The organism is Winogradskyella schleiferi (assembly GCF_013394655.1).
In the GTDB taxonomy this organism is placed as follows: Bacteria; Bacteroidota; Bacteroidia; order Flavobacteriales; family Flavobacteriaceae; genus Winogradskyella; species Winogradskyella schleiferi.
In genome coordinates this window covers 1,557,132-1,614,802 of sequence record NZ_CP053351.1, presented here as the reverse complement: position 1 = coordinate 1,614,802, position 57,671 = coordinate 1,557,132, and the positions used below count along the sequence as shown (strand labels likewise).

Below are 57,671 nucleotides of genomic sequence, written 5' to 3'. Positions count from 1 at the left end.
TTTGTATTGTATTTACCTGATAACGAAATTCACGAACTGGGTTTAATGTTCATAAACCATCAGCTCGTAAATAAAGGTTACCATTCCATTTTTTTGGGTCAAAGTGTTCCAATTAAGAGTTTGGTTGAACTCCAAAATTACTATGATGAAATTATTTACATCTCTTATTTTACAGTAAAACCTGAAAAAGAAAATGTTTTAGACTATCTTGATGAATTCAATGATATAGTGATGAAAAAACCAAACACAAAATTTTGGATTCTTGGACAAATACTTAACGCTGTAGATATCGAACAATTACCTCAAAACATGAAAACCTTTAATTCCATTCAAAACCTGATGGAAGAACTTTAAGACCAATGCATAAAACAATTTCCATAATAGGTTCAGGCTTCTCAGCATTATCGGCTTCATGCTATCTAGCGCAAGCGGGTTACGAGGTTCTATTTTCGAAAAAAATGCCACTGTAGGCGGAAGAGCCAGACAACTTATCAAAGATGGCTTCACTTTTGATATGGGACCAAGTTGGTATTGGATGCCAGATATTTTTGAAAAATTCTTCAATGATTTTGGGAAAAGCACAAGTGACTATTATCAGCTTGATAAATTAAGTCCAGCTTATAAGATTTTTTTTTCAGACGATGTTATAACTATTGGCGATCACATGGATAAAATATGTGAAGAGTTTGAGCGTATAGAATCAGGAAGTTCCAAACCACTACGTAAATTTATAGCCAAAGCACAAGATCATTATGATATCGCTATAAACAAAGTGGTTTTAAAACCTGGTCTTTCGCCTTTTGAATTAGTGACAATGGAAACCATCACCAGATTAGATCGTTTTTATAAAACTATAAGTTCTGACGTTCGTAAAAATTTCAAAAACCCAAAGCTTGTTTCAACCTTAGAATTTCCAGTACTTTTTTTAGGCGCCAAGCCAAATGAAACGCCATCGTTTTACAGTTTTATGAATTTTGCAGACTTTGGTTTAGGAACTTGGCATCCTAAAGGCGGTATGTACGAGATTGTTAAGGCCATGAAAAATTTGGCTGAAAGCTTAGGCGTTTCAATCTATACCAATAGCAATGTTGAAAAAATAAATGTAGAAAACCAAACCGCTAAAAGCATTATAGTGAATGGTAAAATTATCCATTCTGATATAATCATAAGCGGAGCAGATTATCATCATTCCGAAACACTTTTGGATAAGGATTACCGACAGTACAGTGAAAAATTTTGGGAAAGCCGGACTTTCGCTCCTTCTTCCCTACTCTTTTATGTTGGTTTTGATCAGAAATTAAAAAATGTTGAACACCACAACTTATTTTTTGATACGAATTTTGAAGCGCATGCCGAAGACATATATGATCATCCAAAATGGCCTGAAAATCCACTTTTTTATGTTAACTTTCCTTCGGTAACAGATCAAAGTATGGCTCCTGAAGGTTGTGAGACTGCTTTTTTTCTTATTCCAATCGCACCAGGATTAGACGACACACTTGAATTACGTCAGCAATATTTCGATATTATTATAAATAGATTCGAGAAGAGAACCGAACAAAAGGTCCGTGAACATATCCTTTTTAAAGAATCCTACTGTGTTAAGGATTTTGTTGAAGATTACAATTCCTACAAAGGAAATGCATACGGCATGGCAAATACATTAATGCAAACCGCCTTTTTAAGACCCAAGTTAAAAAGCAAAAAAGTGAATCAACTTTATTTCACTGGGCAGTTAACTGTTCCTGGACCTGGAGTTCCGCCAGCCTTAATCTCAGGAAAACTAGTTGCTGAACTGGTTCAAAAAAATTAAAATTAATGGCTAAGAAATTATAAATATGAAATCAATTTTCGACAACGTATCCCGAGAATGTAGTAAGGCAGTTACCAACGCTTACAGTACCTCATTCTCTCTAGCTACCAAAATGCTATCCGACAGCATTAGACAAGATATTTACAATATTTATGGTTTTGTAAGATTTGCCGATGAAATCGTGGATACATTCCATGATTATGATAAAAAAAAGCTTTTCAATAATTTTGAAAATGACCTTGAAGCTGCATTAGAAGATAAGATAAGTTTAAATCCTATTTTAAATGCTTTTCAAGACACCTACCACAATTATGGGATCGATAAGCATTTAGTAGATTCATTTATGAACAGTATGCGTTTGGATCTTCACAAAACAGATTATCTGACTGAACAAGAATATAAAGCCTATATTTATGGCTCTGCGGACGTTGTTGGACTTATGTGCCTCAAGGTTTTTGTAAAAGGCGATAATGAGAAATATGAAGATTTAAAAGATTCTGCGATGAGTTTGGGGTCCGCTTTTCAGAAAGTCAATTTCTTGCGCGATTTAAAAGCGGACTTTGAAGACCTTAGTCGAACTTATTTTCCGAATACGGATTTAAATCAATTAGACGAAAAATCGAAAAAAGCCATTATAGACGATATTGAAGCCGATTTCGAAAAAGGATTGCATGGTATCAAACGCTTACCTATTGAAGCTAAATTTGGGGTTTTTATGGCCTATCGCTATTATAGCAAATTATTGGACAAGCTTAAAAGGACACCTGCCTTGCAAATTAAATCGACTAGAATCAGGGTTCCTAATTACAGAAAAATAGAGTTATTAACTCGCAGTTATGTGAAATATCAATTAAATTTACTATAAAAAACAAAGCACTATTATGCAAACCATATTTTGGATATTGATCTTTTTTGGCACCTTCTTTATCATGGAATTTAACGCCTGGTTTACTCATAAATATATTATGCATGGGTTTTTGTGGAGCTTACACAAAGATCATCATCATAAAGACCACGATAGTTGGTTTGAACGTAATGATGCGTTCTTTATTTTTTACGCCGTTGTTAGTATGACCTGTTTCTATCTTTGGGGATACGAAAATATTTGGTACACCTTACCTATCGGTCTCGGTATTTTAGCTTATGGCATGGCTTATTTTGTGGTTCATGATATATTTATACATCAACGCTTCAAATGGCTACGGAATATAGATAACAAATACGCAAGAGGATTGAGACGTGCTCACAAAATTCATCATAAACACTTGGGAAAAGACAAAGGAGAAAACTTTGGGATGCTTATTGTACCTTTTAAATATTTTAAATAGTAAAGGTGCAATACTGTGTATCTGTTTATTCGGAAAGTAAATTATCTAATTGCTGTCTGACTTTCATACTGTTCCAGTCCACAGCACCAGATTCGTCAACCACAATTTTACCTTCTTTATTTATAATAAAAGTTCGGGGAATAGAACTTGTTACTAATTCACTTGGCGTTTTGGATATGGGTTTAAAAACTTCAAAATTAAATCCTCTTTTAGTTTTAAATTTCTCAACGGTTTCAAAACCATCTTTGGTGACAAAAAGAAATACGACTTTATCATTATAGTCGTTGTACAATTCCTGAAGACTGGGCATTTCAGCAATACAAGGAGGACACCATGTTGCCCAAAAATTAATAAACACCACTTTTCCTTTGGAATCTTCAAATTTTAAAATCGTATCATCCCTATCCGATTTTAATTTCCAATCTGCATAACTTACAGATTTTCTATCTTCTAAATCGATTAGTGATGATTGATTCACATAACTCAAGCCTTTATGCAACCCTATTTGAATAGTTCGCCTAGTTTGAGGAAAAAACAAGGCCACTATCATCACAATAATAATGATATTGAATATTATCTTTCTATTCTTGTTCGGTTTGCTCATTGATACAGATATTAAAGAAGCGCAACACCAAAATTAGTATTACGCTTCAAATCTTACAAATATAAACTCCTATTAATTTCTTGTTACCGAACCTGAAATTGTTGCAACTGGTCCCGTTCCCATGGAAATCGCCGTATGTACCATTGCATTTCCAGGTACCTCATGTGCTAATGGTTTTAAAGTAAAGGGCATTGGACTATTATCAGGACTTGGTTCCACTGATATCACAATCGTCGCTCCTCTTAAGTCGGTTGGAAACGTCATTCCTGCCGGCGCATTTTGTAAATAATCTTCTCCAGGATATTCAGGACCATTTCCTGCATCACCTTTAAAAATAGAAGTTGAGGCATTCTCGTCTGCGGATGCTGGATCGATAAATGTTCCTGTACTAATTGGAGTTCCATTCAAAACTGCCCATCCTTCATATTTCCAACCGTCAGTTAAGGTTGGTAAATTTAAACCTGTCATTGGAGTTCCACTAGTATTGTCCAAAAACCAAACACCACTATCTTCGTTGGTATCATCGGCATCTGTAGGTGTTGCCAAAATATAGGTTCCAGATGCAGCGCTAAAGTTGCCAACAATACCGTTTGAATTTACTGTCGCCGAAGTTCCTGAAAAATCACCAGCTAAAATTTTTGTTGCAGCTGGCGCAGGATCAGTATCTACAGCTGGTTCAATAGATAACACAAACGTAGTGGCATCATTTAATTGTGTTGTATTTACTGAAAAAGTTTGTGGAAAATCCACACTACTAAATGTCCCAGTTGATACTGGAGACCCATCTACAATAATCCATCCTTCATAAACAAAATCATTACCCAAAGCCTCTAAACCATCAAGATTAAGGATTAAATTTGAATTTGTAGGACTACTATTGTCATCATCACTACTGCATGAAGTGGCAAAAATTACCAATGCCAAAACTGCTAAAATCATTTTTTTCATCATTGCTTTTAATTTTAAAATTATATTTCAAAATTATAGCTTATCAATTTTAAAAAATGTTAGCTAGCTAACATTAAGCCGATGATTTTAAGATTCTTATCTCTTTTCTGTTAAAATCTAAGTAATTTTCTTCTTTAAGTTCGTTAAGAAGAATATTTATAGTTGGTCTTGAAGTGCCAATCAATGAAGCAATATCTTTTTGAGTAAATGGATGTTTTATAATATGATCTCCAGTTTTATCACAGTCATAACCGTAATCTGTACAAAGTTCATCTAAAAATTCGATGAGGCGTGTTTTGGTATCTTTAAATAATAGCAATTGTAATCTGCGTTCCAACTTTTTAAACTTAAACCCGATAAATTTATAAACTTTGAGACTAAAAGTTTGATTATTACGCATTAAATCGTGCATAGTATCTACACTAATCGGACAAATGGAAGTTGAATTATCTATAGATTGCGCAAACTCATCACGCTTTTCGTCTCCTAAAATAGCTTTTTCGCCAAATAATTCTCCTTTTGATAAAATTGCTTTTACAATTTCATTCCCATCTTCACTGTAATAGCCAATTTTGACTTTTCCTTTTTCTATTAAATAAACTTTATTTGCCGAGTCTGCTTCAAAATATATATAGTCCTTCTTTTTGTAAGCACAGAAAACATGCTCCTTTTTATAAGCCTTAAACTTATGCGGACATAGAACCTTAAAAAGATTCACGTCATCAAAGAACCACAGTGACTGCATTGGGAAGTGTTTTTGTAAATTCTTTAATAGGTCGTAACAAATTTAGAGAACTTACAAAATGAACACAAAAAAAGCCCTTGATTTCTCAAAGGCCTAATTTATATATTAAAAAATGTACTATGCTTTATTTTGCTTCTTAATTAAATTTAATGCAGAACCTTCATTATACCAATCAATTTGTGCTTGGTTATATGTATGGTTTAACGCGATAGTATCTTTGCTACCATCTGCGTGCACTACTTCAACATGTAATGGTTTGTCTGGAGCAAATTCGTTTAAATCCGTAAAGTTGAAAGTATCATCTTCTTGAATCAAATCATAATCTGCTTCATTATCGAAGGTTAAACCTAACATCCCTTGTTTTTTAAGGTTGGTTTCGTGAATACGTGCAAAAGACTTTACAATCACAGCCACAACACCTAAATGTCTTGGTTCCATCGCAGCATGCTCTCTTGACGATCCTTCACCATAATTATGGTCACCAACTACAATAGATGGTATGCCTTCAGCTTTATAAGCTCTCGCTGTATCTGGTACGCCCCCAAACTCACCTGTCAATTGATTTTTAACAAAATTGGTCTTTTTACCAAACGCATTAACAGCACCAATTAAACAGTTATTAGAAATATTATCTAAATGTCCTCTAAAACGTAACCAAGGTCCAGCCATAGAAATATGGTCGGTTGTACATTTTCCATAAGCTTTGATTAACAACTTCGCGCCTTTAATTTCGTTTCCGATAGGTTCAAAAGGGGTTAATAATTGCAAACGTTCTGAATCTGCACTAACCGTAACTTCTAAGCCGCTACCATCAGCAACAGGTGCTAAATAACCATTATCCTTAACCTCAAAACCTTTTGGAGGCAATTCCCATCCTGTTGGTTCCTCGAACATCACTTCTTCTCCATTTTCATTTATCAGCTTATCCGTTAATGGATTAAAATCCAAACGACCAGCAATGGCAATAGCAGCTGTAATCTCTGGTGAGGCAACAAAAGCGTGTGTGTTTGGATTTCCATCTGCACGTTTTGCAAAGTTTCTGTTAAAAGAGTGTACAATACTATTCTTAGGCGCATTTTTAGGATCACTATATCTAGCCCATTGACCTATACAAGGTCCACAAGCGTTTGTGAATATTTTAGCATCCAATTTTTCAAAGATTCCTAAAATACCATCTCTATCTGCTGTAAATCTTACTTGTTCAGAACCAGGATTGATACCCAATTCAGACTTCATCTTTAGACCTTTATCCAAAGCTTGTTGTGCAATCGAAGACGCTCTTGACAAATCTTCATAAGATGAATTGGTACAAGAACCAATTAATCCCCATTCTACTTGAATTGGCCAATCGTTAGACTTAGCTTTCTCTGTCATTGCAGATCCAACTTCCGTTGATAAATCTGGCGTAAAAGGGCCGTTCAATAAAGGTCCTAATTCAGAAAGATTGATTTCAATAACCTGATCAAAATATTGTTCAGGGTTGGCATAAACCTCTTCATCTGCAGTTAAGTATTCTCTTATATTATTAGCTGCTTCCGCAACGTCAGCTCTATCTGTAGCTTTTAAGTAACGCTCCATGGAATCGTCATAACCAAAAGTAGAAGTGGTAGCACCAATTTCGGCACCCATATTACAAATGGTTCCTTTTCCTGTACAAGACATAGATGTCGCTCCAGGACCAAAATATTCTACAATAGCTCCCGTTCCGCCTTTTACGGTCAAAATTTCAGCGACTTTCAAAATCACGTCTTTTGGTGCAGTCCAACCAGATAATGTACCTGTTAATTTCACCCCAATTAATTTCGGGAATTTAAGTTCCCAAGCCATTCCTGCCATAACATCTACGGCATCTGCTCCACCTACTCCAATGGCTACCATTCCTAATCCACCAGCATTAACGGTATGTGAATCCGTACCGATCATCATACCTCCTGGAAACGCATAATTTTCCAAAACCACTTGATGTATAATTCCAGCACCAGGCTTCCAAAACCCGATACCATATTTATTAGACACTGATTCCAAGAAATCAAACACCTCACTACTTGTGCTGTTAGCGTGCTTTAAATCTGTTGCAGCACCATCTTTAGCTTGAATTAAGTGATCACAATGCACCGTTGTTGGAACAGCCACTTTTGGCTTACCAGCTTGCATAAATTGCAACAATGCCATTTGCGCGGTTGCATCTTGACATGCCACACGGTCTGGTGCAAAATCTACATAATCCTTTCCTCTCGTAAAAGCTTTATTAGGTTTTCCGTCCCATAAATGAGCGTATAATATTTTTTCCGAAAGTGTTAATGGTTTACCTACAATTTCTCGAGCAGCATCAACGTGCTCTGTCATGTTAGCGTAAACCTTTTTTATCATATCAATGTCAAAAGCCATATAGAATATTTAAGGTTGATTATTATTTTTAAGCGACACAAATTTACGAATTATAAAGTGTATTTTAAAATATGTAATAAAATTGGATTTTCACTGATTATAAATCATAATTAAATACAAAACAATAGGATTTATTAGATTATTAACAGAAAAACCCAAGGATAAATACTAATTTAACAATTTGTCTTATTTAGAATAAGTATGAATTTACCCAATACGACTATAGTATAGTCTAATAATAGAAACATTATGATTTTAAATTATATCATTTTTTAGGAGGTAAGTAACCTTAAACACTAGATTTTTCCTAAACATTATTCGCACAAAAAAAGCCCTTCATTTCTGAAAGGCTTACTACTTTTGGGTGGAAGACCGGGTTCGAACCGGCGACTTTTGGTACCACAAACCAACGCTCTAACCAGCTGAGCTACAACCACCATTTTAAATTGGATTGCAAAGATATATTAATTCCTATTTTCTACAAACAGTTTTTGATATTATTTCAAGTGAACTAATGAATCTACCGCAATAAAGCGTTCAACTGTATAAACCTCAGCGTCTTTCAGACAAGAAAGCGATAAATTATAAACGATAGTTATCAAAGTCGACCACTAGCAAATGAATCCTAAACCTTATAAAATTCGTCGACTTAGAGTTTACAAGAAGCTCTTTGGATAAAGCTATAAAAAAATTATCTTTACGGGATAACCGTAACACTAATCTTACTATAACCTGATATATTTACGGGATATAAGTAATAAAAGTTACTATATAACCAGTTGTAAAACATTTATCACGAACCATTTAAAATGAATCGAAACAATAGATTTAAGAATTTATTTCCAAATATCCTTTTGGGAATAGCTCTTATTGGATTTGTAATTTTATGGTTATCAATAGGTGGAAGAAATTCATACCAAGCAAAGTCAAGAGATATTTACAGTTTATATACTTTAGCAATTGGAATTGGATTAATAATGCCTTACTTGATTTATTTATTTGGATTTAAATCAAAACCTATGAATAAACTCAAGCGCAATAAAAAAGATTCAAATAAAACTGGAATTTATAATACCAGAATCCTTCAAAGCAAAAGGAGAAAAAAAAGATTTGAAATATTTGTCTTGAATGAATCAAATGACAATTTAATTGTAAATCGGAATTCTGAACTAGAAAATAAACAATGGCACATTTTTCAAATGAAACCAAATGAATCTATTTTCTTTAGTAACGGAATCATTTTTGACATTGATGACAACAATAATTTAGAAATAGAAGATTTTAGGAATCAAATCATCGGATTGGGAGAAGACTATTTTAAAAAATATGAAGTGCCTGATTATGTTGATTGGGCATTTATAATAGCTGAACCGAATAAAGGAGATACAGCTGAATAAAAAAACGTTTTACAACAACGTGTATAATTAATTGCTTTGGCAAGTGCTTATTTGGAAAATTCCTTCGGAATTTTCTCGCGTTCGTTTTTGTTTACTAAATTAGTTGCTGAAACACGCAACTAACCATACACAAACACGTTAGCCCACATTTGAGAAACAATGAAGAAAGTAATAGCATTTGCAGACGAATTTGGAAATAATTCTTTTGATTTTGAAAATCAAGGAAGTCATTTCATCATTGCAAGTGTTATAATGAATCAAGACGAATTGAATGAAATACAAATTCAACTTGAGGAAATTAGAAAACGATTCTTTCAAACAGGAGAAATAAAATCCAGCAAAGTAAAGCATAATCATAATCGCAGAATTCTCATTTTAAGAGAACTTAAAAAAGTTAATTTTTCTGTTTATGCTGTGGTAATAGATAAACGAAAACTATATGGAGAAGGATTTAAATACAAACAGTCTTTTTACAAATATTTAAACGGAATTCTTTACAAAGAACTTTATCGAACTTTTCCACAATTGGAATTGAAAGTTGATGAACACGGTGGAAATGATTTTATGCGTAGTTTCAAAAAATACGTTGAGAAAAATCATATCAGAAATTTATTTGCAGGTTCTGATTTCCATATTCAAAAAAGCCATAATGATTTAGGAGTTCAATTAGCTGATATGATGGCTGGAACTTTAGGCTACATATTTGACGAACTCAAAAAATCTGATAAATCATCCGAGTTTGCCGAATTAATTAATGACAAACTAATTAGCTTAAATCAATTTCCGAAAGAATATAAATCCGAGGAATTTAGTGAAAAGGAAACGTTTAGTGAATACGATGATACAATCGCAACACTTGGATTGAATAGAGCATTTGACTTTATTGATAAAACAACTGGCAATACACCTGACAATCGTGATAGAATAAACTTTCTTAAACTTTTATTATTATATCATCAATCTAATCATCCTCGTAAATTCACTACGTCTGCCGAATTTGTTCGCCATTTAAGTGTAAATAGACATAAACCATTGAGTAAAGAACAATTTAGTTCAAAGATTATTGGTCATTTAAGAGATAAAGGAATTTTGATTGCAAGTAGTAGAGATGGTTATAAAATTCCAACTTCTGCAAGTGATATGAAGAAATATATCAATCACGGAAAGAGTATTGTATTACCAGTTTTGCGTAGAATTGAGGAATGTAGAAACGCAATTTTACTTGCGACTACAAACGAATACGATATTTTGGACGACCCAGAATATCAGAAATTAAAAGAATTGATAGAAAAAAACGTGGGCTAACATCCGAATAAAACAAATAGAATTTAATACTTCGAAACTGTTAAATTGATGACTAACAAGCTAAACGACAAACCCTCTTAAACTGTCACTAAATTCCAATCCCACTCATTTCAAATCAAATAAGCTATCCACAGCAGGATAACGTTCAACGGTATAGCCCTCAGCATGTTCTACGCCAATTAAACGTCCTAAATTCCGAGCCCTATAGTCTACACTATCCGTAAAATTCTTACTGGAAATAGGCGTTTCAGGCTCTTTACTATCCGGATCAAAAAATTGGGTTTTATAAGCCAGTACAGATGCTACTTTTTTATCCATAAAACCAGAGACATCCACCACCACATCTGGTGCAATATCTTTCCATTGTATATAATGGTAAATCGCTTTTGGTCGCCAAGGCTCTTGTGGTTGATTTTCGTCCTTATAAATGGTTTCAATTTTTTTTAAACCACTTAAGAAACACGCATCACTAACCAACTGACTTCCTCTAGAATGATCAATATGCCTATCATCAATGGCATTACAAATAATGATTTCTGGTTGGTAATAGCGAATCATTTTAATCACTTCCAGTTGATGCGCTTTATCATTTTGAAAGAAGCCATCCGCAAACCGCATATTGATTCGAGAATGAATGCCTAGAATTTTAGCCGCATTGAAAGCCTCCTCGTCTCTTGTTTCAGCGGTGCCTCTTGTTCCTAATTCGCCTCGAGTTAAATCGACAATTCCTACTTTCTTGCCTTTAGACACTTCTTTTGCCAAAGTTGCGCCACAGCTTAATTCTACATCATCCGGATGTGACCCAAATGCTACAATATCTAATTTCATTTGTATATTTTTATTATTACATGATAAAATATATTTTACTCTCATTTTTCGTCCCGTTAGGGACTTTATATGGGTAAAAACTTGTATCGCACTTCCTAAAGTGTGCCTTTAGGTACACCATATGCAATACCTAAAGGCATTATTGCTAAAAAACCCTGGTTTTTTACCCATATTTTGTCCATAAATGGACAATCAACAATTCTAAAAAAAAGTTAAAAACCTCACTTTAAAGTTAAATTGGGATAAGAATCTTTTATCCTGTTATTATTGTTTTAAAAGGTACAGTGACATTTGTAACCCCTTTTTTGCTTCAAATACCATATTATGATTACAGTTTTATCGGTTTTAAACGCCACTCGAATGCCAAAAATATTAAAAAGAAGATAGATAATCGCCTTAATTTTAATTCGCAATCGGTTTCGTTTACAGATTTCAGGATTTTGTAAGCTTAAAACTACTACAAATTGAAAAATTCTCAATTCAACCAAAGTATGACTTTCGTCATAAATATTGCTTCCAATTGACTATATCTTTACACTATAATTTAAACACTAACACACTATGGGCTTAATGATAGCCATTCTTATTATTACCATCTCCTTATTCATTTGGGGAAAATTCACACCAGATATTATTGCACTTATTTCTATGTTGAGTCTTTTTATCTTCGGGATATTGACCTTAACCGAGACGTTAAGTGGATTTAGCAACCCAACAGTAATTATGATTGCCGCTCTATTCATAATAGGAGAAGGCTTATCACAAACAGGTTGGACGGCATTGGCAGGTGAAAAATTCATAAAAATGGCTGGTAAAAGTAAAGTGAAGCTTTTATTAATTACCACACTAGGTTCTGGTTTACTTTCTGGAGTCGTTAGTAATACAGGAACAGTCGCCACTTTGATGCCTGTAACCATCGCATCTGCTTGGAGCATTGGCACCTTGCCTTCAAAATTATTAATGCCTGTGGCTTTTGGTTCTAATACTGGTGGATTATTAACCTTAACAGGAACACCACCAAATATCATTGTCAATAATACCATGTTAGAAAGTGGGTTAGAAGGTTTTTCATTCTTTGAATTTGGACTGATTGGCTTACCGCTTTTGATATTGGCACTACTCTATTTTAGATTTATAGGTTACCGATTATTACCAAGTAACAAAACCAATAATAAACCTGTTAATATTAGTACCACGCTTCACCAATGGATTGAAGCTTATAAAGTAGATAACGAATATTACAGGCTAAGAGTACGTTCTGTCTCTCCATTTTTAAATACTAAAATAGGCGATTGGAATTTTGAAAGTGAACATGGTATTACCATACTTCGTATAAAACGAAGACATCCCAATCGTTTAAAAGGTAAAGATCCGTTTATTGAATTACCAACCAACGATACCGAATTTTTATATCATGATATCATTACGGTTAAAGGTACTACTGAAGCCATTAACGCTTTGATGATAAAATTTAGACTAGGGCTTTTACCGCTAGATCCTATTGCAAATGAATTGAGGGATAATCTTATCAATCAAGAAGTTGGTATGACGGAAGTTTTGGTAACGCCACAATCTGCTTGGGTAGGTAGAAAAATTAAATCTAGTCATTTCTTGGATCGCTACAATGTTCAATTAATGGCAGCTTCTCGTAATTCTAAACCTTTAGAGGGACCTGAAATTACGGTTAAAGCAGGTGATTCTTTTTTAATTCGAGGCGCATGGAGTGCTATTGACGAATTAAAAGCGCATTACGAACATTTAGTGATTTGTGGTAGTCCTGAAGGTATGGCAAAAACAGTGACCGATCTAACTTACAAATCTTATATCGCTTTATTCTCATTAGTATTGATGATTGTCTTATTGGTATTCAAGGTTGTTCCTGGAGCCATCGCAGCATTAATTGCAGCAGGTATCATTTTAATAACAGGATGCGTGCCAATGACGAAAGCTTATAAAGGTATAAGCTGGATAAGCGTAGTAATGATTGCCGCAATGATACCAATGGGAGTAGCCCTTCAAAAAACAGGAACAGCAGAGTTGATTGCCAATGGTCTCGTGGATACATTAGGAAGTTTACATCCTATAGTACTTCTTGGAGGTGTATTTCTACTTACTACAACATTTAGTCAAGTGATTAATAATTCTGCAACCGCAGTATTAATGGCACCTATCGTAATTATTGCCGCCAATGCTTTGAATATTTCAGCTGCACCGTTTATGATTGTAGTTGCTATTAGTGCCTCAACCGCATTCTTAACACCTGTTGGTACAACTACCAATGCAATGGTAATGACAGCTGGTGGTTATAAATTTATGGATTACCTGAAAGTGGGCGCACCATTGCTCCTGCTCTTTTTAATAACAACATTATTATTAGTGCCATTGATATGGCCATTTTAAATCGAAAGTCGAATTAAAAATTTTTAAATCATGGAAACTTTATTAAACAATTTAATTATGAAAACTAGAGACCTTACAAAGTACGGACTGAAAGACACTAAAGCACATTGGAACCTTTCTCCTGAAAAGTTGCAAGCTATTACTGTTGAAAAAGGAATGGGAAAAGAAACTGCTAACGGAACCTTAGCTATTAATACTGGTAAATTTACCGGACGTTCTCCTCAAGATCGTTTTATCGTAAAAGATGATTACACTGCGGATAAAGTGTGGTGGGGAAAAACCAACAAAGGTATTTCTCCTGAGAATTTTGACAAATTAGAATCTGAAATTGTAAACTACCTAAGCGGAAAAGAAATCTATGTTAGAGATGCTTACGTATGTGCAGACCCAGAATATAAAACCAATGTAAGAACCGTAACGCAATATCCTTGGTCTAACATGTTTACTTATAACATGTTCTTAAGATTAGAGGATTCTGAACTAGAGAATTTTGAAGAAGAGTGGTTGGTACTTTGCGCACCAGGTTATGAAGCTCCAGACCCAAAAGCTGTAGGTTTACGTCAAGGGAATTTTTCAATTCTTAATTTTACTAAGAAAATCGCCTTAGTAGGTGGATCTGCTTATACAGGTGAAATTAAAAAAGGGATATTTTCTTCTTTAAACTTTATACTTCCTGTTGAAAAAAATGTATTACCGATGCACTGTTCTGCCAATGTTGGTGAAGATGGAGATACTGCAATTTTCTTCGGATTATCTGGAACAGGTAAAACTACATTATCTGCAGATCCTAGTAGAAAATTAATAGGTGATGACGAACATGGATGGACCGCAGAAGACAGAATATTTAATTTTGAAGGCGGATGCTACGCTAAAGTAATTGATTTAACAGAAGAAAAAGAACCAGACATTTTTAGAGCTATTAAGCCAGGAGCTATTCTTGAGAATGTGGTATTTAAAGATAATGGCGAGGTAGATTATATGGACAGTAGCATTACGCAAAACACTCGTGTAAGTTACCCAATTTACCATATTGACAATATTCAACAACCGTCCTTTGCAGATAACCCTAAGAATATTTTCTTCTTAACCTGTGATGCTTTTGGCGTTTTGCCTCCAGTATCTAAGTTAACGCCAGGTCAAGCTGCCTACCACTTTATTTCTGGTTATACAGCCAAAGTCGCTGGTACGGAAGCAGGTATTACTGAGCCTGTGCCATCATTCTCTGCATGTTTCGGTGAGCCATTTATGCCATTGCATCCTACAAAATATGCTGAAATGTTAAGCAAAAAAATGCAGGAAGCAGGTGTTAATGTTTGGTTACTAAACACTGGCTGGAGTGGTGGACCTTACGGTGTTGGATCTCGCATAAAATTAAAATATACAAGAGCTATGATTACTGCTATTCTTAATGGTGATTTAGACAAAGTTGATTATGAACAACACCCAATATTCGGACTATTTATGCCAAAATATATTCCTAATGTTCCGACAGAAATATTAGACCCAATGAATACTTGGCTACAAAAAGGTGGCTATATAAGCAAGGCTATTCAATTAGCTCATTCATTCCATTTGAATTTTGAAAAATTTGCGAGTGAAGCTTCAGAGCAAATCATTGAAGGTGGTCCATTAATTGATGAGCATCATCACTTAAACGATCATGTTTAGTAATTCCATGACTGAAAAGAGCCCAGAAATGGGCTCTTTTTTTATTATAGCTTTAATTATGAAAAGTTCCCTATTCCTACTATTTTTTGTCTTCATAATTCAAAATCAAATAAGTGCTCAAAATACCGGAGAAAATAAATTCGGTTCTTGGTATGAAATTACGTCCTCTAACAGAATTAGTGCAAAACTCAGTTTAAGCGGTTCTTTTACCAATTGGGATTATGAATTACCTGTTAATAACGAACATTTACTTTTAGGTATTGTTGGTCTAAACTATCATTTTAATAAAAAAGTAGCTGTTGGTATAGGCTATGCATTCGGTGATATTGATTCTACTTTTGAAATAAATGACATACCACACACCATAGAAAATAGAATAATTGAACAACTAGCCATAAGCCACAAATTAAATACTATTGGTTTTTCGCACCGCTTTAGATTAGAGCAACGTTTTTTAGAATATCCATCAGATAATTTACTCAAACACAGAATACGCTATAGATTCAAGGTGAAAATCCCTTTAAGTAATACATTGTTTATTTCCACCTATGATGAAATTCATTTTCACTTAAACGAATTCGAATTTCAGCAAAACCGAGCGTATTTAGGCCTTGGGTTCAATCTTAACGAGAACATTAATTTTGATTTAGGCTATGCCAGACACTCTTTTAAGACCAAGAGCTTTAACCGATTATCTCTTCAATTAAATTTAAAATACGATTTTAGCAAAAAAAAAGATAAAGTTAATTAACATTTTCTATGGCCTGATTGATATCGCGTTTTAAATCTTTGATTTCTTCAATGCCAACCGAAAAACGAATCAATTGATTGCTAATCCCTACTTTATCACGTTCTTCTTGAGTTAATAATGAATGAGATGTTAAATGAGGTGAAAGCATCGTACTCTCTATTCCGGCCAAACTCATGGAAGATTTAATTAATTTCAATTGCTTTTGAAATTGTTGTGAATCAATATCGTCATTTAATTCAAAAGATAGCATAGCTCCATAACCGCTCATCTGGGATTTTGCTAATTTATGTTCAGGATGCGATTTTAGACCTGGATAATATACTTTGGAAACCTTAGGATGTTTTTCTAGCCATTTTGCTAATTTCATGGCATTCTTGGTTTGTGCCTTCACACGAAGTCCTAACGTTTTCATACTACGTTCAAGCATCCAAACGGTCATGTCGCTTAAGCTTCCACCTAGATTTTTCCCAACGTTCCAAATATTCTGAATGTGCGCTTCGGAACTCGCCACAGCACCAGCACAAATATCACTATGACCACCAAAATATTTTGTGGCGGAATGCATGACCATATCAATGCCTAAATCAATCGGTAATTGATTTACTGGCGATGCAAAAGTATTATCCATAGACGTTAAGATGCCTTTAGCTTTACCTAATTTAGCAATTGCCTTTATATCTGTAATGGTTAATAATGGATTCGAAGGGGTTTCAATATGAATTAATTTGGTGTTGGTTTGAATGGCAGTTTCAAAATCTTCAACTTTATAACCATTGGTAAAAGTATATTCTATGCCATACTTTGGAAATTCCTCTTTAATGAAATTAACCGTTCCACCATACAAGGTATTCTGAACCACCAAATGATCGCCTTGTTTTAAAAAAGCCAAAAACATCGTACTGATTGCTGCCATACCTGAACCAAAAATCATGGCTGCTTCTGTATGCTCCAAAGCCGCAATTTTCTTGGATAAATACTCTTGATTTGGTGTATTGAAATATCTAGGATAACGTTTTACATCTACATCTAAAAACTCATAAGACGAACTTAAATACATGGGCGAGACAGCACCTTTAAATTGTTCATCTTTTATTTCACCGACGTGCGTACATATCGTATTAAGTCCTAATTTATCTTTTGACATGGTCATAGTTTTGAAATGTTTGTAAACGAATGAGGTAAAGGAAATAATTATTAAACTGATCTTGACTAAAATTTAAAAGTCAACATGAGTTCGCTATTTCTTATAATACACCTTATATTTTCTATAAGATAAAAACCCTAGTATAGCCACAACACCTAAGGTAATAGCAATAAACTGAAAACTCAATATTTGATCGCCACTGGCGTAAGCGTGTAATCCTGATAAATAGAAATTGACTCCAAAATAAGTCATTAAAATACTCGCAAAGGCTAAAATTGACATTAAACTATAGAACCAGCGACTGCGTAATCCAGGTACCAATCGCATATGAATAACAAAAGCGTAGATCATAATACTTATTAGAGCCCAAGTTTCTTTTGGGTCCCAACCCCAATAACGTCCCCAACTTTCGTTTGCCCACATACCACCAAGGAAGTTACCTATAGTTAACATTACCAGACCAACTGTTAGTGCCATTTCGTTAATTATGGTTAGTTCTTTTATGTTAATTAGCATGCGTTCTTTGTTCTCTTTAGTTGTGAAGATCATAAGTAATAATGCGACGACGCCTAAAATCATTCCTATAGCAAAAGGGCCATAACTCGCCACAATTACCGAAACATGAATCATTAACCAATACCCTTGAAGAACCGGTTGAAGATTCGCTATTGCAGGATCCATCCAATTCCAGTGGGCTACCATTAGAATCATAGCGCATACAAATGCAGATGCCGCGACGGTAAGATTACTTTTTCTACCCAACAACAGTCCAAATAACATTACGGACCAGGCTACATAAATCATGGATTCGTAAGCATCACTCCATGGTGCATGACCAGATAAGTACCATCTCCAAATTAAACCAGCAACATGCAGTACAAACAACAGCACAATAACACCTATAAAAATGTTTATAGCAACCTTGAGACCTTTGCTTTTATATTTAAATATTTGAACAATAATTAAAATGAATAAAACCGTAGCCGCATACATGTACCAGCTATACAATCGCTTGAAAATGTCATAATCATTGTAAAGAATTTCAGATTTTATCTTTTCGTCCGATAGCATCACTTCACTACCTAATTTCTGCTGTGTTTTCTTAATGCCTGCCAATAAATTTTCGGCTTTAGAATAATCGCCTGTTTGCTTGGCATTATTTAAGGTGACCAAATACGCACTAAATCCATTATTTATAAAATTGGCGTAGAGTGAATCTTTTATTTTATCCCTATATCCTTGTTCCCGAAACTCCAAAGCCGAAATCCATTTATTGTTTTCATCGCCTGGTATTGGAAATATCTTATTGGAACGTCCTTCTATAGCATTATACAACAAATTAACTCTGGAATCTGCTTCCTTTACCTCCTTTTGAAAACCGTTAGGCACTTGCGCTTTGTAAGCTTCCTCTAAATAAGGCGCTAGTTTGTAGCGTCCATCAGGTGTGAAGTAATCTACTAATTTCGAATATTTTTGGTCATAATCGATTCCGATAATGGTTCTAATGGAATCCGCCTTTCTGGGTTTTAAATAGATGATTGGCACATTGTACCAAAGCATCGGACTTTCTTGTATAGACAGAAATACTTGATCGGCATTAAAATCTTCATAAGTATCTTTTTTGCTCAACTTACGAAGCATCTCAGATGAAAATGTATGCATCGGCATCATACGGCCACCATAATCCTGAACTACCATTTCCGAGAATTTCGCCGCATGTTCCTTTGGTGTAATATGAACGCTTAGAATAGAATCAATTTGTTCTTTACCTGTCTTTTTTGAATGATCGTGACCATCATCTTCTGTGTGTACTTGTGCAAAGCCAGAAAAACTGATGAGAAGCAAAATCATGGTCATCATTTGCGCTTTCTTTTCTTTCAATTTATTTAATCTACTTCGTATATCATCAAAACGTGTGTTTTTGGCAAAAAGAATGGCCATCAGGCCAAAATACAACAGCATATAGCCAGCATAGGTGATGTAAGTTCCCCAAAGGTCATGATTTACAGAGAGTACTGTTCCTTTTTCATCAGGATCGAAACTCGCTTGGAAAAAGCGATACCCTTTATGATCCAAAACATGGTTCATATAAATATGATAATCAAAATCGCCTTCTTCCTTATCCAAAACTGTCACTTTACTTTCGTAAGATGAATAGGCATTTTCTGTGCCTGGATATTTTTCAGCAATGAAATCGTTCAATTTAATTTGAAAAGGCAGCTCTAAAATTTTAGGACCATATTTCAATGCCATTTCCAACCCACCTATTTCAAATTCCTCATATCGACTATTAATGCCTGGACCACCTAAAACACCTATTTCCTTTGTCTCTCCATTCGCTGATACTTCTAAAATAAGTCCATCTTCATCGCCTTTTAACAACTGAGATTTTTTTACAATTCCAAAATCCCCTTTTATTATTGGCTTAGGTAATACAAATTGCATATTACCAATAATATAACGTGACCTAAGAATCAAAGGTTGTAAACTATCTTTAACCAATTTTCCTGTAGTACCTGTTGCCATGGTCATATATTCACCTTCGTAAGGCGAATTGATAAAAAGCCCATCGTCAGTTTCGGAAATATTAATGGCACCTTCTTGAAACTTATTTAACGAAACCAGAACATTATGTAGGTTGGCTACTTTTCCTTCTTCCAAAAAATGATTATGTGGTGCACCTTGACCAGCTTCAACAATCTTTAAATAGCGTTTACCATCTTCACTCGGAATAATATCTTTTTCAGCACCTTTAATCAATTCCTTAAGCTTAACAGTAACTTCCGTTTTACCATAATCAAAGGTTTTATCGAATTCATTATCCAATCTTGGGGAAAAATCAACTTCTTCTTCAATCCTACGCTGCTGTAATTGACCGTTTATTTCAAAATCGCCAACTATGCGTCCGCTTATATAGGCTTTTCTAGAGAAAAACTCACTTTCAGTCTCCCCTTCCCTAATCGGCATCATGCCTTCATAACCAACATAGCGTGTTATAAATGCTCCTAAAAGAATAAAAATGAAAGATAAATGTAGAATTAGCGTCGCCCACTTTTCCTTTTTATGCAATCGATACCTAAAAATATTACCTACAAAATTGATAACAAAAAATACCATTATGGTCTCAAACCACCAGGCATTATAAATCAAAGTTCTGGTGTATGGCGTTGGAGACGTCTCCATGTTTCGATCTAAAATTGTACCAACTGCCATGGCAACGGCAAAGGCAATAAATAAAAATGCAGTAAGTCTTGTAGAGAATAGGAAATTAGCGATTTTCTTTTGCATAGCTATAGGCTTTTTTAAGCTCGCGCAAAGATATGGTTTTTAAACGATTTAGAGGTAGGATTCAACGTTTCAAAAGGTGTTAAAATTCTATTAATTCAGCCTACTAATTCCCTGAATTTGACTTCAACATTTTATTTTGCTCTTGCATCAGTTCTTTCAAATCTGCCAATAGTTGAATATCCTTTGGTGTTACTACCGTTTTGTCTTTTGTATCTTGAGCTCGCGTTCGAAGTCGGTTCATGAATTTCACAATAATAAAAACGGTAAAACCTATGATTAAGAAATCTAATAATACCTCAGATAATTTCCCGTAAGCTATAGCAACTTCTTCTGTAATTATGGTTCCTGAACCATCTGCCACAGCATCTCTTAAAATCCATTTCTTTTCATCAAAATTAACGCCATCGGTCAATAAGGATAATGGTGGCAGCAGCACTTGTTTTGCCAGCACATCTATCACCTTATTAAATGCTGCACCAATAATAATACCGACAGCCATATCCATCATATTACCTTTAACCGCAAACTCTTTAAATTCCTTAAGCAAACCCATCTTTATGACTATTTAAGATTAAGGCGCAAATTTAAGAAGAAGCTTGTTAAAGATTATGCTTTTCTTGCGGCAAAAATATTCATATACATAAATGTGCCCATTTTTCGTGCTCTGCGTTTGGCGTTTTCGGCATAATCACCTTCAAATAATTCGTCTATGGTCTGAAACCATAAATTGAGCCATAAGCCAAAATGTAATTCAGTAATGCTATGGTTAAAAGCTTTATCAACTTTGATATGCGCTTCTAATGGATTGCCGAAAAATTTTGTTTTTAAAAACAAACTGGACTCCCAAAACGTCGTTAGATGCTGAAGATGCGTATCCCAATCTCTTATGGTTTCGTTAAAAAACGGCCCTAATTTTTCGTCTTTTCTTACTTTTTCGTAGAATTTGGAAACCAACAGGAATATATCTTCTCTGGTTTTAATGTCTTTTTTGTTCATCATTACAAAGTTATCTTATTAATCCAATTCGTGTGATTCTAAAATAAGAAATCTTAGTATTTTTACAGCATGATATCAGTTATAATTCTTGGTGCTGGTAATGTTGCCACACATCTTTATAAAGCATTTTCAAAGTCTGACACCGTTTTGGTTAAACAATGGTATAACCGAACGCGTGCTTCCATTTCTTCCTATGCCAATGCAGTTGCCGTTACAGATAAATTGAACGAATTAAAGGAAGCCGACATTTATATTTTGGCAGTTAGTGACGATAGTATTTCACAATTATCGTCCGATTTACCGTTTTCAAATCGCCTAATCGTTCATACTTCTGGAAGTGTTGCCATGCACGATTTGGACAAAAAAAACAAAATTGGTGTTTTTTATCCTTTACAGACGTTTTCCAAAGCTGCAGACATCGATTTTACAGAAGTCCCAATTTGTGTTGAAGTCTATGAAAAAGAAAACCTTCAAATTTTGAAAGATTTGGCAAAAGCTGTGGATTGCAAACCGCATAAAATTACCACCGAACAACGGCAAACGCTTCATTTAGCGGCTGTTTTCGTCAATAATTTCACGAATCAACTCTATAGAATCGGACATGAAATTTGCGAAACCAAAAACATAGAGTTTGAAATCTTACATCCTTTAATCGAAGAAACAGCTAAGAAAATTCAGAACATGTCGCCATATATGGCTCAAACAGGTCCTGCAAAACGCAACGACAAAAAAACCATAAAACGGCAGTTGAAACTGATTGAAAAGGACGAACATGAAACCATTTACAAATTGCTGACCTCTTCTATTAAAAAGACGCATAATGTTTCAAACTTTCGACCAAGAAAAGGAAAAACCAAACCAATTAAATAACAAAACAACCAATGAACGACGACAAAAGTTACAAAGAATACTTAGCAGACATTACTACCTTTATTTTTGATGTTGATGGCGTACTTACCGACGGTACAATTTCCGTAACCACGGACGGCGAAATGTTAAGAACCATGAATATCAAAGATGGATTCGCACTAAAAACTGCTATTGATGCTGGATTTAATCTTTGTATAATTTCTGGTGGTTCTAACGAAGGTGTCCGAAAACGTTTGGCTGGATTGGGTATTAAGGATATTTTTTTAGGTGCACATAATAAAATTGAACAGCTTAACAGTTACTTAAACCAACACAATATTTCAAAATCCCAAGTGTTGTATATGGGAGACGATATTCCAGATTTTCCTGTGATGAAATTGGTCGGTTTACCTTGTTGCCCTCAAGATGCTGTTCCAGAAATTAAAGCGATTTCAAAATATGTATCGCATAAAAATGGTGGAAAAGGTGCGGTAAGGGATGTCATTGAACAAGTGTTGAAAGTACAAGGGAAATGGAATGGTAATTATGGTGCTAAGTATGACTGATACTGAGTTTTCAGTCACAGCCTACCCGTACCAAAAAGACACGTTCGGGCGGGTCTCAGTCTCAGTCTCAGTCTCAGTCTCAGTTTACAGTTAATATCAAATGGGTAAAGAAGAATACAAAATAAGATGTAAGGTATTTAGAGATAATGCCAGAATCTTATTTGATTTCTTAATTAAAGACTATGGCTATTATCTAAAACATGAAAGCAATAAATCAAATTCAGGTTCAATAATTTCAGAGACACTTTTATATACGAATGAAAAACGTAAAAGAATAATAAAAATTTCAAATAGTTTTCATCCTAATGACAATGGATTCGAATTGATAATTGTTGACACAAGCAAAAAGACAAAACATATTTTAAAGAAAAAATTAGTTTTTAATGTTCCTAAGAATATGCAAGTTTCAGAACAACATCATTTGAACCAAATCTCAACAGATTTTAGAAAAAACCATTCGAAAATTATTTCAGGCAAGAAGTTTTATGATGATGCTTTTGAATATACTACGGTCAAGCAAAATAAACATCGCATTTCTACTTTAAAAACAATTTTACTATGGCTTTTAATGGTAATAATCATAATTTTAATGGAAAGATATTTTCAATAATACAATAAACATGTCCAACAGAAGAAGACATAGCACAGGATTTGGCTATATTGGTTTTGGTAATAGTCAGGCGACATTTAACCAAAGAGCCGCAAAGCCGTTTTCTAAATACAAGGAAAAATTAGATCTTGAAGCACATTTGCATTACAAAATGCATTTTTTGCATAAAGACTTAACCAATGAAGAAAAACAGAAGATTAAAGACAAAATAAGACGGCAAGAACGGAAACTTTTAAAACAAGCGGCAATTGTAAGTGCCATTGTTTTTATTATCATTGCAGCTTTTGCTTTTTACCTCATTAATCAAATATTATCTCACTAATCCCTCAAATGATTCACTTTCTTAATTTAATCCGCTGGAAAAATTTACTCATGATTGCTCTGACGCAGTACTTAATTAAGTATGCACTCTTATTACCTTTTCGAGAAAGTCATGGAGTTTTAACAACATTAAGCGATTTCAACTTTTTCCTGTTGGTTTTTGCCACACTTTGCATAGCCGCTGGAGGTTATATCATTAATGATATTCACGATATTGAAACCGATAAAATCAACAAACCGAACCAACTAATCATTAATAAGCACATTACAGAAAAAACGGCGACAACAGTATTCATGGTATTGAATATAATTGGCGTCGGTATCGGTTTTTATTTAGCTAATGGAATTGGAAAATCTGGTTTTTTCGCCATTTTTTTTATTGCATCGGCCCTGCTCTATATCTATTCGACCTCACTAAAACAAATTGCCGTTGTTGGCAATGTTGCAGTTTCAATTGTCGTGGCGTTAAGTATTTTGCTGGTTGGTATTTTCGAATTGGTTCCGGCTATGAACACCAATAATAATGTGGTTCAAACGACGTTTATCAATATCATTAAAGACTATGCCATTTTTGCTTTTATGATAAATCTGGTAAGGGAAATGGCTAAGGATATTGAAGATATTGATGGCGACCATAACGCCGGAATTCAAACCTTACCTGTACTATTAGGCAGAGCACGTGCTAATAAAATTGTATTTATAATTTCGTTGGTTCCTATCGTTGCCATAACCCATTATGTCATTACTTATTTATTCAAACAACAATTAGTCGTTGCTTACTTTTTAATTTTAGTCATCGCACCATTAATTTATGTAAGTATAAAACTGTTTAATGCCGAAACTAAAGCACAATACAAACATATTAGTCTGGTTTTAAAAGTGGTGATGCTTACAGGCATGTTATCTTTAGTGTTGTATAATTTTATCTTGAAATAAAGAAAAGACAAAAAAACCCTGCCTGTAAGCGAGGTAGAGCACATAGCCTCAATTCTAACTAACTGATAAACATTATCCATTTTAGAAATACACGTTTCAATCTACACACAGATTTGTGAAAATTTGTGTCAAATAACTCAGATTACAACATAATTTTAAATAAAAATGCTAAAAGAAAAACTAAAATATTTCAACCTAATCCTGGCCTCAGCTTCGCCACGTCGGCATAAATTTTTAAAAGATATGCATCTCGATTTTGAGATTCAACTAAAACCTGTTGAAGAAATTTATCCCGAACATCTAAAACGTGAAGAAATAACCGATTTTTTAGCACAGCTAAAGGCTGAACCTTTTGCCAAATCTTTAAAACAGAAAGACATCCTAATTACAAGCGACACCATTGTTTGGTTAGACGATAAAGCCATTGGAAAACCAAAAGACGAAGATGATGCTTTCCAAATGATAAAATCGTTAAGCAATAAAACTCACGAAGTGGTCACCTCAATTTGCTTCACATTAAAATCTGAACAACGCATCGTTAATACCATCACAAAAGTGACCTTTAAAACATTGACCGATGACGAAATCTCTTACTACGTTAATCATTTTAAACCTTTGGATAAAGCTGGTGCTTATGGCATTCAAGAATGGATTGGTGCCATTGGGATTACAAGTGTTGAAGGGGCTTACAATAACGTCGTTGGCTTACCTACCCATTTACTTTATGAAACGTTAAATGCCATTGCAGACGGCATATAGAGCATTATCTTTATTATAATGTGTCATACCATTTTTTATACTTTACTGTATGTCTCACTGAGCGCAGTCGAAGTGTCTCTTTAAATTCTTAAATATTCAAATTATGATAAAACTATTAAACATAGAAACCACACTAATTTTTAGTATATCAGTACTTGTAACATTGTTGTCGTGCAAAGAAAATAATACTTCAACTTCAGAAATTACATCAAATTCAGAACCAGAAACCGAAACATCAGCACCAGAAACCAAATTATCATCAGAATTTAAAGACTTTTGGTACAATGGCGAAGCAGAAATCACGTCCTACAAGTTAGAACAAGCGCGTTATGGCGAAATGAGGGAAGGCACAGCCGTTTTAGTCTTTGTATCCGAAGATTTTCTGCCAGAGGAACAAGTGAAGGCTGACAACTACAGCGAAAATAATATTCCTGTATTAAAACTTAATGCCACCAAAAATTTCAATACTGGTATTTACCCTTATTCGATTATGCAAAGCACCTTTTATCCTGTGGCAAACAATCAACATGCTTTAAAGATTTCGGCCTCTGTACAAGAATGGTGTGGCCAAGTTTATACACAACTCAATAATAGAACTGATTTTGAAGTAATGTCGCATTCCTACTTTCAAGGCGAAGCTGATGAAACATTTCAAATCGAAAAAACCTGGACAGAAAACGAACTTTGGCTAAAACTAAGAATCGACCCAAAAAGTCTTCCAACAGGAAAAATTAATATAATTCCGTCTATTGAATACACCAGATTAAAACACGAGAACATAAAAGCTTATGAAGCTACGGCTAGTCTTAAAAATAGTATTTACACTTTGACTTACAATGATCTAAACAGAACATTACGTATTAATTTTAACCCTAATTTTCCTTATGACATTCTAAGTTGGGAGGAAACTTTTTTAAGTGGTTATGGCGATGCTGCTTCAGTTTTAACCACTAAAGCCACGAAATTAAAAACCATAAAATCAGATTATTGGACCAAAAACAAAAATTCGGATTTAAGTCTCAGGGAAACTTTAAAATTGAAATAATAAATTACAGGAATCTGGACTATATTTGCTAGAACCAAAAACATCAGAATGCCAAACTATTTTCAAACATACCAATCCGAAATTATATACTCTTTAATACTGCTTATAATTTTATTTATAATCCGAAAAATAATAGTTATAACCGTAAAAAAAATAGGCCACAAAAGTGGCACAACAGAAGCCAGAGCGGCACTTATAGGACGTTATGTGACCGTTGCTTTAGTGCTTATAGCCATTTTAATAGAGTCCTTTATTTTGGGTGCAGAACCGCAACAAATTTCTTTGGTTTTTTCTTCGGTTTTTGCTGTAATAGGGATTGGATTATTTGCTATTTGGTCCATCCTCAGCAATATTACTTCTGGAGTGATTATGTTTTTTTCCTTTCCCTATAAAGTTGGCGATAAAATTAAAATCCATGACAAGGACGCACCAATTGAAGCCATTATAGAAGATATTAGGGCTTTTCAACTTATTTTGAGGGAAGATAATGGCAATATTACCACCTATCCCAACAATCTTATTCTTCAAAAAGCTGTAACTTTAATGCAAAAGGATGCATTGGACGATACTAGTATTTTATAACATATGAGGAAAAGAACCGCAAAAAAACGGACCCAAAATCATAAAAAACATACAGGAAAAGCGCCTGGAACACTAGTTTATACGGGAACCAAAACCGATAAACCATTTCAAATAGAATCCTTCGATTACAACAAGGAAAGCATAAGCGAAAGTGTTCTGACCTCTATAGAAGATGCTGTTTCTTTTAAGGATACGGATTCCGTAACCTGGATTAATATCGATGGTTTAAGCTCAATAAAGGAGATCGAACAAATAGGAACGCAATACGATTTGCACCCTCTTGTGCTTGAAGATATCGTCAACACCACGCAACGTCCCAAAATTGATGAATACGATGATTACCTCTTCGTAGTGCTAAAAATGCTGTATTACGATAAAGACGAAAATATCGTGATTGAGCAAGTGAGCTTTGTTTTAGGAAAAAATTACGTGCTATCGTTTCAAGAATCTGAAGGCGATGTGTTTGACAATGTTCGAGAACGAATTCGAATAGGAAATGGTCGTATTAGAGGTTTAAAATCTGATTATTTATTATATGCGTTGATTGATGCCGTCGTGGATAATTACTTTAGTATTATTGAAACCTTAGGGAATAAAATTGAAGATTTAGAAACGGATTTATTTGCCGGCAATGCCAAGGAAGATATTAATATTGAAGTGCAACAATTAAAGCGTGAAATCCTAAAAGTACGACGTGCAATTTTCCCGCTGCGTGAAATTATAAACCGCATTGAAAAAGGCGAACACCCTTTAATTTACAAACGCACAATTACCTATTTCAGAGATGTTTATGACCATTTAATTCAAGTATCGGAAAACATCGATATTTACCGTGAAATGATTTGGAGTTTAATGGATATGTACATGACCACCATAAGCAATAAAATGAATGAAGTCATGAAGGTATTGACCATAATGTCAACTATTTTTATTCCACTAACCTTTCTCGCTGGTATCTACGGAATGAATTTTGAATACATTCCAGAGCTGCGATACCGCTATGGTTATTTTGTACTGCTTGGTGTGATGTTTTTAATGTTTTTGGGCTTGCTGTATTATTTTAAGCGTAAGAAGTGGTTGTAGGATATTAAGACCCATCTGATATTAATACGTTTTATATATTTAAAACTATTAAAAATAGTAAGACTTATAAAGCTGATATTATTAGCCTTAAAACAGAGCAACCAGAAGTACAGACTTAAGCGAAATAACGTTACTTTTATGGCTTAAGTAACTTTATATAGGTGTTAGCAGCAATATTCGTGAACAACAATCTTAATGAGTAAATACAATACACAGAAAATAGAATATCCTGAATACAAAACTTATTTAAAGAATCTTCAGTTACTATCGTAACTTTGATTTTACAAATTATATAAATCAACAGATTTATAATGAATTCCATGATTTAGCTCTTACTATTCCAGGATTAGGAGCAAAATTAATTCATGAAAAGATAAATGGTTTTGAACTATACAGAGTTAGAATGGAAAGTACCATTTCAGAGCTTGAAGATAAGGATATTATTCAAACCTTTTCTTTTCCGTCACCAGCAGTTTTAAATTCCAATGGTAGAGCAAATATTAAAAATAAATCAGTTTTTTATTGCACTGACCATCCATATCCTGCTATTAAAGAAGCAAATGGAGGAATTGGTGAAGTTGGATTTTTAGGAATTTGGGAAATTCAAGCGTCACGAGATTTAGTTTATCTGAGTTGCTTACCAGAAGTACTACCAAATATGAATAACTGGCATGAATTTGGAGAATTTCATTATAATTTTTTGATTGAGAAACAATCTGATGAAGACTCAAAAGTCTTACCACATAAAATAGCTTTACGTAAATTGATTACTGATAAGTTTATGCTTGAAAAACCTCAGTATCATATAAGCTCAATGATTGCAAATGAATATTTATATGACAATGATTGCGATTTATTATTGTATCCAAGCGCTCAATCATTTCAGGATTACATTAATTTTGCTTTTCACCCAAATGTAGTTTTGAGCCATCTTAAATGCAAAAAAATTGTAAGGTTCAAGATTAACAAAATCACAAATCAACAAGTCGGATTTAATTTACTCGGAATTGGTGAAATAGAAAATGACAGAATCAAATGGAGGAAAATAACTGACCAAGATGGATTAGATTTAGGTTTCAGAAAAGAATAATAATACAGCTGCTAACAAAGTATTTAATCCATTGCTAGTTCTAGCCTACTTACGAATATTCCTGCGGAATATTCTATTCAGTTTTTATTTACTAAATTAGTTACTTAAACACGCCACTAATCATACACAAAACCGTTGTGGTACATATGAAAAAAACAGCATTTCTAATATTAATGTCAATGTCTTTTAATTCAGTTTCTGGACAAAATTTAAACGGAAAATGGTTACTGAAAGACATTGACCCTGGAAATGGTAAAAAAAAGGTTATCCTGGATTTCAACTGCTCGAGATTGAAAACGATAGTATTCATATTTACACGGACTTTTCGCTTAAAGAAAAAGTATCTACTTTAATAATGAATAATGGCGATTTGTTGAACTTAAAAAAAGAGAAAACTTCGACATACAAAGTCATTAACGATAATAATCTGAAATGGTTTGTAAATGGGAAATCTAATAACAAAGACGCGATTTTTGAGTGTGACTTTTATCGGCTTGAACCAACAATCACGATGCTGAAAAAAGAAGATATTGAAAAAATGACATTCGTGCTGACCGAAAACGGACGTGAAACGAAATTTGAATTTAATAAAGAACTTTGGGACAAAGAAACTCTCGAACGTATGAAACGAAAAGAGGGCAAGAAAAAAATGATTGAGCAAATAGATTCAACTTTATTTATCATATCATATTTTGATGGAAAGAGACATAGTTCAATTCCGATTAAAGAAGTTACGACTAAATTAATAACGATGTATGCTATTCCGACTGGACCAATGGAAATGACAGCATACCGAAAAGAATAAATACGCACCACAACAAAGTACTGTGCTAAAAAACAAGTAAAATCCCATTAAATTATTACTAAAGTACATATATATTCAAAAGCCCAAATTTCCCTAAAAACTTAATATACTTTCATCATTAGAATGTGTCCTAAGACTTCACTCATCTAACAAAGCATTGATAAACTTTTCAAATTCCGTCTTAAACTCCTCATACTTCTCTCCAGTCGCAGGACCATTGAAACCTGTGTGAATCTTCCGTACTTTACCAGTTTTATCAATAAAAATTGAAGTCGGATAAGACAAGACATGATTCAACATCGGCAATTTTTCCTGGGCTTTAGCTTTATCAGATGTTCCATATTGCGCTAAAAGAATAGGATAGCTAATATTTAGTTTTTTTCTTAATCGAGTAATACTTTTGAAGGCTTTGTCTTCAGTTTCCGCATATTCGAAAGCCAAGGCAACGATTTCAAATTCCTTATCTTTATTCGCTTCATAGAATTTGGCATAATATTTACTTTCATCCAAGCAATTTGGACACCAAGTGCCCATAATTTGCACAATAACTACTTTATCATCATAACGCTCATCACTTAGCGAAATTATGTTTCCATCTTCATCTGGAAATGAAAATTCCAAACCATCATAATCGTCCTTTAAAAACGTTAACTCATTGGCACTTGGTAATTCATAAGCTTCATTATGTTTGGCCACAAAAGGTTCTTTCCAATGGTTTCCAGAATAGAATTGGCCGTCCATTGTCGAGTCTGTTACTTTCGCTGTAAACAAAAAAGCATGAGCACCATCAAATGTGGAAAGCTTCATTTGGTTGCCATCCATAATACCTTCAAGAAAACGATAATCACCTGTAGTGGTCCTAAATGTCCCAGTAACGCTATCCCCTTTTTGTTTAAATATCCCTTTGGCTATGTATTCGTCGCCATCAATCCCTTTACTAAACACCGTTTCCCAAATCTCATCAACATTCTGCGTTGCTTTCGATTTAATTTTAAAACGACGGTCATCATTATATTCAGCAGTAAAAGGCACTACTCTACCTAAACTTTCTTTTATATAACTGCCTTCTAGATTATCATTGTCAAATTTTGCAGCAATATAACCTTCAAACACTGGTGTCTTAATGAAAACAGAATCATTTCTGTATTGGATTTCGTCAACTTCAATAACTTCTTCAGCATTATAAATGTATAATTCCTTTGGCGATTTTACCTCAAAAACAAATGGCAATTTTTCATTGTCCTGTACTTGTAAGACTGCTCTATACATTCCCGTTTTTAGTACTTTTTCATTTAAAACTTCGGTTTTGGTTTCACCTTTGCAAGAGCATAATATTAGAGCAACAAGACCTATAATTAAATTTCGCATAATTGGAATAGACTTTTAGTTTTCATCAAAATTCGTTAATTCGAATGATTTTAAGCCATAAAAACCTAAAAACACCCAAATTCATTGTTTTGGTCGCTTAAAGTTCCGAAAATTACAGACTAAAAATCTATTCTAAATTTTATTCCTTCACGTTTCATTACGAATCAACTATTACTATCTTTGCACCTTGATTAAATTGACAAATGAAAATATCATACAACTGGCTAAAACAGTTTATAAAAACCGATTGGGACGCTGAAAAAACTGGCGAATTACTTACTGATCTTGGTTTGGAAATAGAAGGCATTGAGACTTACGAATCTGTAAAAGGCGGATTAAACGGTATTGTTGTTGGCGAAGTTTTAACCTGTGAGCAACACCAAAATGCAGACCGACTTAAAGTAACCACTGTTGATATTGGTGAAGAAGTGCCGTTACAAATTGTTTGTGGTGCACCCAATGTGGCTTCTGGACAAAAAGTACCTGTAGCAACCATTGGAACTACACTTTACACACTAGAAGGTGAAACTTGGACAATTAAAAAAGGTAAAATTCGAGGCGAAGAAAGTCACGGTATGATTTGCGCTGAAGACGAATTAGGTCTTGGCGAATCGCACGATGGTATTATGGTTTTAGATTCTGAAATAAAAGTAGGTACACTTGCAGCCGATCTTTTTAAAGTTGAAACCGATCAAGTTTTTGAAATCGGCTTAACGCCTAACCGAGCAGATGCTATGAGTCATTATGGTGTAGCCCGAGATCTTAAAGCCGGCTTGTTGCAGAAGGAAATTTCTTTGGAGCTTATTACGCCTTCAGTTAGTTCTTACCATGTGGATGCCAGAGCACTTAAAGTTGATGTTGATGTCAAGGATTATGAGAAAGCACCTCGCTATTGTGGTGTTACCATTTCTGGCGTAAAGGTAGAAACATCTCCGGCTTGGTTACAACATCGCCTAAAATCCATTGGCTTATCTCCTATTAACAACCTAGTTGATATCACAAATTACGTACTACATGAGTTAGGACAACCTTTACATGCATTTGATGCAGATAAAATTACAGACCGAAAAATTGTTGTTAAAACCTGCAAAGCTGGTACAAAATTTACAACCTTAGATGGTATTGAACGTGAATTGCATGAAGATGATTTAATGATTTGCGATTCTAAAAAACCAATGTGTATTGCGGGTGTTTTTGGCGGCATTGATTCTGGCGTTACGGAAAACACGACTCGCATTTTCTTGGAAAGTGCCTATTTTAATCCTGTGAGTGTAAGAAAAACTGCAAAACGTCATGGGTTAAATACCGATTCATCTTTTAGATTTGAAAGAGGCATTGACCCTAATCTCACTGAGTATGCTTTAAAGCGCGCTGCGCTATTGATTCTTGACATCGCTGGAGGTGAAATCACAAGTGATATCGTTGATGCTTACCCAAAAAAGATAAAGGACTTTGAAGTTCGGTTAAGTTTCGACAATGCTAAAAAATTAATTGGTGAGGAAATCCCGAAGGAAACTATAAAAAGTATCTTAACGTCTTTAGAAATCAAAGTAAATAATGTTACTGAAGCAGGATTAGGTTTAACTGTACCTGCATACAGAAATGATGTCCAACGTGAAGCAGATATTATTGAAGAAATCTTGAGAGTTTACGGATACAATAATATAGCCACAACGACTAAGTTGAATGCCTCTATTTCCAATTCATCACGATTTGAAGATTATAAGCTTCAGAACATTATCGGAAATCAATTGGTATCTCAAGGGTTCTTTGAAATTATGGCAAATTCCTTAACCACACCTAAATACGTGGAGTTAAGTGAAGACTTAAATGAAGACCATAATGTAAAAATGCTGAATCCGTTGAGCAACGATTTGGAAGTAATGCGCCAATCATTGTTATTCTCAGGATTAGAGGCTGTTGCACATAATATCAATCGAAAACGAGATGATTTAAAATTGTTCGAATTCGGAAAAACGTACCACCAATATTCAGAAGTACGAGAAGAACTTAAGCATTTGTCGCTTTTTGTAACAGGGAATAAATCTGAAGACCGCTGGAATACTGCTTCCAGTCCAAGTGATTTCTTTTATTTGAAAGGTACTGTGGAAGCCGTTTTAGAACGATTAGGCTTAACAAAGTTAAAATCTGCACCCATTAAATCTGACGTGTTTAGCGAAGGGATGAGTCTATCCATAGGAAAGAAAAAAATAGTTGATTTTGGTTTGGTTAAAAAATCAGTATTAAAGCATTTTGGAATTTCCCAAAATGTATTATTTGCTGATTTCAATTGGGACAACGTACTGGACATGGCGAAACATAACAAAATTAAGTTTAGTGCCATTTCTAAATATCCAGAAGTGAGACGCGATTTCGCTTTGCTTTTAGATGACCAAGTTACGTTTGAAGATATCAATACCATAGCCAAACAAACCGAAAAGCAATTGCTGAAAAGCGTCAATCTATTTGATGTTTACGAAGGCAAAAATTTACCTGTTGGCAAAAAGAGTTATGCTGTAAGCTTTATTCTTCAAGATGAACACAAAACCTTAAACGATAAACAGATAGACAAAATAATGTCTAAACTTCAATCTAATTTTGAGACTAAACTTGGAGCTGAATTACGTTAATAAATTCTTTCGAATATAGAAAAAGCCCTGAAGTTAATAATTCAGGGCTTTTTTATTTTTAATATGAGATTAATAATCCAACCTTATATAGGTTCCTTTGTAGCGAAACTAAACTGTATCGTTGTTTTGAATTTCATTTTTATGAATGAAATTAACGCATAAAAGAAAAGTGCAGCTCCAGACATTTCAAGAAACTCCTCAAAACTATACATTAAAGCATATGTCAACGTTTTTTCGTTATACACTTCCGCATGCATTCCCCCAAGCATCTCCATACCGACAGCACCTGCAACAAAAATCACACCTGCCAAAATAAAAAGCTTTAATATCTTTCTTGGCAAGCTCATCATAAATTTAAAATAGGCTACACCTAGAATAACGACAATCGCCATATACGGGATAAACCATGCAAAATAGAGTAAGCCAGAGGTGTTAAAAAGAGCTTCCATCGGAGCTCTAAGTTGTTCATGAATTTGAATCATTTCATCTAAAGAAATAAATACAAATATTAAGGATAAGCCTATCCAATGCCAAAACCGTCCGCCAATAGCTCTATTACCATAAGCAATTAATGCCAATAAAATTGCATCGGCAAGTAAAACCAAAGACGAAAAAAAAGTTGGCAAATTGGCTTCTAAATTCACATTGAAAAGTTTAACCAGCAATCTGGTAACCTTGTCCTCCATTCCTGAAGTATTGAAAAGTAAATAAACAGAAAATAAATTCGCTAAAGATAATAGTCCAATGGCAATAAAAAGATTACGAAGAATCTTGGACTTTCGTATTTTAAATTTCATAAAAAGTGGTTTTTTTGTAGTGGCAAATTGAGAGTTTGCCGAAAAAATAATTTGATGTTGATTAATAGCTTTAACGCGTGAAGGTAATTTTTTTGACCGTTTGTACTCAATATATTGCTCAAACGACCTATAACTTCGTTTAAATGTTGTAAATACTAATACAAATATATTCTAAAAGACTGAATTATAAATATTTAAAACCCTATTTCTTTAAAATTATTAATTTCAAATATTATACTTTCTTTAGTAAAAATACGCCTGAAAGTTACTATTTTTAACATTCACATAAAAACTTATAAAAATGGCTCATATAACATTAGGAGGAGATCCAATAGAAACTACAGGAAGTTTACCATCTGCTGGGAACAAAGCTCCAGATTTTAAACTCACAGCAACCGACTTATCAAGTAAATCAATATCAGATTACGAAGGAAATCGATTGATTCTAAATATCTTTCCGAGTATAGATACTGGTACTTGTGCAACATCGGTAAGGACTTTTAACGAAAAGGCAACACAATTAGATAATACTAAAGTACTGTGTATCTCAAAAGACCTACCTTTTGCATTAAATCGTTTTTGTGGTGCAGAAGGATTGGACAATGTAGAAAGCCTTTCAGATTTTAAAACGGGTAACTTCGGAAAAGATTACGGTTTAACTTTTAAAACTGGTCCTTTGGAAACCTTATTATCGCGTTGCATTGTCGTCATTGATAAAGATGGCACAATTCTACACACTGAACAAGTTCAAGAAATAAAGGATGAACCGAATTACAAGGCAGCTTTAGATGCATTGAAATGATATTTATTGAATCACAAAGCATCCTTAGAGGTTTTGAAATAGCTTTTTAATTAATTATAAATAGTTATTGATGCTTTGAAATAATATTCGAAAAGAACTAAACCAGATTCTGAACAAATTTCAGAATACATGCAAAAAAAAGATTCCTTCCTCATTAACAGACTCAAAAGCGTAGGCTTTGCTTATAAGGGCATGCTTCTACTCATTAAAACAGAAGCCAGTATACAAGTACAATTGTTTATAGCGATTGCAGTTACAATTGCTGGCTTTTATTTTGAAATTTCAACCAACGAATGGCTTGTACAACTTACAATGATAGGTTTGGTAATGAGCTTAGAAGCTATGAATACGGCTGTCGAACATATAGCCAATTTTATTCATCCTGAGTACCATATAAAAATAGGACTCATAAAGGATGTTGCTGCTGGTGCTGTTTTTATTGCTTCAGTGATTGCTGTAATTGTTGCTGGTATTATTTATATCCCGAAATTTAGTTAGTTTTCTTTAGAACTTTTAACCAACATTTTCAAATGGATTTAATCTTCGTTTCTATACCAAAACCACTAGGATAAACGTTACTAATTTGTATTTTTGTTCAATTCTAATTTTACAATCCTTTTCAAGACATAATATGAAGCAACTTATCGTGCTATCTATGCTTTCATTATTAAGTTTTGGTTGTGAAAAGCAAGTAAAATCAGTCAATCACGTTCTTAAAATCAATGGTCGTTTAGGTCAAATGAAGATTAAAAATGCTGAAGATTATAATAAGGCTAAAACTTTTGTTTTGGGTAAGTTTAGTTATAAAGACGATACTAGATTTACGAAAGTAAAATCAGTTCATTCGTCAAAAACCTTGTATTTGGACAATGAAGTTTATAACGCTTTTACAACGATGTTAGAAGCTGCAAATAAAGCGGATGTTTCGCTTAAAATAGTTTCAGGAACTCGAAATTTTGATGAACAAAAAGCTATTTGGGAACGTAAATGGAATGCGTATAGCAACTTAGAACCCATTGCACGCTCGAAAAAGATTTTGGAATTTAGTTCTATGCCTTCCACATCGAGACATCATTGGGGAACAGATATGGATTTAAATAGTTTAAACAATTCGTATTTTAGCAGCGGAAAAGGACAGCAAGAATATCAATGGCTAACAAATAATGCTAATAAATTCGGTTTTTATCAAGCTTATACGACCAAAGAAGATGGTAGAAAAGGCTATGATTTAGAAAAATGGCATTGGTCGTATTTACCATTAGCAAGTCAATATTTAAAGTTTTATAATTATAATATTAGTTATACTGATATTAATGGCTTTACGGGCGATACGCTAGTGATACCTAACAAAATGATAACCCATTATGTTAATGGTTTATCTAAAAAAGTGATAGATTACAAATAAAAGAGATTCCCACTTTCCTGTCTGCCGACAGGCAGGCGTGGATTGGTTACCGAATTAAATTCGGCATAATATGGCAAAAAAAGCAACAAAAAACCAGCCTGCCGGCAAGGCAGGAAAAACCAAAACTAAGGCGAAGCCAAAAGCTAAAACGACATTAAAAAAGCCTTCGTTTAAACTTTCTAGCCAACAAAAACTCATTTTTGGAAGTTTCCTTATTATGGTTGGCGTATTACTTTTTATCTCTTTCCTGTCTTTTGTTTTTACAGGCAAGGAAGATCAAAGTGTGCTCAATAATTTCCCGGAACGTTCCGATGAATATAAAAACTGGGCAAGTCAACTTGGTGCTTGGGTAAGTGAATTCTTTATCATCAAAGGCTTTGGTTTACCGTCATTTATATTTGCAGGTTTATTATTTCTCTCTGGTGTTTATGTCACTTTAAATTTAAATAAAGTAAAGCTAAGAAAACATTGGATTTGGGGAACACTTATTGTCATCTGGTTATCCATTCTTTTTGGATTTTTCACGCATAAATACGATTTACTTGGCGGCACTATTGGTTTTGAGATGAATCAGTTCTTTCAAGATTATGTAGGCAAAGCCGGCACTATCCTACTATTGATTTTTGGACTGATTGCTTATTTGGCTATTCGATTCAAGGTTACAGGAGCTACGTTTGTCAATAGTTTTAAACGCGCAAAAAAATCTATAAAAGAAGATTTACAATCCGAAAACACTTCGACCGAGCCAACAGCGATTTTAGACAACAGTCTAACAGAAGAGGCAGAAGCTATTAAATCTGCCTTTGAGATGCCTTTGGGAGAGACCGAACCAACCATTAGCAATCATTCTAAACCAAATTCAAAAACAGAAGTTAAGGCTGAAAAGCTAAAAATGGAAGTTACAGAAAAACCTGAGGAAGAAACGGTTGACGAACCAGAATTAACTATGGAGGTTGAAACAGTTGAGGAAGAGAAATCTGAATCCGATAATTTAGCCGATAAATTAGTTGAAGATTTTGGGCAATTTGATCCTACACTCGAACTAGGTAAATATCAATTCCCGACCTTAGATTTATTAAAAAAATATGATAATGAAGGAATTTCCATTGACCAAGAAGAGCTTGAAGAAAATAAAAACCGAATCGTTGAAACCTTAAGTAATTATAAAATTGGTATTACCAGCATTAAAGCCACAATTGGACCAACGGTTACCTTATATGAGATTGTGCCGGATGCTGGAATCCGAATTTCAAAAATCAAGAATTTAGAAGATGATATTGCTTTATCCTTAGCCGCATTAGGAATTAGAATCATTGCGCCTATTCCAGGAAAAGGAACAATTGGTATTGAGGTGCCCAATAAAAATTCGACTATTGTCTCTATGCGTTCCGTTATTGCCTCGCAAAAATTTCAAAAATCGGACATGCAATTACCAATTGCTTTTGGTAAGACTATAAGCAACGAAACCTTTGTGGTCGATTTGGCCAAAATGCCGCATATGCTTATGGCAGGTGCCACAGGTCAAGGTAAATCTGTAGGTTTGAACGCTGTATTGACATCCTTGTTATATAAAAAGCATCCTGCTGAAGTAAAATTTGTATTGGTCGATCCTAAAAAAGTAGAACTTACGCTTTTCAATAAAATAGAACGACATTATTTAGCAAAACTGCCTGATAGTGAAGATGCGATTATAACGGATAACACTAAGGTTATCAACACGCTGAACTCACTTTGTATTGAAATGGATAACCGTTACGAAATGCTTAAAAATGCATTTTGTAGAAATATTGCAGAATACAACGCTAAATTTAAAGCCAGAAAGCTCAATCCAAATGATGGTCACGCCTTTTTACCTTACATAGTTTTGGTGGTTGATGAGTTTGCCGATTTAATTATGACGGCTGGAAAAGAAGTTGAAACTCCAATTGCAAGATTAGCCCAATTAGCACGAGCCATAGGAATTCATTTAATTATTGCGACGCAACGCCCTTCTGTAAACGTCATCACAGGTATTATCAAAGCCAATTTCCCTGCTCGGATCGCATTTAGGGTAACAAGCAAAATAGATTCACGTACCATTTTAGATGGCGGCGGAGCGGATCAATTAATTGGACGTGGTGACATGTTATACACTCAAGGTAACGAACTTATAAGAATACAATGTGCCTTTGTGGACACTCCTGAAGTTGAAAGAATAACTGAATTTATTGGTTCACAAAAAGCATATCCAGATGCACATTTATTGCCAGAATATGTTGGCGAAGAAGGTGGCACAAATCTTGATGTAGACATATCCGACAGAGATAAACTCTTTAGGGATGCTGCAGAACTTATTGTTACTGCACAACAAGGCTCGGCATCTTTATTACAACGAAAACTAAAATTAGGTTACAACAGAGCTGGTAGAATTATCGATCAATTAGAAGCGGCCGGAATTGTTGGTAATTTTGAAGGCAGTAAGGCACGCCAAGTTTTAGTACCAGATTTAGCGGCTTTAGATCAGTTGCTTGAGAATGAACAGTTGTAAAGTTTAGGCTCTAAATAAGAAGTATATTACATAATTTTTGAAATAAATAAAGAAATGAAAAATTTAATTGTATTAGCATTTATCACACTAGGATTTACCGCGTTTGCGCAAAGCGATGCCAAAGCCGAGAACTTATTAAACGAAGTGAGTTCCAAAATTAAAAGCTATAAAAATATCAGTTTAGACTTTAAATACGAATTAAATAATATAAGCGAAAATATTAGCCAAGAAACACGTGGAGATGTCGTAATTGAAGGTGAGAAATACAAACTCAACATATTGGGAGTTACACGTATTTACGATGGCAAAACGTTGTACACCATTAGTCCAGAAGATGAAGAAGTCACTATTTCTTCAAACAATACAGAAGACGAAAGCACCATCACTCCAAGCGAAATGCTATCATTCTATGAAGATGGTTATACGTTTAAAATGGATATTGTACAAACTGTAAAAGGACGGAAAATTCAATATGTAAAACTACTTCCTATGGATACCAATTCTGAAATAAAACATGTTTTACTCGGAATTGATGCCACCACAAAACACATTTATAACTTAATTGAAGTTGGTAAAAATGGAACGAAAACAACATTAACTGTTAATTCTTTTAAAACCGATGAACCCATCTCAAAAACCTTATTTACATTTGACAAAAGTAAATACAGCGATTATTTTATCAATAAAATAGATTAAGTCTAAAACAAATCTTTGTGAAAATATTAGATAGGTACATACTTATCACATTCTTAAGGACGTTTTTTAGCGTCTTTATTATATTCATGTTCATCTTTATTTTACAAGGGGTTTGGCTGTATATTGCTGAACTTGCTGGTAAAGATTTAGACATAACCGTTACTGCAAAATTTATTCTGTACTACATGCCAAAGTTAATTCCTTTGGTGGTTCCGCTCACGGTTTTATTGTCCTCTATCATGGTGTTCGGAAACTTTGCTGAAAACTACGAGTTTGCAGCTATGAAATCTACAGGAATATCGTTACAACGTGCCATGCGAAGTTTAAGCGTATTTATCGTTGCCTTAGGTATTGCTACATTCTTTTTCGCCAATAATGTGATTCCTTGGGGCGAATATAATTTTTATAATTTAAGACGAAACATTGCCAAAGTCAAACCAGCATTGGCCATTGCAGAAGGTCAATTTAATGAAATCGGTAACATCAATATTAAAGTAGAAGAGAAATCTGGAGATCGTGGTCAATTTCTTAAAGGTGTCGTTATTCATAAAAAAAATGACACGCGTTCAGGAAACTACACCGTAATTGTCGCAGAAGAAGGCGAACTTAAAAGTAGTATTGATTCCAATATTCTTCAACTCGAACTATTAAACGGGAATTACTACGAAGAAATTGTAAACAAAGATAGCAGACAGAATGTAAACAAGCCCCATGTTAAAAGCTATTTTGATAACTACACATTCAATGTAGATTTAGAATTGCTTAATGCTGAAGATCTCGATGAAAAAAATCATAGTGATAGATACAACATGTACAATGTTAAGCAGCTAACTGATGTTATTGATACACTCAAAACCAAGAAATCAGATGATTATCACTCATTATCTAAAACCTTATATAATAGAAGTACATATTCATCATTGAACGCCAATATAGATACCACAAAAATTGACTCTATTTATGGTGGTAAAGACATTCTTGACCATTATAATATTAGTCAAAAAGTCCAGATTATAAATTTGGCCATCAATTCTTCAAATAGCACAAGACAGATATTAGACTCAAATAAAAAATCACTTGAACAGAAAGATATTCGACTAAACAAACATATTATAGTATTCCATGATAAGTTTGTTTTGGCATTGGCTTGTATCATATTATTTTTCGTCGGTGCGCCACTTGGCGCCTTAATCCGCAAAGGTGGACTTGGTTTACCGATGGTTATTGCCATTGTATTGTTCTTAACCTATCATTTCTTTGGCATTTTTGCTAAAAATAGCGCTGAAAAGGGAACTTTTAGTCCTATCATTGGAGCTTGGCTTTCTACGGCTGTGATGTTACCATTAAGTATTTATTTGACTACTCGTGCCACGAATGACAAAGGTGTCTTTCAGTTTGATTTCATTATAGTGCCACTGAAACGTTTATTTAGTTCAAAAAATAAATTTCAACTTTCAGAAAGCGATACCAAGACCTATAATTATTATAAAAGATATTCCATAGAGGAGTTAATTGGAATTATAAAGAATCAAGAAGAATTTGACTTAGATAAAAAACCAAAGGAGATTGCACTACATAATCTGTTGGATCGAAAAATTTCACTTGAAGGTTTAAAGTCTGAAGGTTTAGTAATTCCTGATAAACTTATAAAAGCTAGGGTTTTACTAAGAGATTATAAAGATTACTCGAAAACGAGTTTAGTCAGTTATGTCGTAGGTATTGTTTTAGTAGTATTGCATTTAGTATTTAAAAACAATAAATTACCAGAAATCGCAGAATCCGCTTTGAGTTTGAGCATTATTGCCTTTATCTTTTTTGCTATTTATGTAATAGTCGATGTGTTTAAATATTCAAAATTTTACAAGATTATCGATTTAAAAGGGAAACAAAATAATCCACTTATTTTAATTTTAACGCTTCCACTCTATCCGTTAAAATACATTATATTGAGAAACAAGATTTCCCAAGACTTCTATCTGAGCTGTCTTCAAAATATAAAATAACTGTATCTTTGTTTCCTCTAAACCTGTAATATGATAACCAAAACCGAACATAAAAAAATGAGCCTAAATACAATTGAAGAAGCCATTGAAGATATTAAACAAGGTAAAGTTATCATTGTAGTTGATGATGAAAACCGTGAGAATGAAGGCGATTTTTTAGCTGCTGCTGAAAAAGTTTCACCAGAGATGATCAATTTTATGGCAACTCATGGTCGTGGTTTAATTTGTGCCCCTTTAACCGAGCATCGTTGTGAAGAACTAGACCTTACCATGATGGTTAGAAACAATACCGATCCGATGGAAACGGCCTTTACCATCTCAGTAGATTTAAGAGGTAACGGTGTTAGTACAGGAATTTCTGCAAGTGATCGATCAAAAACTGTAAAGGCTCTTATAAATAATGAAACAAAGGCCTTTGAATTGGCAAGACCAGGACATATCTTTCCTTTGGTTGCCAAAGAAGGAGGCGTTTTAAGACGAACTGGCCACACAGAAGCTGCCATTGATTTTGCACGTTTGGCAGGTTTCGAACCTGCAGGTGTTATTGTTGAGATTATGAACGAAGATGGTACTATGGCTCGCTTACCACAATTGATGAAAGTGGCCAAAAAATTTGATCTTAAAATTGTTTCTATTGAAGATTTGGTGGCCTACCGAATGGAGCACGATTCCTTAATCGATAAAAAAGAAGACTTTAATATCGAGACCCGTTTTGGAAAATTTAGATTAAGAGCATACCAACAAACCACAAACGACCAAATACATATAGCCTTAACAAAAGGTACTTGGAAATCTGACGAGCCTATTTTAACCCGAGTCAATAATACATTGGTCAATAGTGATATTCTTGGTACACTTACCAATAATACGGATCAGAAATTAGATGATATGTTTAATGTAATTAATACTGAAGGTAAAGGCGCTATTATATTCATCAACCAACAACCGGAGTCCATGAATTTATTAACTCGGCTTTCAATTCTCAAAGAAAACCAAGTGGAGGGTCAATTGGTAAAAGCACCTAGTTTAGGTATGGATACCAAAGATTTTGGGATTGGAGCGCAAATATTGCACGATCTAAAAATTAGCAAGCTAAAATTAATTTCTAACAGTCTCCAAACCAAGCGTGTTGGAATGATTGGTTACGGATTGGAGATTGTGGAATATGCTAATTATTAATCAATTATTACTTTTTTAATAGTTGTCAGATCCCCTGAATAGATCTTAAGAAGATATATTCCTGGTTTTAAATTTTCAACATTTAATACATTTGTGTTGGTTGTATTCTCGACTACGACCTGACCAATGGAGTTGTATAGCACAACCTTATCAATAGTTTCATCAGATACAACATTTATAAAATCACTAGCTGGATTAGGATGAACATTAAATGAATTAGCAATTTGATCATCTACACTCAATCCCGTATTCTGATAAACCCTAACGTAATCAATTTCCATATTACTCTGCACAAAATTAGGATCTATGGCACCTGATATTCCTCCTAAGGCAATATTTAAAATCAGATACTGGTCTTCATAAAATGGCCAAGTACTACCATCTTTAATCGCTGGATTATAAGTATAAAAACCCACATCGTCAATTAAAAATGTGATTTGATTTGGAGACCAATTCATGGAATAGACGTGATAGTCGTTGGCAACATCATTTAAAACATAAGATTGAACATTAAATGTATTACCATAGCTTGATGGTGTGTGCAAAGCACTACTAACATGGTTCGTAGCACCCAGCCCGTGTTCCATGATATCAATTTCTCCACAAGCTGGCCAACCTGTAGTTCCAAATCCTTGGGTTTGCCAATAAGCACCAGCTTCACTCACATTTTTTCCCAAGGTCCATATTGCAGGCCAAGTACCATCACCTGAAGGTAATTTAGCCCTAACATCTACTCTACCATAAGTAAAAGCATATTTAGAATTCAATCGTGCTGATGTGTATTCTTTTGTCTCTCCTTGATCTGTAAAAATCTCCTTTATTGCTGAGATATTTAAAAATCCATTATCAACAAACGAATTTTCTATACGATCGGTATAATGTTGTTCTTCGCCATTAAACCAACTTCCGCCAGCTGGTATTTGTGTTTGGTGAAACCATTTACTTGAATCCACAGCACCATTTGTATCAAACTCATCTGCCCAGACTAAGTCAGTATATATAACATCTAAGGTATTAGGATCTACCGGTTCAGAACCATCATCGATATCATCTATTAAATATGTTCCAGGTGAAGCTACACCTCCATCTATTAAAATAACGAGTCTAGTATAAGTTCCTGTGGCAAAAACAGTATTAGAAGTTCCAGTAATTGTAGCTGTTGAAAAATCGAAAACTATATCATTTGTCCATCCTGTTCCAGAAGTATTTTGTACCACCTCGACATCAGGATTAGTTCCATTTTCTAGTTTTACATAAATATTATGGGCATTAGGATCAAATTGATAAAAAGATAGGGTTATCTGTTGTTGTTCATCCAAATCTATAGGAACATTTAAATCTATATAAAACCCTTGCCAAGGGTCATTACCATCATTAAAAAATTGTCCAACATCATCATTAGGGTCCTGTGGATTTGTACTGAAAGCAAAACTACTACCAGAAAATGCACTAAAATTATCAGTACCATCCGAAAAATCTATTGGCATTTGTTGCGAAAATGATAAGAGACTAAATGACACCAAAATAGTGACTAACAGGTAATTTAACTTCATAGAATTCTTTTTTTATAAAACTATGAATAAGAACAAGCGGAACCTAATTTTTCGCCTATACAAAACCAATACATCATAAGAAAGTCGCTCCCTACAGCGACTTTCTCTGTCTCTCACATCTATTAGGACTTCTAAAAAATTGAGTTTTCAACTTTTATTAATATCACGGCCCACTTTTTTAGTAAGGTCTTCAACCCATTAAGTACTTGATCTTAAATATTTATTTTTTAAATATTATAATTTGTAAACAGTAAATTGAAAAGTAGTAGGTGTTATACTTCCAGAATTATTGAATATACGGACTTGTAAGTCTCCTCCACTAATAACTATACTTGAAGTTCTGAACGCCGTTGAATAAGGCGTTACTACACATGAGGTATCATAAACATTCAAGGTTTCGCTATTAACACTTACACTAATAACTCCACCAGATAAACTCGCCGTAAAATTGCCAGTACCACTAAGTACGTTTGCGTTAGACTCCACAGTTCCATAAGCAATAGGTACTATATTCGCATTTCCAGTAGCTTCTCTATTTATTTCATTAGTAACATCTAAAGTACCGTTGATACGAATTAAGTCCGTATCAAATTCTCCATAAATAAGTGCATCATCTGAACTCGAATTTTCTATGTATAATCTATTGGAGCCGGTTTCATTATAACCTGCTTGATAGCCAATTGCAATACTATTAGAACCTGTTTCATTATTATATAGTGCTTGATACCCATAAGCAACATTATTGTTTCCAATAGTATTAGAAAATAAAACAAGGCTGCCTGTGGCAACATTTTGATTTCCTGTAGTATTTGAGCCTAACGAATTATGTCCAGTTGCCACATTACTCAATCCTGTAGTACTATTATATAAAGCACTCGATCCTGTGGCTGTATTAGAAATCCCTGTAGTATTTGAGAATAAAGCCCGATATCCATTTGCAGCATTGGCATTACCTGTTGTATTTGAATATAAGGCTTCATTTCCTAACGCCGTATTAGCAGCACCAGTTGTATTTGAATGTAAACTCTGATTACCTATTGCCGTATTAGCAGCGGCTGTAGTGTTTAAATTTAAGGCTCGATATCCTACGGCTGTATTACTATTTCCAGAGGTATTAGATTGCATTGCAAACGTGCCCATAGCTGTATTCCAGCTTCCCGTATTGTTAAGTAACGACTCATAGCCAATTCCAATATTGGACGCTCCAGTGATATTATTTTGTAGAGCTCTTCTTCCTATTGCTATATTTTGTTCACCTGTGGTATTGCTTTCTAAAGCTTCTGCGCCGATAGCAACACTTCCACTCGCCGTTGTATTTTGACTTAATGATCGAAAACCATTTGCAATATTATGTTCTCCTATGGAATTATTAAAGAGTGCATCTGAACCTACTGCAATATTATAATTTCCAGAATTCACGTTTCCAAATAAAGCATCTGTACCTATTGCAATATTATCATTTCCCGAACTATTATCATATAGCGCATAATTCCCAATTGCTATATTAGAGCTTCCAGTACTGTTAAAAGTTAAAGAGAAAGTTCCATTAGCAATATTATTAGAACCTGAGACATTAAACCGAAGTGCAGATGATCCATTTGCGACATTACTACTCCCTATAGTGTTCCATGATAAAGCTAATGGTCCATTTGCTACATTATTCGAACCTGAAATATTCCTTGATAATGCCATATATCCATTTGCTACATTATTAGATCCTGAAATATTTGAAATTAACGTTTGATAGCCGTTTGTAACATTATTAGATCCCGTAATGTTTGAGTTAAGAGACTGATAACCTATACCTGCATTTCTATTATCCGAACTATCATCATTTATTCCCGCTCCAATACCTAAAAAAACAGATGAACCATCTTCTGTGCCGTCACTATCACTTTTACCATCTATTAAATCATCAATTTTATTTACGCCTGTTATAGAAATCCATGTTAACAATGTGTTGTTCCAATAGTAAAACCCTTTCGTTGGCACACCTGTTCCTGTAGCGTAAATTAACATTCCATCTTGAGCTACTGTCGGATTTATTATAGGGAAATCATCAACTTTTGGAATGAGAATTCCATCCGTATTTATTGGATTTGCTTGATCTGATGATCGTATATCCAATTGTGCTTGTGGGTCGGTTGTTCCAACACCAACTTGTGCAGACATTACTACTGTAAACATTAAGACGCAAATGATAACGGTTAGGTTTTTCATAATTGGATAATATCTATGACTTTATTTAATACTAAAAATAGATTGATGAAAATCAATGTTTAATATTGATATCAAATCTAATTAGTCATAAAAAAGAAATGTATAAGTATTGTAACAAGTCCTATAAATAATGTAACATTTGCTATATGAGTGAAGAAATACAATTATATTGAGCGATATTCTTATAATCAATAAGGCCGTCCTTTAGACTTTAAAAATGAAATTAAAAAGGGAAGTTAAACACTTCCCTTTTAATAATTAATTCAAAGTTTATTCCACCACTATTTTTTTTGTCTGGACTTTATTACCCATTGATATTTTAAACAAATAGATCCCTGAATTTAAATTGGAAACATCAATCTCATTGATTTTTTTCAATAACATTACCTGCTTTCCTAAAATATCGTAAACCTCAACACTATCAATTATATGATTCGATTCAATATTTATCTTATTCGAAGCAGGATTAGGATATAGTGATAATTGTTGCAATTCATTTTCTTCAACACCTAAAACTTCATTACCTGCAAATTCATTAATTGCACCAGCGAGTGTAATGGTATAGAAATCTGATTGTGCGTTTATGCCCAACATACCAGCAGCAGATGAGTCAGGATCGGTATCATTTTCAAACAATCTTGCTTCAGAATTGCCGTCAGAGGGTGTAAAAGTCATCCATAATACCTCAACATCGGCATTTAAAACACCAATATAGCTACTGCCGCCAACAGAGTTAAATACATAAAAATCATTACCCGGTGAAGCTTCTGGACTTCTAATAACGCCTGCCGGATTAAAGGAAGACACACTTTCACTGGTATGTGCTAGCGCTCTTGTTTCAGATGCATCTGTTGGAAAAACGATCGTCACTGCGGCTGTACCGCCTGTGGTTACTGGAGCAACTGCTGTTATATCCCGTTTTACGTACAATTCGTATTCAGAATTACTTGAATTCCAGTTTAATCTGAAAGTCACATTCTGTGCAAATAGTGATGATGAACATACCATAATTGCTAAAAGCATAAGTATTTTTTTTCTCATAATGTAAATTTTATTTTGGTCTTCGTGAATCTTTGTTTTCATGGTTTTTTTTAATTTAAATTGATTAATATTTCTAAGGCCTGGTCTAGCCGTACTTGTTCTCTACTTAGTTGCAAACTACTTCTCATGGCAGAAGGAGAAGGTAATTGTTCCAAAAACAAATTATATTGCGAACTAAAACTCGTGTTTAATGGATATAGCAGTACAGATAATTGCAGTTGATTGGTTTCATTAGAGAAGGATACATTACCATCGAGAAAGACATCGGATTGAAAATACCCGTCAACAAAATCGTAACTTGTACTAAACTCCGTATTAGCGGGAAACAAAATAATATCTGTAGAAACACGGTTAACATCCGCAGAATAATTTACCAATCCATCACCGTTAACGTCGCCTGCCCAAAGTGCCATGTCACCAGAAGATAAGGTTGCTCTCGCATGTGTTCCAAATGTCGGTGTTGCAATATCAGTAAAATCGATAACAGATGGTGCTGCTGAGCGCGTAATTGTTACTGGAGTATTAGTCATAACACCTAAATGGTTTTTATGATTTACTACCACAAAATAATCATCTGCTATCACATTTAGATCTAATAAAGACACACCGTCTGTGGAGACCACATCTCCATCGCGCTGTAATAACGCAGACGTTGATAAAATGACCGAAGTATTGTTGTTTTTGTCTCGAAGTTCTACCCAAACCCAATCGACAATGGCATTATTACCTGTTGCATTAAATACCGAAGCGTCACAAGTTGCAGCATCTGTATAGGGACTTGTAATTGGTATATAACCAGCCGCACGTAAATCGTCGTTCATAAATCCGGCATTCGTAGGATTAAGAATTGGGCCTTGTAAGAATAGTTTTGGATCAATGCGAATTTTAAGATCTGCATTTATAAAGCCTTCAGATACCGAAATGCCTCCTGAACTGAGTTCTTGTACATTGACTTCCCCAATGGTATAGAGTATTTGAATGCCACCAGCAGTTGTTGATGCGCCCCCTGAGTCTATGCTGAATTTTTCTATGGATTGTGCTTGTATAGCTATGCTGAATGCTATTCCAAAAATTGTAATAATATTTTTCATAATGTTTAATTTTAATATTGTGATATGTTCATATATGTTGAATTCTGTCTTCACGAAATTATTAACCTCTTTATTGTTAGACTGGTATTATTGTAACAAATGGTGTAACGTATGTAACATGTCTATAAATATTGTTGAATAATATGATTTAAGATGTTAATTCATTTAATATGTTAACGATGCAGACATAACAATGACATCATCTAAATATGATTCAGTATTTCTTTGAATACTGATAAACCACCAATCGTCTGTAAATCTGCTCGCAGGTATTGTTATACTCTGTTCGTAAAATGTTCCAAAACCTGAAGTACCTGAAACATTAATTCCGACAGAAGTAACGGATGCGGAGTCTGTAAATCCATCACCAGAGTTAAATGATCTTGGTCGTATAAAGAATTGAACAATGCCTGATGAACTTGATGTTGTTCTGAAAAAAATTGAAAATTCCACATCTTCTCCATTATAATTATCTGGTTTTTTGAGAATGATATTTGAACTACTTGAAAAACTATTTGTCCATTCTAAACCGGTACTAGAATCAGTTATAACTGTTGAGGTCGGTGATTTTCCCATAGAGGACGCATGAAAAGAAATGGTAGTGGAAGGCTTTCCACTAAGACTCTCATATTGCCCATCGAAATCATCGGTCTCATCTTTATCCCAATTATCAAAAGCTATTTCATTTCCTGATATATTAATACTTTCTGCTGTTTTAGCGTGTAGGGCATATGGCACAGCTGCAAATTCTCTAGCGTCAAAATTTATGGTTCCACCACTATAAGTTATTGTTGTTTGTAAGAAATGTATGTCGGCACTCCAATCTATATTTTCAAAAACACCAATACTAGGGCTGGCATCTGTACCAATACTAAGTATTAATAACCCGTTTGAATCAGTGCTTTCATTATGATCTTCTTGATAAACAATAATACCTGATTCACTTTCACTATGTATTGTAAATTGTACATTCATAAAAGTATTACTAAGTACATTACCAAGATCGTCCTTCATTATTGCCTTATAGTTAATACCTTGTTGTCCAAAAGCCATCGATTGTGCAAAAGCAATAGATGATAAGAATAAAGTGAATAATGTTATTTTTGCCTTACAAAGAAATATTCTGTTTACTTTATAGTAATGCGGGTAGTTATCTAAAAATCTCATAATGTTGTTTTTTTAGGTTAAAATTTATGAAACAAATTTATAATCAATTGTTTATGATAGTTATCACTATTGTCTCAAATGATGTAACATATGTAACATGATTTACTACTACTGGTTATTTGTTCCTATTGCAACTAAATTTTAATAAAAATAAGTTCAATAGAATTAAGAATATTATTGTAGAACAGATATAAATTAGGACTGTCATTTTTTATATGTTGTAACCAAATAATTAGCTAAATTCTTTACTTTCTTCGTCAGTGCCTCATGCTGTTCCTCATTCCTACCTAGCACAGAAACTTTAGTTTGATAGGTGATCACAAAAAAGTTGTCGTAGTTTTCGTTCAATATACGCACTGTGCCTCGCCGTGGCTGAATGATAATATTGCAATCACCAGCATCTGCTAATGTAATATCCCTGCCCTTAAGTATTCCGCTTGGTAACTCTGCTTTATCTTTTAAGAGGTTTGCAATGTCTTTTTTGCTTTGTCCCTTACTACTAGGAACTGACATTAAGCGCAATGCTGTGCCTGTATCATCGTGACCTTCACCAAAACCTTTGATTTTAAAAAAACATTCGTTTGGCGATTCACTTGTTTGTGCGCTAATATCAGATGCTGGTATTTGAAGTATTTTGGCAAGGTCTGTACATGAGACATCGCAGGTATAGTTGTAAAATAAGCTACTATAATCTGCACTAGAGTTACTTGATTTAGCAATTTCTTGCTTTGTTTCGTTTTTAGCGGTTGTGCTGCTGTTTTTTTTGGTTTCTGATTCACAGGCGACCAAAAGAACTATGGCGACGGATGGTATAAGATTTTTCATGATGTTTTATGTTTAAATAATTTTAAAGTTTATAAATAACAAATTGGAAGGTAGTTAGGACTTGTGCACCAGTAGAATTAAAGATGCGCACATTAAGGTCCGCATCATTATCTCCATTTCCATCAGAAATAATTGTACTTGCTGTTCTAGGTGATGTGGTAATTGGTGTAATCAAACAAACGGTATTACTATAACTTAATGGTTCTGTACCATTGACATCTATCACGAAGACATTACCACTAAGAAACGCTGTAAAATTTCCTGTACCACTTAAGATATTTCCTGTTGATTCTACAATACCATAAGCAATTGGTATCATATTCGCGTTTCCAGTTATAGTTGAATTGATTTCTCCAGTGTTAATTACGTCAGTATTAATTACGTCAGTATTAATTCCTTCAGCGACCTCAAGGGTACCATTTATGCGTATTAAATCTGTATTAAATTCACCGTAAATAAGAGGGGTGTTTGAAAAGGTGTTGTCTATATATAATTTATCATTTTCAGTGTTAGATGTTGACCTCCCTGCATTAGAACCAATGAAAATATTTCCATTCCCAGTATGGTTTGCACCTGCACGATAGCCTATTGCAACATTTTCTTCTCCCATTGTAATGTTATATAAAGCTTCGTATCCAATAGCTGAATTAAATCTTCCTGTATCATTATCAAATAGGGCATAATATCCATTAGCTGTATTACCGTTTCCTGTTGTGTTAGAATGTAAGGCATAATATCCATTAGCTGTATTACCAGCTCCTGTTGTATTTGAATATAATACTTCGTTTCCATTGCCTGAGTTATTTCTTCCTGTTGTATTAGAATATAATGCCTTATGCCCAATAGCAGAATTCCAATATCCTGTTGTGTTAGAATATAATGCGTTTAAACCTATTCCCACATTCTTATTAGAAGTACCGTCGTCATTTAAACCAGCATCTAAACCTATATATAATGAAGAACCATTAGCCTCAGATTTACCGTCCTTTAAATCATTTATATATTTACTTACGTTTAAAGCATAAGGCACAGCCATAAATTGAGTAGTGCTCATATCTGTATAGTCAGTACCTCCCATGATATCAATCTGCACATTTAACCAATGGTCGTAGTTGCGCCAATCAATATCAGTAAATGTATCACTTGAGGTACCTGTTCCAATATTTAAAACTAGGATTCCATTGGCATCTGTTGTTTCAGAATGCCATTCTGTATAAACGGCACTCCCATTTGCTGTAGCTTCGCGTATTTGAAACTGGACACCAACAGACTGGCTCACTAAAACATTACCTAAATCGTCTTTTATAAGTGCTTTGTAATTAATACCTTGCTGGGCAAAGCTTGAGATTGAAATTAAAAGGACAGCGATAAGTGTTATTGTGTTTTTCATGACGATTTGTTTTAATTATTTAAATTTTCCAGAACAGCCATGCGATGTAGCAATGATTCTATACTACTATTTTGTTGTGCAGTTTCTTTTGATTGTGCCTGAATTTTTGAATTTTGTCCATCAATAATCGCTTGTTGTTCTTGCAGTGCTTTTATTAATATTGGAATCAGCTCTGTGTAAGACAAAGCCAGCAAATCTGAATCTTTAACATAATGGGTAATGCTAGGAAAAATATCCTTAACTTCCTGTGAGATAAGACCCAAGTTGCGCTTGGTATCGGTTTGGTCTTTCATGAGGTAGCTTACCGGATTGAGTTTCAAGACCTTATTGAGTGTGCCATTTTTTAAGGAAATTATATCTTTTTTTACACGCCTGTCTGAGGCTTGGACATACGCACCACTATTTGAATTCCATGAGCCTTTAAAAATTCCATCTTTATAAAGGTTAAGGTAAGTTGCTGTATAGAATTGCCAAGAATGATTAGTAACAGAATTACGAATACTAAATGCATTTCTTAAATTCGATGTTGGTGCACCGTTGCTATGAGTTACTTCCAATAAGCTTTCAGGGTTATCTCCTCCAACACTGGTGTTTCCGTTTTTTAATATGGTTAAGGCGTTATTTGTTGTACTCGGACTTTGTCCATTGCCAATCACAAATAGTCGATCGTCCTCATTCCAATTTGAAGTATTACTAGGCACATAACTTGTATTATATGAGCCTATAGCTGTTTCGGCATAGGATTGGGCAGTTGTCTTAATTCCTATTGCTGTTGAATTTGTTCCAGAAGCATTCGTATTATCGCCCATAGCTGTCGAAGAACTTCCAGAAGCAAATGTGTAACTTCCTAATGCTATTGAGCCACCTCCAGAAGCACTTGAACCAGATCCTATTGCTATTGAATTAGTTTCTGAAGCATGTGCAAAATTTCCAATAGCCACGGAATTATACTCCGAAGCCTTTGTGTTATATCCTATTGCTGTAGAATAAAGACCTGTTGCACCTCTTTCTTCTGCTGCTTCTCTGTCTGAATAACTTAAGTCTATGGCACCATTTCCTATAGAACCATAATTCGATGGATTTCTCCCAACCATTCGCCAACCAGTTATACCACTCTCTGTAATTTTTTCCAGTCCGGATACGTTATTTGCTATTTCTGCAACATTGGCAATATACGCAGCGTGTGCATACGATGCATAAGGTACTTTTTTAAATGGTTCAGGATCTAAGGACTCGTAAGTACCATCATTCTCAATATCAATATCGACTTGTAATAGGTAAAGATCAACTCCCCAATCCAAACCATAAAACACACCATTTTCAATTGTACCTTCTCCAATAACAAGGACTATAATACCATTAGAGGTGGTCGTAGTATTATGTATTTCTTGATACACAATATTAGCTGGCACAGTACGATCAAGTATACTAAACCGAACGCTAATAGGTTGTTCACTAACAACGTTACCGTCGCTATCCTTTATAACGGCCTTATAATTAATGCCGACACCTATAGCTTGTGCATAGCTAGAAATTGAAATAAAAAGGACGAAGATCAAAGTGATTATATCTTTTTTCATGATTTAATTTTTTAGTTACTTGATTTTGATTCTAAAAGATTCAATCGTGCTACTAATGTTTCTATTGATTTATCTTGAACAACATCTTTTGCGTTTTGTGCTTCTATTATATCCTGTTGTTCTTGTAATGCTTTTATAAGAACCGGAATAAGCTCAGAATAGGACAAGGTTATCAAATCTGACTCCTCAATATAAGTTGTGATACTTGGAAAGATTTCCTTTACTTCTTGGGAGATCAAACCTAAGTTGCGTTTTGTATCTGTTTGGTCTTTCATTAAATAACTGACAGGATTCAGTTGCATCACTTTATTGAGTGTGCCGTTTTCTAAAGCTGTGATATTTTTTTTTGTTTTTCTATCTGAAATGGATGAATAATTACCTGTAGATTCATTAAAGTAACCACGATAATCACCATTTCTATACAAAGACAAACTGCCATTAGGCCGTGTTTCGAGTCTCCATGTGGACGTGTCGTCTGAAGCATTTAAGATTTTGAATGAGCCGTTAACATCTAATGTGCCATTTATGCTTACCAAATCGGTATCAAATTCTCCATAAATAAGTGGATTGTCTGATGCACCATTATTAATATAAAGCTTGTTGCTAAATGCACCAGAACTACTATCTATACCACCAGCATCAACACCGATAAAAATGTTATTGTTACCTGAAACATTTTGAGAACCTGCACTCTTTCCTATTGCAATATTGCCATCTCCTGTGTTATTATTATGAAGTGCAAAATATCCAATTGAGGTATTTTGGTTTCCTGACGTATTATTATTGAGTGCATAATATCCTTTTGCTGTATTATGACTCCCTCCAATGTTTGCTCCTAGTGCATTATGTCCACTCGCTGTATTACGAGTCCCATTTTGATTTAAAAACAGAGCTTGAAATCCAATGGCAGTGTTATAATTGCCGTCATCATTAGCTTGCAATGCCGCATAACCTACCGCAGTATTTTGACTTCCTGTCGTATTTAATTTTAATGCTGTAAACCCATTGGCGGTATTGTAATCTCCTGTTGTATTTTCTTCTAGCGCAAAACTACCGTTGGCAGTATTTTCATTGCCTGTTGTATTTCTAAAAAGTGCTGCATAGCCATTTGCAGTATTATTATTTCCAGATGTATTTTCATTTAACGCAACAACACCATTTGCGGTGTTATTGTTTCCTGTCGTATTCTCATGCAGTGCATAACTACCGTTTGCAGTATTATAATTTCCTGTTGTATTAAATAATAATGTGGCATTGCCAATTGCTGTATTACTATTTCCTGTTGTATTATACAATAGCGCATCTGTTCCAATAGCCGTATTTCTAAATCCCGTAGTATTATTTAATAGAGCGGAGTTTCCATTTGCAGTATTGGAATATCCTGTGATATTTGCATTTAAAGCCATATTCCCAATGGCAGAATTATTATAGCCTGTTGTGTTTGCGTTTAAAACACCAAAACCAAGACCTACGTTATCGTTATTAGTTCCGTCATCATTTGAACCCGCCTCAATACCTATAAATAGTGAAGATCCATTAGCATCTGATTTGGCATCAGATAAATCATCTATTTTCGTAGCTACATTGGCAGCAAATAAAGCATAAGGTACTGCCATAAATTGTGAAGTGCCCATATCAGTAAGTCCATTTCCTGTATTTATCTGAACATTTAAAAAATGAGATCCATTGGACCAATCAATAGTATCGAAAGTTCCAGCCGTTGGCGTTCCTTCACCTATATTCACTATAATGATTCCTTTATCATCTGTTGTAGCCGAGTGGGTTTCTTGATAGACTGCTGAAATACCAGTAGTAATTGTAAATTGAAGCTCCTCTATAAGTTCGTTCGCCAATGCGTTATCTTGATTATCTTTAATTACTGCTTTATAATTAATACCTTGTTGGGCAAAACTTGTGATTGTAAATAACAGTGCAATGATCAATGTGATTAGTGTCTTCATAATCTTATTTTTTAAAGGTGGTTTTTTTAATGACTTTATTTTTATACATAATTTTTAAAACGTACTTACCAGACTGTAAATAGTTAACATTGAGATGGATTTCTTTGGTGGGAACATGATCAATCTCAGCATGATAGGTAGTACGTTTTATTTTCATACCATACAAATCTAATCTTAAGATTATCAGAATGCTATGAAGTATGTAACAGGAGTTATGACTATTGTAACATGCTAGTAATGATGGGAAATACAAGCGGTTAAATCATCACACTAATTTGAAAAAAAGTAATTCAGTGCTCCCAAAAGCGATAAGATTATAAATAAAGATGTCGAGAAATTATAAAGGTTAATTGCGTTTTGCAAACTCAGTTGGTGTGCAATTATACGCCTCCTTAAAACATTTAGTAAAATAAGAATGGTCATTAAAACCTACGGAATAACCAATTCCAGATATATTAATATTAGAGGATTTTAATAATTGTGCCGCCAATTTAAGACGTTGGGAACGTACAAATTCCGATGCTGTAAGCCCCGTTAAAGCCTTTAATTTTCTATGCAATTGCATACGACTCATACCAACAGCTTCTGAAAATTCGCTGACGTTAAAAGAAGGATTTATGAGATTTTTCTCTAAAATGGTCTCTACTTTTTTAAGAAATTTTTCATCTAAGTTGGTAATGGCAATATCACGAGGAATCAATACTAATTCTTGACTGTAACGCAATTGTAGTTGCCGTCTGGATTCAATGAGTTTTTCGACTTTAAGAATCAATAATTTTGTATCGAAAGGTTTGGTTATATAATCATCTGCACCAAATTCTATGCCTTTAAACTGGCTCTCTACTCCAGCTTTTGCCGTTAATAATATTATGGGAATATGTGCCGTACGTTCATCCGTTTTTAAGTCTTCGGTTAAAGCTATTCCGTTTTTTTCTGGCATCATTACATCTGAAATAATCAAATCTGGGATGTGCTCTAATGCTAATTCTACTCCAATGGTTCCGTTAGATGCAGTGATAATATTATAATGGTCTTCAAACGCTAGTTTTAATAAATTCCGCAAGTCATCATTGTCTTCAACAATTAATACAATTGGTAAGTCATTAGTTGTAAACGTTTCCTCTTCCTCTATAGTGGTGTTGGGGTATAACAGTATGCTGTTTTCAATGTCATTTAGGCTTGTAGCG

The 57,671-nt window shown here is 34.3% G+C and carries 48 protein-coding genes, 1 tRNA gene and 1 pseudogene (2 of these 50 cut by a window edge); 28 read left to right on the top strand and 22 right to left on the bottom strand.

Going from position 1 to position 57,671, the window contains the following annotated elements:
- The 4 genes and pseudogenes from HM990_RS06950 to HM990_RS06935 form a co-directional block, all read left to right on the top strand.
- Positions 1–354, top strand: partial view of a MerR family transcriptional regulator gene (locus tag HM990_RS06950; RefSeq protein ID WP_178988235.1) — the final stretch only. Its footprint begins 546 nt before the window's first position; the window shows 354 of its 900 coding nt (coding positions 547–900); its start codon lies off the left edge, out of view; the stop codon is at positions 352–354.
- A 5-nt stretch (positions 355–359) separates the two neighbouring features.
- Positions 360–1,813 (top strand): annotated as a pseudogene (locus HM990_RS06945) (phytoene desaturase family protein).
- A 25-nt stretch (positions 1,814–1,838) separates the two neighbouring features.
- Complete coding sequence (locus tag HM990_RS06940) at positions 1,839–2,678, top strand: phytoene/squalene synthase family protein (RefSeq protein ID WP_178988234.1); 840 nt, start codon at positions 1,839–1,841, stop codon at positions 2,676–2,678.
- A gap of 16 nt (positions 2,679–2,694) precedes the next feature.
- The gene (locus tag HM990_RS06935; protein WP_178988233.1) at positions 2,695–3,141 is read left to right on the top strand and encodes a sterol desaturase family protein; all 447 of its coding nucleotides are present in this window, start codon (positions 2,695–2,697) and stop codon (positions 3,139–3,141) included.
- 25 nt (positions 3,142–3,166) lie between these two features.
- Here the strand turns inward: HM990_RS06935 and HM990_RS06930 are convergent, their stop codons facing one another.
- From HM990_RS06930 to HM990_RS06910, 5 genes are all read right to left on the bottom strand, one after another.
- The gene (locus HM990_RS06930; protein ID WP_178988232.1) at positions 3,167–3,745 is read right to left on the bottom strand and encodes a TlpA family protein disulfide reductase; all 579 of its coding nucleotides are present in this window, start codon (positions 3,743–3,745) and stop codon (positions 3,167–3,169) included.
- A 72-nt stretch (positions 3,746–3,817) separates the two neighbouring features.
- Positions 3,818–4,696, bottom strand: coding sequence for an anti-sigma factor (locus HM990_RS06925; RefSeq protein ID WP_178988231.1), 879 nt, complete (start codon positions 4,694–4,696; stop codon positions 3,818–3,820).
- A gap of 70 nt (positions 4,697–4,766) precedes the next feature.
- The gene (locus tag HM990_RS06920; protein WP_178988230.1) at positions 4,767–5,438 is read right to left on the bottom strand and encodes a Crp/Fnr family transcriptional regulator; all 672 of its coding nucleotides are present in this window, start codon (positions 5,436–5,438) and stop codon (positions 4,767–4,769) included.
- A 117-nt stretch (positions 5,439–5,555) separates the two neighbouring features.
- A complete protein-coding gene (locus HM990_RS06915; RefSeq protein WP_178988229.1) occupies positions 5,556–7,826 on the bottom strand; it encodes an aconitate hydratase in 2,271 nt (756 codons plus the stop codon).
- 362 nt (positions 7,827–8,188) lie between these two features.
- Positions 8,189–8,264, bottom strand: a tRNA-His gene (locus tag HM990_RS06910).
- Positions 8,265–8,635: 371 nt separating this feature from the next.
- Between HM990_RS06910 and HM990_RS06905 the strand changes: the two genes are divergently transcribed.
- Both HM990_RS06905 and HM990_RS06900 read left to right on the top strand, forming a co-directional pair.
- Positions 8,636–9,223 (top strand): hypothetical protein, encoded by a 588-nt coding sequence (locus HM990_RS06905; RefSeq protein WP_178988228.1) that lies wholly within the window; start codon positions 8,636–8,638, stop codon positions 9,221–9,223.
- A 159-nt stretch (positions 9,224–9,382) separates the two neighbouring features.
- Positions 9,383–10,528 (top strand): DUF3800 domain-containing protein, encoded by a 1,146-nt coding sequence (locus HM990_RS06900; RefSeq protein ID WP_178988227.1) that lies wholly within the window; start codon positions 9,383–9,385, stop codon positions 10,526–10,528.
- Positions 10,529–10,633: 105 nt separating this feature from the next.
- Here the strand turns inward: HM990_RS06900 and bshB1 are convergent, their stop codons facing one another.
- Positions 10,634–11,356: a bacillithiol biosynthesis deacetylase BshB1 gene (bshB1, locus tag HM990_RS06895; protein WP_178988226.1), complete on the bottom strand. Its 723-nt coding sequence runs from the start codon at positions 11,354–11,356 to the stop codon at positions 10,634–10,636.
- Between the two features lie 561 nt (positions 11,357–11,917).
- On the opposite strand from bshB1, the gene HM990_RS06890 reads away from it, so the two are divergent.
- The 3 genes from HM990_RS06890 to HM990_RS06880 are packed head-to-tail and all read left to right on the top strand — an operon-like array spanning position 11,918 to position 16,175.
- Positions 11,918–13,756, top strand: a complete 1,839-nt coding sequence (locus tag HM990_RS06890; protein ID WP_178988225.1) for an SLC13 family permease — start codon at positions 11,918–11,920, stop codon at positions 13,754–13,756.
- Between the two features lie 57 nt (positions 13,757–13,813).
- Positions 13,814–15,424: a phosphoenolpyruvate carboxykinase (ATP) gene (pckA, locus tag HM990_RS06885; protein WP_229719404.1), complete on the top strand. Its 1,611-nt coding sequence runs from the start codon at positions 13,814–13,816 to the stop codon at positions 15,422–15,424.
- A 58-nt stretch (positions 15,425–15,482) separates the two neighbouring features.
- Positions 15,483–16,175, top strand: coding sequence for a DUF2490 domain-containing protein (locus HM990_RS06880; RefSeq protein ID WP_178988223.1), 693 nt, complete (start codon positions 15,483–15,485; stop codon positions 16,173–16,175).
- Here the strand turns inward: HM990_RS06880 and HM990_RS06875 are convergent.
- The 4 genes from HM990_RS06875 to HM990_RS06860 all read right to left on the bottom strand — a co-directional run bounded on the left by HM990_RS06875 (position 16,168) and on the right by HM990_RS06860 (position 21,603).
- Positions 16,168–17,319 carry a trans-sulfuration enzyme family protein gene (locus HM990_RS06875; RefSeq protein ID WP_178988222.1) on the bottom strand — a complete coding sequence of 384 codons (1,152 nt, stop codon included), beginning with the start codon at positions 17,317–17,319 and terminating at the stop codon, positions 16,168–16,170. The genes HM990_RS06880 and HM990_RS06875 overlap by 8 nt on opposite strands.
- Positions 17,320–17,412: 93 nt before the next feature.
- A complete protein-coding gene (gene ccsA / locus HM990_RS06870; RefSeq protein WP_178988221.1) occupies positions 17,413–20,607 on the bottom strand; it encodes a cytochrome c biogenesis protein CcsA in 3,195 nt (1,064 codons plus the stop codon).
- 103 nt (positions 20,608–20,710) lie between these two features.
- A complete protein-coding gene (mscL, locus tag HM990_RS06865; protein WP_178988220.1) occupies positions 20,711–21,160 on the bottom strand; it encodes a large conductance mechanosensitive channel protein MscL in 450 nt (149 codons plus the stop codon).
- A 53-nt stretch (positions 21,161–21,213) separates the two neighbouring features.
- Entirely contained in the window at positions 21,214–21,603 is a 390-nt protein-coding gene (locus HM990_RS06860; protein WP_178991883.1) for a group III truncated hemoglobin, read from the bottom strand.
- Positions 21,604–21,672: 69 nt separating this feature from the next.
- On the opposite strand from HM990_RS06860, the gene HM990_RS06855 reads away from it, so the two are divergent.
- The 11 genes from HM990_RS06855 to HM990_RS06805 all read left to right on the top strand — a co-directional run bounded on the left by HM990_RS06855 (position 21,673) and on the right by HM990_RS06805 (position 30,249).
- Positions 21,673–22,473 (top strand): Rossmann-like and DUF2520 domain-containing protein, encoded by an 801-nt coding sequence (locus HM990_RS06855; protein WP_178988219.1) that lies wholly within the window; start codon positions 21,673–21,675, stop codon positions 22,471–22,473.
- Positions 22,474–22,484: 11 nt separating this feature from the next.
- Positions 22,485–23,018, top strand: coding sequence for a KdsC family phosphatase (locus tag HM990_RS06850; RefSeq protein WP_178988218.1), 534 nt, complete (start codon positions 22,485–22,487; stop codon positions 23,016–23,018).
- Positions 23,019–23,118: 100 nt separating this feature from the next.
- Entirely contained in the window at positions 23,119–23,628 is a 510-nt protein-coding gene (locus tag HM990_RS06845) for a hypothetical protein (protein WP_178988217.1), read from the top strand.
- 10 nt (positions 23,629–23,638) lie between these two features.
- Positions 23,639–23,950, top strand: a complete 312-nt coding sequence (locus tag HM990_RS06840; RefSeq protein WP_178988216.1) for a hypothetical protein — start codon at positions 23,639–23,641, stop codon at positions 23,948–23,950.
- A gap of 50 nt (positions 23,951–24,000) precedes the next feature.
- Positions 24,001–24,885: a geranylgeranylglycerol-phosphate geranylgeranyltransferase gene (locus HM990_RS06835; protein WP_229719403.1), complete on the top strand. Its 885-nt coding sequence runs from the start codon at positions 24,001–24,003 to the stop codon at positions 24,883–24,885.
- 165 nt (positions 24,886–25,050) lie between these two features.
- A complete protein-coding gene (locus HM990_RS06830) occupies positions 25,051–25,644 on the top strand; it encodes a Maf-like protein (protein ID WP_178988214.1) in 594 nt (197 codons plus the stop codon).
- Positions 25,645–25,747: 103 nt separating this feature from the next.
- Positions 25,748–26,689 carry a septum formation inhibitor Maf gene (locus tag HM990_RS06825; protein WP_178988213.1) on the top strand — a complete coding sequence of 314 codons (942 nt, stop codon included), beginning with the start codon at positions 25,748–25,750 and terminating at the stop codon, positions 26,687–26,689.
- Between the two features lie 48 nt (positions 26,690–26,737).
- Positions 26,738–27,271: a mechanosensitive ion channel domain-containing protein gene (locus HM990_RS06820; protein WP_178988212.1), complete on the top strand. Its 534-nt coding sequence runs from the start codon at positions 26,738–26,740 to the stop codon at positions 27,269–27,271.
- Positions 27,272–27,274: 3 nt separating this feature from the next.
- The gene (corA, locus tag HM990_RS06815) at positions 27,275–28,354 is read left to right on the top strand and encodes a magnesium/cobalt transporter CorA (protein WP_178988211.1); all 1,080 of its coding nucleotides are present in this window, start codon (positions 27,275–27,277) and stop codon (positions 28,352–28,354) included.
- A 403-nt stretch (positions 28,355–28,757) separates the two neighbouring features.
- On the top strand, positions 28,758–29,444 hold the full coding sequence (locus HM990_RS06810) for a hypothetical protein (protein ID WP_178988210.1): 687 nt from the start codon (positions 28,758–28,760) through the stop codon (positions 29,442–29,444).
- 511 nt (positions 29,445–29,955) lie between these two features.
- A complete protein-coding gene (locus HM990_RS06805) occupies positions 29,956–30,249 on the top strand; it encodes a hypothetical protein (RefSeq protein ID WP_178988209.1) in 294 nt (97 codons plus the stop codon).
- A gap of 138 nt (positions 30,250–30,387) precedes the next feature.
- Here HM990_RS06805 and HM990_RS06800 read toward each other — a convergent pair whose 3' ends face one another.
- Entirely contained in the window at positions 30,388–31,617 is a 1,230-nt protein-coding gene (locus HM990_RS06800; protein WP_178988208.1) for a peroxiredoxin family protein, read from the bottom strand.
- A 203-nt stretch (positions 31,618–31,820) separates the two neighbouring features.
- Here HM990_RS06800 and pheT point away from each other — a divergent pair, with 203 nt between their 5' ends.
- A complete protein-coding gene (gene pheT / locus HM990_RS06795) occupies positions 31,821–34,247 on the top strand; it encodes a phenylalanine--tRNA ligase subunit beta (protein ID WP_178988207.1) in 2,427 nt (808 codons plus the stop codon).
- 83 nt (positions 34,248–34,330) lie between these two features.
- Here pheT and HM990_RS06790 read toward each other — a convergent pair whose 3' ends face one another.
- Positions 34,331–35,044 (bottom strand): hypothetical protein, encoded by a 714-nt coding sequence (locus HM990_RS06790; RefSeq protein WP_178988206.1) that lies wholly within the window; start codon positions 35,042–35,044, stop codon positions 34,331–34,333.
- 301 nt (positions 35,045–35,345) lie between these two features.
- On the opposite strand from HM990_RS06790, the gene tpx reads away from it, so the two are divergent.
- From tpx to ribB, 7 genes are all read left to right on the top strand, one after another.
- Positions 35,346–35,846, top strand: coding sequence for a thiol peroxidase (tpx, locus tag HM990_RS06785; RefSeq protein ID WP_178988205.1), 501 nt, complete (start codon positions 35,346–35,348; stop codon positions 35,844–35,846).
- Positions 35,847–35,975: 129 nt separating this feature from the next.
- Positions 35,976–36,344 (top strand): diacylglycerol kinase family protein, encoded by a 369-nt coding sequence (locus HM990_RS06780; RefSeq protein WP_178988204.1) that lies wholly within the window; start codon positions 35,976–35,978, stop codon positions 36,342–36,344.
- A gap of 133 nt (positions 36,345–36,477) precedes the next feature.
- On the top strand, positions 36,478–37,251 hold the full coding sequence (locus tag HM990_RS06775; RefSeq protein WP_178988203.1) for a M15 family metallopeptidase: 774 nt from the start codon (positions 36,478–36,480) through the stop codon (positions 37,249–37,251).
- Positions 37,252–37,321: 70 nt separating this feature from the next.
- Positions 37,322–39,778 (top strand): FtsK/SpoIIIE family DNA translocase, encoded by a 2,457-nt coding sequence (locus HM990_RS06770; RefSeq protein ID WP_178988202.1) that lies wholly within the window; start codon positions 37,322–37,324, stop codon positions 39,776–39,778.
- Positions 39,779–39,832: 54 nt separating this feature from the next.
- The gene (locus HM990_RS06765) at positions 39,833–40,474 is read left to right on the top strand and encodes a LolA family protein (protein WP_178988201.1); all 642 of its coding nucleotides are present in this window, start codon (positions 39,833–39,835) and stop codon (positions 40,472–40,474) included.
- Positions 40,475–40,560: 86 nt separating this feature from the next.
- Positions 40,561–42,477 (top strand): LptF/LptG family permease, encoded by a 1,917-nt coding sequence (locus HM990_RS06760; RefSeq protein ID WP_229719402.1) that lies wholly within the window; start codon positions 40,561–40,563, stop codon positions 42,475–42,477.
- Positions 42,478–42,507: 30 nt separating this feature from the next.
- Entirely contained in the window at positions 42,508–43,656 is a 1,149-nt protein-coding gene (ribB, locus tag HM990_RS06755) for a 3,4-dihydroxy-2-butanone-4-phosphate synthase (protein ID WP_178988199.1), read from the top strand.
- Here ribB and HM990_RS06750 read toward each other — a convergent pair.
- From HM990_RS06750 to HM990_RS06705, 10 genes are all read right to left on the bottom strand, one after another.
- A complete protein-coding gene (locus tag HM990_RS06750; protein WP_178988198.1) occupies positions 43,653–45,209 on the bottom strand; it encodes a family 16 glycosylhydrolase in 1,557 nt (518 codons plus the stop codon). The two genes, ribB and HM990_RS06750, sit on opposite strands and share 4 nt — an antisense overlap.
- Before the next feature lie 234 nt (positions 45,210–45,443).
- Positions 45,444–47,429 (bottom strand): beta strand repeat-containing protein, encoded by a 1,986-nt coding sequence (locus tag HM990_RS06745; RefSeq protein ID WP_178988197.1) that lies wholly within the window; start codon positions 47,427–47,429, stop codon positions 45,444–45,446.
- 270 nt (positions 47,430–47,699) lie between these two features.
- On the bottom strand, positions 47,700–48,512 hold the full coding sequence (locus tag HM990_RS06740) for a T9SS type A sorting domain-containing protein (RefSeq protein WP_229719401.1): 813 nt from the start codon (positions 48,510–48,512) through the stop codon (positions 47,700–47,702).
- A gap of 8 nt (positions 48,513–48,520) precedes the next feature.
- The gene (locus HM990_RS06735; RefSeq protein ID WP_178988195.1) at positions 48,521–49,561 is read right to left on the bottom strand and encodes a hemagglutinin protein; all 1,041 of its coding nucleotides are present in this window, start codon (positions 49,559–49,561) and stop codon (positions 48,521–48,523) included.
- Positions 49,562–49,726: 165 nt separating this feature from the next.
- Positions 49,727–50,728 carry a hypothetical protein gene (locus HM990_RS06730; RefSeq protein WP_178988194.1) on the bottom strand — a complete coding sequence of 334 codons (1,002 nt, stop codon included), beginning with the start codon at positions 50,726–50,728 and terminating at the stop codon, positions 49,727–49,729.
- A 204-nt stretch (positions 50,729–50,932) separates the two neighbouring features.
- Positions 50,933–51,553, bottom strand: coding sequence for a hypothetical protein (locus HM990_RS06725; protein WP_178988193.1), 621 nt, complete (start codon positions 51,551–51,553; stop codon positions 50,933–50,935).
- Between the two features lie 22 nt (positions 51,554–51,575).
- Positions 51,576–52,943, bottom strand: a complete 1,368-nt coding sequence (locus HM990_RS06720; protein ID WP_178988192.1) for a hypothetical protein — start codon at positions 52,941–52,943, stop codon at positions 51,576–51,578.
- An 11-nt stretch (positions 52,944–52,954) separates the two neighbouring features.
- Complete coding sequence (locus tag HM990_RS06715) at positions 52,955–54,523, bottom strand: tail fiber domain-containing protein (RefSeq protein WP_178988191.1); 1,569 nt, start codon at positions 54,521–54,523, stop codon at positions 52,955–52,957.
- 11 nt (positions 54,524–54,534) lie between these two features.
- Positions 54,535–56,484 carry a tail fiber domain-containing protein gene (locus HM990_RS06710; RefSeq protein WP_178988190.1) on the bottom strand — a complete coding sequence of 650 codons (1,950 nt, stop codon included), beginning with the start codon at positions 56,482–56,484 and terminating at the stop codon, positions 54,535–54,537.
- A 346-nt stretch (positions 56,485–56,830) separates the two neighbouring features.
- Positions 56,831–57,671 carry the 3' portion of a response regulator gene (locus HM990_RS06705; RefSeq protein WP_178988189.1) on the bottom strand. 1,982 nt of this gene lie beyond the right edge of the window, so 841 of the gene's 2,823 nt are visible here — the last part of the coding sequence; its start codon lies off the right edge, out of view — the gene reads right to left on this strand; its stop codon occupies positions 56,831–56,833.

Excerpts from the sequence above, each read along its gene's own strand:
- HM990_RS06940 (WP_178988234.1), top strand. The coding sequence starts at position 1,839 with ATGAAATCAATTTTCGACAACGTATCCCGAGAATGTAGTAAGGCAGTT.
- HM990_RS06935 (WP_178988233.1), top strand. The coding sequence starts at position 2,695 with ATGCAAACCATATTTTGGATATTGATCTTTTTTGGCACCTTCTTTATC.
- HM990_RS06930 (WP_178988232.1), bottom strand. The coding sequence starts at position 3,745 with ATGAGCAAACCGAACAAGAATAGAAAGATAATATTCAATATCATTATT.
- HM990_RS06925 (WP_178988231.1), bottom strand. The coding sequence starts at position 4,696 with ATGATGAAAAAAATGATTTTAGCAGTTTTGGCATTGGTAATTTTTGCC.
- HM990_RS06920 (WP_178988230.1), bottom strand. The coding sequence starts at position 5,438 with ATGCAGTCACTGTGGTTCTTTGATGACGTGAATCTTTTTAAGGTTCTA.
- HM990_RS06915 (WP_178988229.1), bottom strand. The coding sequence starts at position 7,826 with ATGGCTTTTGACATTGATATGATAAAAAAGGTTTACGCTAACATGACA.
- HM990_RS06905 (WP_178988228.1), top strand. The coding sequence starts at position 8,636 with ATGAATCGAAACAATAGATTTAAGAATTTATTTCCAAATATCCTTTTG.
- HM990_RS06900 (WP_178988227.1), top strand. The coding sequence starts at position 9,383 with ATGAAGAAAGTAATAGCATTTGCAGACGAATTTGGAAATAATTCTTTT.
- bshB1 (WP_178988226.1), bottom strand. The coding sequence starts at position 11,356 with ATGAAATTAGATATTGTAGCATTTGGGTCACATCCGGATGATGTAGAA.
- HM990_RS06890 (WP_178988225.1), top strand. The coding sequence starts at position 11,918 with ATGGGCTTAATGATAGCCATTCTTATTATTACCATCTCCTTATTCATT.
- pckA (WP_229719404.1), top strand. The coding sequence starts at position 13,814 with ATGAAAACTAGAGACCTTACAAAGTACGGACTGAAAGACACTAAAGCA.
- HM990_RS06880 (WP_178988223.1), top strand. The coding sequence starts at position 15,483 with ATGAAAAGTTCCCTATTCCTACTATTTTTTGTCTTCATAATTCAAAAT.
- HM990_RS06875 (WP_178988222.1), bottom strand. The coding sequence starts at position 17,319 with ATGTCAAAAGATAAATTAGGACTTAATACGATATGTACGCACGTCGGT.
- ccsA (WP_178988221.1), bottom strand. The coding sequence starts at position 20,607 with ATGCAAAAGAAAATCGCTAATTTCCTATTCTCTACAAGACTTACTGCA.
- mscL (WP_178988220.1), bottom strand. The coding sequence starts at position 21,160 with ATGGGTTTGCTTAAGGAATTTAAAGAGTTTGCGGTTAAAGGTAATATG.
- HM990_RS06860 (WP_178991883.1), bottom strand. The coding sequence starts at position 21,603 with ATGAACAAAAAAGACATTAAAACCAGAGAAGATATATTCCTGTTGGTT.
- HM990_RS06855 (WP_178988219.1), top strand. The coding sequence starts at position 21,673 with ATGATATCAGTTATAATTCTTGGTGCTGGTAATGTTGCCACACATCTT.
- HM990_RS06850 (WP_178988218.1), top strand. The coding sequence starts at position 22,485 with ATGAACGACGACAAAAGTTACAAAGAATACTTAGCAGACATTACTACC.
- HM990_RS06845 (WP_178988217.1), top strand. The coding sequence starts at position 23,119 with ATGGGTAAAGAAGAATACAAAATAAGATGTAAGGTATTTAGAGATAAT.
- HM990_RS06840 (WP_178988216.1), top strand. The coding sequence starts at position 23,639 with ATGTCCAACAGAAGAAGACATAGCACAGGATTTGGCTATATTGGTTTT.
- HM990_RS06835 (WP_229719403.1), top strand. The coding sequence starts at position 24,001 with ATGATTGCTCTGACGCAGTACTTAATTAAGTATGCACTCTTATTACCT.
- HM990_RS06830 (WP_178988214.1), top strand. The coding sequence starts at position 25,051 with ATGCTAAAAGAAAAACTAAAATATTTCAACCTAATCCTGGCCTCAGCT.
- HM990_RS06825 (WP_178988213.1), top strand. The coding sequence starts at position 25,748 with ATGATAAAACTATTAAACATAGAAACCACACTAATTTTTAGTATATCA.
- HM990_RS06820 (WP_178988212.1), top strand. The coding sequence starts at position 26,738 with ATGCCAAACTATTTTCAAACATACCAATCCGAAATTATATACTCTTTA.
- corA (WP_178988211.1), top strand. The coding sequence starts at position 27,275 with ATGAGGAAAAGAACCGCAAAAAAACGGACCCAAAATCATAAAAAACAT.
- HM990_RS06810 (WP_178988210.1), top strand. The coding sequence starts at position 28,758 with ATGGAAAGTACCATTTCAGAGCTTGAAGATAAGGATATTATTCAAACC.
- HM990_RS06805 (WP_178988209.1), top strand. The coding sequence starts at position 29,956 with ATGCTGAAAAAAGAAGATATTGAAAAAATGACATTCGTGCTGACCGAA.
- HM990_RS06800 (WP_178988208.1), bottom strand. The coding sequence starts at position 31,617 with ATGCGAAATTTAATTATAGGTCTTGTTGCTCTAATATTATGCTCTTGC.
- pheT (WP_178988207.1), top strand. The coding sequence starts at position 31,821 with ATGAAAATATCATACAACTGGCTAAAACAGTTTATAAAAACCGATTGG.
- HM990_RS06790 (WP_178988206.1), bottom strand. The coding sequence starts at position 35,044 with ATGAAATTTAAAATACGAAAGTCCAAGATTCTTCGTAATCTTTTTATT.
- tpx (WP_178988205.1), top strand. The coding sequence starts at position 35,346 with ATGGCTCATATAACATTAGGAGGAGATCCAATAGAAACTACAGGAAGT.
- HM990_RS06780 (WP_178988204.1), top strand. The coding sequence starts at position 35,976 with ATGCAAAAAAAAGATTCCTTCCTCATTAACAGACTCAAAAGCGTAGGC.
- HM990_RS06775 (WP_178988203.1), top strand. The coding sequence starts at position 36,478 with ATGAAGCAACTTATCGTGCTATCTATGCTTTCATTATTAAGTTTTGGT.
- HM990_RS06770 (WP_178988202.1), top strand. The coding sequence starts at position 37,322 with ATGGCAAAAAAAGCAACAAAAAACCAGCCTGCCGGCAAGGCAGGAAAA.
- HM990_RS06765 (WP_178988201.1), top strand. The coding sequence starts at position 39,833 with ATGAAAAATTTAATTGTATTAGCATTTATCACACTAGGATTTACCGCG.
- HM990_RS06760 (WP_229719402.1), top strand. The coding sequence starts at position 40,561 with ATGTTCATCTTTATTTTACAAGGGGTTTGGCTGTATATTGCTGAACTT.
- ribB (WP_178988199.1), top strand. The coding sequence starts at position 42,508 with ATGATAACCAAAACCGAACATAAAAAAATGAGCCTAAATACAATTGAA.
- HM990_RS06750 (WP_178988198.1), bottom strand. The coding sequence starts at position 45,209 with ATGAAGTTAAATTACCTGTTAGTCACTATTTTGGTGTCATTTAGTCTC.
- HM990_RS06745 (WP_178988197.1), bottom strand. The coding sequence starts at position 47,429 with ATGAAAAACCTAACCGTTATCATTTGCGTCTTAATGTTTACAGTAGTA.
- HM990_RS06740 (WP_229719401.1), bottom strand. The coding sequence starts at position 48,512 with ATGAAAACAAAGATTCACGAAGACCAAAATAAAATTTACATTATGAGA.
- HM990_RS06735 (WP_178988195.1), bottom strand. The coding sequence starts at position 49,561 with ATGAAAAATATTATTACAATTTTTGGAATAGCATTCAGCATAGCTATA.
- HM990_RS06730 (WP_178988194.1), bottom strand. The coding sequence starts at position 50,728 with ATGAGATTTTTAGATAACTACCCGCATTACTATAAAGTAAACAGAATA.
- HM990_RS06725 (WP_178988193.1), bottom strand. The coding sequence starts at position 51,553 with ATGAAAAATCTTATACCATCCGTCGCCATAGTTCTTTTGGTCGCCTGT.
- HM990_RS06720 (WP_178988192.1), bottom strand. The coding sequence starts at position 52,943 with ATGAAAAACACAATAACACTTATCGCTGTCCTTTTAATTTCAATCTCA.
- HM990_RS06715 (WP_178988191.1), bottom strand. The coding sequence starts at position 54,523 with ATGAAAAAAGATATAATCACTTTGATCTTCGTCCTTTTTATTTCAATT.
- HM990_RS06710 (WP_178988190.1), bottom strand. The coding sequence starts at position 56,484 with ATGAAGACACTAATCACATTGATCATTGCACTGTTATTTACAATCACA.